Source organism: Nonomuraea sp. NPDC047529 (genome assembly GCF_040642995.1).
Lineage (GTDB): Bacteria > Actinomycetota > Actinomycetes > Streptosporangiales > Streptosporangiaceae > Nonomuraea.
In genome coordinates, this window is sequence record NZ_JBEYTJ010000005.1 from 1 (window position 1) to 52,938 (window position 52,938).

At 74.0% G+C, this 52,938-nt stretch carries 53 protein-coding genes and 1 pseudogene; 17 read left to right on the plus strand and 37 right to left on the minus strand.

All coding sequences use genetic code 11. From position 1 onward, the window contains the following. Positions 1-659: pseudogene (locus ABZ815_RS10140) on the plus strand (phospholipid carrier-dependent glycosyltransferase); the annotation flags it as partial. Positions 660-771: 112 nt separating this feature from the next. Continuing rightward, complete coding sequence (locus ABZ815_RS10145) at positions 772-1,971, plus strand: hypothetical protein (protein ID WP_357696085.1); 1,200 nt, start codon at positions 772-774, stop codon at positions 1,969-1,971. Here ABZ815_RS10145 and ABZ815_RS10150 read toward each other — a convergent pair. Further along, on the minus strand, positions 1,958-2,356 hold the full coding sequence (locus tag ABZ815_RS10150) for a MerR family transcriptional regulator (RefSeq protein WP_357696087.1): 399 nt from the start codon (positions 2,354-2,356) through the stop codon (positions 1,958-1,960). The genes ABZ815_RS10145 and ABZ815_RS10150 overlap by 14 nt on opposite strands. Before the next feature lie 92 nt (positions 2,357-2,448). Here ABZ815_RS10150 and ABZ815_RS10155 point away from each other — a divergent pair, with 92 nt between their 5' ends. Continuing rightward, on the plus strand, positions 2,449-3,390 hold the full coding sequence (locus ABZ815_RS10155) for a DUF5996 family protein (RefSeq protein ID WP_357696089.1): 942 nt from the start codon (positions 2,449-2,451) through the stop codon (positions 3,388-3,390). A 214-nt stretch (positions 3,391-3,604) separates the two neighbouring features. Here the strand turns inward: ABZ815_RS10155 and ABZ815_RS10160 are convergent, their stop codons facing one another. After that, entirely contained in the window at positions 3,605-5,017 is a 1,413-nt protein-coding gene (locus tag ABZ815_RS10160; protein ID WP_357696091.1) for an MDR family MFS transporter, read from the minus strand. Then, on the minus strand, positions 5,014-5,667 hold the full coding sequence (locus ABZ815_RS10165) for a TetR/AcrR family transcriptional regulator (RefSeq protein ID WP_357696093.1): 654 nt from the start codon (positions 5,665-5,667) through the stop codon (positions 5,014-5,016). Before ABZ815_RS10165 ends, ABZ815_RS10160 begins: the two co-directional genes overlap by 4 nt. A gap of 70 nt (positions 5,668-5,737) precedes the next feature. Here ABZ815_RS10165 and ABZ815_RS10170 point away from each other — a divergent pair, with 70 nt between their 5' ends. Further along, entirely contained in the window at positions 5,738-6,523 is a 786-nt protein-coding gene (locus ABZ815_RS10170) for an alpha/beta fold hydrolase (RefSeq protein WP_357696095.1), read from the plus strand. Here ABZ815_RS10170 and ABZ815_RS10175 read toward each other — a convergent pair. Beyond that, on the minus strand, positions 6,432-7,439 hold the full coding sequence (locus tag ABZ815_RS10175) for a YafY family protein (RefSeq protein ID WP_357696097.1): 1,008 nt from the start codon (positions 7,437-7,439) through the stop codon (positions 6,432-6,434). The genes ABZ815_RS10170 and ABZ815_RS10175 overlap by 92 nt on opposite strands. Positions 7,440-7,526: 87 nt before the next feature. Here ABZ815_RS10175 and ABZ815_RS10180 point away from each other — a divergent pair, with 87 nt between their 5' ends. Further along, positions 7,527-8,009 (plus strand): VOC family protein, encoded by a 483-nt coding sequence (locus ABZ815_RS10180; RefSeq protein WP_357696099.1) that lies wholly within the window; start codon positions 7,527-7,529, stop codon positions 8,007-8,009. Here ABZ815_RS10180 and ABZ815_RS10185 read toward each other — a convergent pair. Both ABZ815_RS10185 and ABZ815_RS10190 read right to left on the minus strand, forming a co-directional pair. Next, on the minus strand, positions 7,960-8,379 hold the full coding sequence (locus tag ABZ815_RS10185; protein ID WP_357696101.1) for a DUF5360 family protein: 420 nt from the start codon (positions 8,377-8,379) through the stop codon (positions 7,960-7,962). The genes ABZ815_RS10180 and ABZ815_RS10185 overlap by 50 nt on opposite strands. Further along, positions 8,363-8,911, minus strand: a complete 549-nt coding sequence (locus ABZ815_RS10190; protein WP_357696103.1) for a TetR/AcrR family transcriptional regulator — start codon at positions 8,909-8,911, stop codon at positions 8,363-8,365. The genes ABZ815_RS10185 and ABZ815_RS10190 overlap by 17 nt, the downstream gene beginning before the upstream one ends. A 96-nt stretch (positions 8,912-9,007) precedes the next feature. Between ABZ815_RS10190 and ABZ815_RS10195 the strand changes: the two genes are divergently transcribed. Further along, the gene (locus tag ABZ815_RS10195; RefSeq protein WP_357696105.1) at positions 9,008-9,799 is read left to right on the plus strand and encodes a maleylpyruvate isomerase N-terminal domain-containing protein; all 792 of its coding nucleotides are present in this window, start codon (positions 9,008-9,010) and stop codon (positions 9,797-9,799) included. A 12-nt stretch (positions 9,800-9,811) separates the two neighbouring features. Here the strand turns inward: ABZ815_RS10195 and ABZ815_RS10200 are convergent, their stop codons facing one another. Together ABZ815_RS10200 and ABZ815_RS10205 are read right to left on the minus strand one after the other, a co-directional pair. After that, positions 9,812-10,258, minus strand: a complete 447-nt coding sequence (locus tag ABZ815_RS10200; protein ID WP_357696107.1) for a pyridoxamine 5'-phosphate oxidase family protein — start codon at positions 10,256-10,258, stop codon at positions 9,812-9,814. 13 nt (positions 10,259-10,271) lie between these two features. Then, the gene (locus tag ABZ815_RS10205) at positions 10,272-10,655 is read right to left on the minus strand and encodes a MerR family transcriptional regulator (protein WP_357696109.1); all 384 of its coding nucleotides are present in this window, start codon (positions 10,653-10,655) and stop codon (positions 10,272-10,274) included. Between the two features lie 78 nt (positions 10,656-10,733). On the opposite strand from ABZ815_RS10205, the gene ABZ815_RS10210 reads away from it, so the two are divergent. Then, positions 10,734-11,387 (plus strand): SDR family NAD(P)-dependent oxidoreductase, encoded by a 654-nt coding sequence (locus tag ABZ815_RS10210; RefSeq protein WP_357696111.1) that lies wholly within the window; start codon positions 10,734-10,736, stop codon positions 11,385-11,387. A gap of 4 nt (positions 11,388-11,391) precedes the next feature. Here the strand turns inward: ABZ815_RS10210 and ABZ815_RS10215 are convergent, their stop codons facing one another. From ABZ815_RS10215 to ABZ815_RS10300, 18 genes are all read right to left on the minus strand, one after another. Beyond that, on the minus strand, positions 11,392-12,561 hold the full coding sequence (locus tag ABZ815_RS10215; protein ID WP_357696113.1) for a WD40 repeat domain-containing protein: 1,170 nt from the start codon (positions 12,559-12,561) through the stop codon (positions 11,392-11,394). A gap of 25 nt (positions 12,562-12,586) precedes the next feature. Beyond that, the gene (locus ABZ815_RS10220; RefSeq protein ID WP_357696656.1) at positions 12,587-13,015 is read right to left on the minus strand and encodes a carboxymuconolactone decarboxylase family protein; all 429 of its coding nucleotides are present in this window, start codon (positions 13,013-13,015) and stop codon (positions 12,587-12,589) included. Further along, complete coding sequence (locus ABZ815_RS10225) at positions 13,015-13,812, minus strand: methyltransferase domain-containing protein (protein WP_357696115.1); 798 nt, start codon at positions 13,810-13,812, stop codon at positions 13,015-13,017. The genes ABZ815_RS10220 and ABZ815_RS10225 overlap by 1 nt, the downstream gene beginning before the upstream one ends. Continuing rightward, positions 13,809-15,470, minus strand: coding sequence for a fatty acid--CoA ligase family protein (locus ABZ815_RS10230; protein WP_357696117.1), 1,662 nt, complete (start codon positions 15,468-15,470; stop codon positions 13,809-13,811). The genes ABZ815_RS10225 and ABZ815_RS10230 overlap by 4 nt, the downstream gene beginning before the upstream one ends. Next, the gene (locus ABZ815_RS10235; RefSeq protein ID WP_357696119.1) at positions 15,471-17,198 is read right to left on the minus strand and encodes a CoA transferase; all 1,728 of its coding nucleotides are present in this window, start codon (positions 17,196-17,198) and stop codon (positions 15,471-15,473) included. After that, positions 17,195-18,802, minus strand: a complete 1,608-nt coding sequence (locus tag ABZ815_RS10240; RefSeq protein ID WP_357696121.1) for a class I adenylate-forming enzyme family protein — start codon at positions 18,800-18,802, stop codon at positions 17,195-17,197. Before ABZ815_RS10240 ends, ABZ815_RS10235 begins: the two co-directional genes overlap by 4 nt. Positions 18,803-18,943: 141 nt before the next feature. Beyond that, on the minus strand, positions 18,944-20,221 hold the full coding sequence (locus ABZ815_RS10245; protein WP_357696123.1) for an FAD-dependent oxidoreductase: 1,278 nt from the start codon (positions 20,219-20,221) through the stop codon (positions 18,944-18,946). Further along, positions 20,218-21,144, minus strand: a complete 927-nt coding sequence (locus ABZ815_RS10250; protein WP_357696125.1) for a UbiA family prenyltransferase — start codon at positions 21,142-21,144, stop codon at positions 20,218-20,220. Before ABZ815_RS10250 ends, ABZ815_RS10245 begins: the two co-directional genes overlap by 4 nt. Next, positions 21,141-22,280 (minus strand): DegT/DnrJ/EryC1/StrS family aminotransferase, encoded by a 1,140-nt coding sequence (locus ABZ815_RS10255; RefSeq protein ID WP_357696126.1) that lies wholly within the window; start codon positions 22,278-22,280, stop codon positions 21,141-21,143. The genes ABZ815_RS10250 and ABZ815_RS10255 overlap by 4 nt, the downstream gene beginning before the upstream one ends. Continuing rightward, positions 22,277-23,479 (minus strand): DegT/DnrJ/EryC1/StrS family aminotransferase, encoded by a 1,203-nt coding sequence (locus tag ABZ815_RS10260; protein ID WP_357696128.1) that lies wholly within the window; start codon positions 23,477-23,479, stop codon positions 22,277-22,279. The genes ABZ815_RS10255 and ABZ815_RS10260 overlap by 4 nt, the downstream gene beginning before the upstream one ends. Positions 23,480-23,646: 167 nt before the next feature. Then, positions 23,647-24,174, minus strand: coding sequence for an EF-hand domain-containing protein (locus tag ABZ815_RS10265; RefSeq protein WP_357696130.1), 528 nt, complete (start codon positions 24,172-24,174; stop codon positions 23,647-23,649). Between the two features lie 172 nt (positions 24,175-24,346). After that, positions 24,347-24,805 (minus strand): hypothetical protein, encoded by a 459-nt coding sequence (locus tag ABZ815_RS10270; protein WP_357696132.1) that lies wholly within the window; start codon positions 24,803-24,805, stop codon positions 24,347-24,349. Beyond that, the gene (locus ABZ815_RS10275; RefSeq protein ID WP_357696134.1) at positions 24,802-25,722 is read right to left on the minus strand and encodes a Gfo/Idh/MocA family oxidoreductase; all 921 of its coding nucleotides are present in this window, start codon (positions 25,720-25,722) and stop codon (positions 24,802-24,804) included. The genes ABZ815_RS10270 and ABZ815_RS10275 overlap by 4 nt, the downstream gene beginning before the upstream one ends. Continuing rightward, positions 25,719-26,897: an Ldh family oxidoreductase gene (locus tag ABZ815_RS10280; RefSeq protein WP_357696135.1), complete on the minus strand. Its 1,179-nt coding sequence runs from the start codon at positions 26,895-26,897 to the stop codon at positions 25,719-25,721. Before ABZ815_RS10280 ends, ABZ815_RS10275 begins: the two co-directional genes overlap by 4 nt. Beyond that, on the minus strand, positions 26,894-28,180 hold the full coding sequence (locus ABZ815_RS10285) for a M20/M25/M40 family metallo-hydrolase (protein WP_357696137.1): 1,287 nt from the start codon (positions 28,178-28,180) through the stop codon (positions 26,894-26,896). The genes ABZ815_RS10280 and ABZ815_RS10285 overlap by 4 nt, the downstream gene beginning before the upstream one ends. After that, positions 28,170-29,015, minus strand: coding sequence for a sugar phosphate isomerase/epimerase family protein (locus ABZ815_RS10290; protein ID WP_357696139.1), 846 nt, complete (start codon positions 29,013-29,015; stop codon positions 28,170-28,172). The genes ABZ815_RS10285 and ABZ815_RS10290 overlap by 11 nt, the downstream gene beginning before the upstream one ends. Further along, positions 28,999-30,018, minus strand: a complete 1,020-nt coding sequence (locus ABZ815_RS10295) for an oxidoreductase (protein WP_357696141.1) — start codon at positions 30,016-30,018, stop codon at positions 28,999-29,001. The genes ABZ815_RS10290 and ABZ815_RS10295 overlap by 17 nt, the downstream gene beginning before the upstream one ends. Positions 30,019-30,176: 158 nt before the next feature. Further along, positions 30,177-31,049 (minus strand): alpha/beta hydrolase, encoded by an 873-nt coding sequence (locus ABZ815_RS10300; protein ID WP_357696143.1) that lies wholly within the window; start codon positions 31,047-31,049, stop codon positions 30,177-30,179. Positions 31,050-31,127: 78 nt separating this feature from the next. On the opposite strand from ABZ815_RS10300, the gene ABZ815_RS10305 reads away from it, so the two are divergent. Continuing rightward, entirely contained in the window at positions 31,128-33,062 is a 1,935-nt protein-coding gene (locus tag ABZ815_RS10305; RefSeq protein WP_357696145.1) for a BTAD domain-containing putative transcriptional regulator, read from the plus strand. A 61-nt stretch (positions 33,063-33,123) separates the two neighbouring features. Beyond that, on the plus strand, positions 33,124-33,561 hold the full coding sequence (locus ABZ815_RS10310; protein WP_357696147.1) for a PaaI family thioesterase: 438 nt from the start codon (positions 33,124-33,126) through the stop codon (positions 33,559-33,561). A 327-nt stretch (positions 33,562-33,888) separates the two neighbouring features. Here the strand turns inward: ABZ815_RS10310 and ABZ815_RS10315 are convergent, their stop codons facing one another. The 5 genes from ABZ815_RS10315 to ABZ815_RS10335 form a co-directional block, all read right to left on the minus strand. Continuing rightward, positions 33,889-35,193, minus strand: coding sequence for an SMI1/KNR4 family protein (locus ABZ815_RS10315; RefSeq protein WP_357696149.1), 1,305 nt, complete (start codon positions 35,191-35,193; stop codon positions 33,889-33,891). 94 nt (positions 35,194-35,287) lie between these two features. After that, positions 35,288-36,256, minus strand: a complete 969-nt coding sequence (locus ABZ815_RS10320) for a TIGR04500 family putative peptide maturation system protein (protein WP_357696151.1) — start codon at positions 36,254-36,256, stop codon at positions 35,288-35,290. After that, on the minus strand, positions 36,253-37,230 hold the full coding sequence (locus ABZ815_RS10325) for an MvdC/MvdD family ATP grasp protein (RefSeq protein WP_357696153.1): 978 nt from the start codon (positions 37,228-37,230) through the stop codon (positions 36,253-36,255). The genes ABZ815_RS10320 and ABZ815_RS10325 overlap by 4 nt, the downstream gene beginning before the upstream one ends. 62 nt (positions 37,231-37,292) lie before the next feature. Then, complete coding sequence (locus ABZ815_RS10330) at positions 37,293-37,445, minus strand: hypothetical protein (protein WP_357696154.1); 153 nt, start codon at positions 37,443-37,445, stop codon at positions 37,293-37,295. 140 nt (positions 37,446-37,585) lie between these two features. Beyond that, positions 37,586-38,305 (minus strand): amino acid racemase, encoded by a 720-nt coding sequence (locus ABZ815_RS10335; RefSeq protein ID WP_357696156.1) that lies wholly within the window; start codon positions 38,303-38,305, stop codon positions 37,586-37,588. A gap of 111 nt (positions 38,306-38,416) precedes the next feature. Between ABZ815_RS10335 and ABZ815_RS10340 the strand changes: the two genes are divergently transcribed. Further along, a complete protein-coding gene (locus ABZ815_RS10340; protein WP_357696158.1) occupies positions 38,417-39,457 on the plus strand; it encodes an AsnC family transcriptional regulator in 1,041 nt (346 codons plus the stop codon). Here ABZ815_RS10340 and ABZ815_RS10345 read toward each other — a convergent pair whose 3' ends face one another. Both ABZ815_RS10345 and ABZ815_RS10350 read right to left on the minus strand, forming a co-directional pair. After that, positions 39,458-40,633 carry an amidase gene (locus ABZ815_RS10345; RefSeq protein ID WP_357696160.1) on the minus strand — a complete coding sequence of 392 codons (1,176 nt, stop codon included), beginning with the start codon at positions 40,631-40,633 and terminating at the stop codon, positions 39,458-39,460. It lies immediately after the preceding gene. A gap of 110 nt (positions 40,634-40,743) precedes the next feature. After that, positions 40,744-41,619 carry a LysR family transcriptional regulator gene (locus tag ABZ815_RS10350; protein ID WP_357696162.1) on the minus strand — a complete coding sequence of 292 codons (876 nt, stop codon included), beginning with the start codon at positions 41,617-41,619 and terminating at the stop codon, positions 40,744-40,746. A 117-nt stretch (positions 41,620-41,736) separates the two neighbouring features. Between ABZ815_RS10350 and ABZ815_RS10355 the strand changes: the two genes are divergently transcribed. Genes ABZ815_RS10355 through ABZ815_RS10370 form a run of 4 tightly spaced genes read left to right on the plus strand, consistent with a single transcriptional unit; the run spans position 41,737 to position 45,960 of the window. Continuing rightward, a complete protein-coding gene (locus ABZ815_RS10355; protein WP_357696164.1) occupies positions 41,737-43,299 on the plus strand; it encodes an amidohydrolase in 1,563 nt (520 codons plus the stop codon). Between the two features lie 14 nt (positions 43,300-43,313). After that, complete coding sequence (locus tag ABZ815_RS10360) at positions 43,314-44,273, plus strand: ABC transporter substrate-binding protein (RefSeq protein WP_357696166.1); 960 nt, start codon at positions 43,314-43,316, stop codon at positions 44,271-44,273. A 2-nt stretch (positions 44,274-44,275) separates the two neighbouring features. After that, complete coding sequence (locus ABZ815_RS10365; RefSeq protein WP_357696168.1) at positions 44,276-45,184, plus strand: amino acid ABC transporter permease; 909 nt, start codon at positions 44,276-44,278, stop codon at positions 45,182-45,184. A 29-nt stretch (positions 45,185-45,213) separates the two neighbouring features. Next, on the plus strand, positions 45,214-45,960 hold the full coding sequence (locus tag ABZ815_RS10370; RefSeq protein WP_357696658.1) for an amino acid ABC transporter ATP-binding protein: 747 nt from the start codon (positions 45,214-45,216) through the stop codon (positions 45,958-45,960). 40 nt (positions 45,961-46,000) lie between these two features. On the opposite strand, the gene ABZ815_RS10375 is transcribed toward ABZ815_RS10370, so the two are convergent. The 3 genes from ABZ815_RS10375 to ABZ815_RS10385 all read right to left on the minus strand — a co-directional run bounded on the left by ABZ815_RS10375 (position 46,001) and on the right by ABZ815_RS10385 (position 48,749). After that, complete coding sequence (locus tag ABZ815_RS10375; RefSeq protein WP_357696169.1) at positions 46,001-47,269, minus strand: hypothetical protein; 1,269 nt, start codon at positions 47,267-47,269, stop codon at positions 46,001-46,003. A gap of 87 nt (positions 47,270-47,356) precedes the next feature. Further along, entirely contained in the window at positions 47,357-47,971 is a 615-nt protein-coding gene (locus ABZ815_RS10380; RefSeq protein ID WP_357696170.1) for a hypothetical protein, read from the minus strand. Continuing rightward, positions 47,964-48,749 carry a hypothetical protein gene (locus ABZ815_RS10385; RefSeq protein WP_357696172.1) on the minus strand — a complete coding sequence of 262 codons (786 nt, stop codon included), beginning with the start codon at positions 48,747-48,749 and terminating at the stop codon, positions 47,964-47,966. The genes ABZ815_RS10380 and ABZ815_RS10385 overlap by 8 nt, the downstream gene beginning before the upstream one ends. 236 nt (positions 48,750-48,985) lie before the next feature. On the opposite strand from ABZ815_RS10385, the gene ABZ815_RS10390 reads away from it, so the two are divergent. The 3 genes from ABZ815_RS10390 to ABZ815_RS10400 are packed head-to-tail and all read left to right on the plus strand — an operon-like array spanning position 48,986 to position 52,091. Continuing rightward, positions 48,986-50,626, plus strand: coding sequence for a PP2C family protein-serine/threonine phosphatase (locus tag ABZ815_RS10390; RefSeq protein ID WP_357696174.1), 1,641 nt, complete (start codon positions 48,986-48,988; stop codon positions 50,624-50,626). Further along, on the plus strand, positions 50,623-51,726 hold the full coding sequence (locus tag ABZ815_RS10395; protein WP_357696175.1) for a cobalamin B12-binding domain-containing protein: 1,104 nt from the start codon (positions 50,623-50,625) through the stop codon (positions 51,724-51,726). The genes ABZ815_RS10390 and ABZ815_RS10395 overlap by 4 nt, the downstream gene beginning before the upstream one ends. Continuing rightward, positions 51,723-52,091, plus strand: coding sequence for an STAS domain-containing protein (locus tag ABZ815_RS10400; RefSeq protein WP_357696177.1), 369 nt, complete (start codon positions 51,723-51,725; stop codon positions 52,089-52,091). Before ABZ815_RS10395 ends, ABZ815_RS10400 begins: the two co-directional genes overlap by 4 nt. A gap of 58 nt (positions 52,092-52,149) precedes the next feature. Here ABZ815_RS10400 and ABZ815_RS10405 read toward each other — a convergent pair whose 3' ends face one another. After that, positions 52,150-52,659 (minus strand): STAS domain-containing protein, encoded by a 510-nt coding sequence (locus ABZ815_RS10405; RefSeq protein WP_357696179.1) that lies wholly within the window; start codon positions 52,657-52,659, stop codon positions 52,150-52,152. Between the last annotated feature and the right edge of the window lie 279 nt (positions 52,660-52,938).

Here is a 52,938-nt window from a genome sequence, read left to right on the forward strand (position 1 = left end):
ACGGCCGCAACTGGGACCAGGCCACCTCCTCCGGCCCCTTCTTCTTCCTGTTCGACTCCATGCGCTCCTGGATCCACTACCAATGGCAGGTCTTCTCGTTCCACAACGGGCTGGAGACCTCTCATCCGTACATGTCGGAGCCGTGGCAGTGGCCGCTGCTGCTGCGTCCGGTGGCCTTCTTCTACGAGGGCAAGCAGAACGTGTGCGGGGCCAAGGACTGCTCGGAGGCGGTGCTCGGCGTGGGCACGCCGGTCATCTGGTTCGGCGCGCTGGCCGCGCTGGTGGCCCTGATCGCCTGGTACGTCTCCTCGCGCGACTGGCGGGCGGGGGCGGTGCTGCTGGCGTACGCGATGGGCTGGCTGCCCTGGTTCTACTTCGCCATCTCCGAGAACCGTACGATGTTCCTGTTCTACGCGATCCCCATGGTGCCGTTCATGATCCTGGCGCTGACGTTGTGCGCCGGGTTGCTGATCGGGCCCGCCACGCCGACGGCCGCCGGAGCCATGCCGATGCGCCGCACCTTGGGCGCCGCGGTGGTCGGCGCGTACGCTCTGCTGGCACTGATCAATTTCTGGTGGTTGCACCCGATCTTGTCCGCAGAGGTGATCCCGTACACCGAATGGAAGGCCCGGATGTTGTTCGACAAACGGTGGATCTGACCCGCTCACTGTAGGTAAACATCGGTTTCGTAGGGTAGTCGCTGTGCAAGACCCAATACGCACCGCATTCGGTCATCGTCAGGGCTGGGTGCGATACGGCAAACTTCGAGGCATGAGTGCACCGGATGTCACCGCCCTTCTCGCCGAGTTGGAGCGATCTCAGCCGGACCTGGCCGAGGAGGCCAGGACCGCCGTCGAATGGTTGACGGGTGGGGAGCCGCTGGAGACGGTGACCCAGCTCGACGTCTGCGAGTTCCTCTGGTACACGCTTCCGATCAAGGTGGGCCCGCTCCGGCCCGGAGGCGACCACGAACGCCTGTCCCGCTCGCTCGGGCGACTGCTGCAACTGGGCGGCATGGAACGTTACGCCGCCCTGTGCGTGTCGCCCACGACCGTCCAGATCCTGCGCACCTACGCCCAGGAGGGCGAGGACGCCGGCACCAGCGCCTACCAGAAGGCCCTTGAGGCCACGGGCGTGCTCCCGCCCGACGTTCCCGAGCTGCAATGGAGCATGATCATGGGCCCGGAGGAGCTGGGCGCGCACGTGGCCTGCTCGGCGGCGCTGGAGCTGGCGATCGTCGCCGGCGACGACCTCGACCGCACCGCCCTCACCCGTCGCTGGCTCACCGAGCCCCGCGCCGAGCTGGGCGGCGACAGCTGGCTCAACCGCGTGCACGGCGAACGGCTCAACCGCTGGGTGCTCGGGCGCGGCCCGGCCCGGCGGGAGCTGGCCCAGCCGTTCGAGGTGCGCCTGTACGCGCCGGTGACGCCGCAGCCGCTGCCCGCCCTGCGCAAGCTGCTGTCCCTGGCCGCCTCCGAGGGCAGCCTGCCGCTCCGGCTGGCCCCCTCGCCGCCGGCGCTGCGGCTGCGCGAGCTGGCCGAGCGCGAGCTCGGCGCGATCAGCCGCGACGGCGCCCGGCTGGCCATCACCGACTACGGCCGTCACCTGCTGGGCTCGCCGGAGGCCATGTGGGAGGCGGTCACCCGGCTGCTGCTGGCCAGAGGCGAGCACGAGTTCGAGGTCTCGGCCCGCGAGGCCGCGCTCATGCTGCTGGCGGACGGCGTCCTGATGTCACCCGCCGAGCTGCGCGAACGGGTGGCCGAGGTGGTGGGCGGCGAGGGCTGGCACCCGGCCACGACCCTCGACGACGTCGCCGCGCCGGTCGCCGACCTTGTCTCCCAGCTCACCGCGCTGGGCCTGGCCTTCAGCGACGACCTGGCCGTGCGGATGGCCAGGCCCGGCCAGTACGCGGCCCTCTCCGCGCTGCGCGCCCACGCCCTGCGCCCGCGCAAGTACGTCAGCTCTGGCTGACGGCCTTCACGGCGCGCTTGAACTCGGGGCACTCGACCAGCGGGTCGTGCTCGCACACGGCCGCGTGGCGCAGGCTGTCACGCAGCCGGGTGAGCTGCTGCACCCGCTGGTCGACCTCGCGCTCCTTGGCGGCCATGCGCTCGCGCAGCCGCGTGTCCGCGGGCCTGGCCCGCAGGAACTCGGCGATCTCCGACAGCGTGAAACCGGCGTCGCGGGCGCAGGTGATCAGCGCCAGCCGGTCGAGCGTCTCGGGCAGGTAGACGCGGCGCAGGCCGTTGCGCCCCTCGGCCTCGATGAGCCCCTTGCGCTCGTAGAAGCGCAGCGCGGACGCGGCCAGCCCGGTACGCCTGGCCACCTCGCCAATGTCGATCAACGTGTCCCGCATGCCCCGGCTCCTCGACTTGAACCACCCTTCAAGCCGGATATTAGCGGAGCCCCTCCGACGAGCGATTACGCAGCGTAGTTACGATAGAGGACATGGAGCTCTTTCCGGCCATGCCACTCGAAGAGTGGGCCGACACCAAGGAGACCTTCCACCGCTTCGCGCAGATCGTCGGGAAAATCCGTCTGACGGTGAGTAACCGGCGCAACCACTGGTGGCAGGTGCCGTTCCATCTGACCGGGCGTGGCCTGACGACGCGTCCCATGGGCGGGCTCGGCGAGCAGCCGCTGTTCTGCGTGGACTTCGACCTCGTCCGCCACCGCCTGCTGATCGACGTCCTCGACGGCCGCAGCGCCGAGTTCAGCCTGATCGGGCTGTCGGTGGCCACCTTCCAGTCCCGGCTCTTCCAGACGCTGGCCGACCTGGGCATCCGGCCGGAGATCTGGGCGGTGCCCTACGACCTGGAGGACGAGACGCCGTTCGCCGAGGACACCCGGCACGCGCACTACGACCCGATCCTGATCAACCGCTACTGGCGGATCCTGTCGCAGGTGGCCCAACTGCTCGACCGGTTCGCCGCGGACTTCGGCGGCAAGGTCAGCCCGGTGCATCACTTCTGGCACACGTTCGACATCGCGGTCACCCTCTTCACCGGCCGCCCGGCCGAGGTGTCGGAGGAAGCCGACCCCGTCACGCGCGAGGCGTACAGCCGAGAGGTGATCAGCGCGGGGTTCTGGTTCGGCGACAAGGAACGGCCCTGGCCGGCGTTCTACTCCTACACCGCGCCCGAGCCCGAGGGCCTGGAACGGGAGCCGCTGCAACCCGCCCAGGCCGAGTGGCTGCCCGCGCGCGGCAGCCATCTGGCCGTGCTGCGCTACGACGACGTGCGGGCCATGGGCGACCCGGTGGCGAGCGTGCTGGAGTTCCTGCAGAGCGCCTACCAGGCCGGGGCCAAGCTGACCCACCTGGACACCGAGGAGGTGGCCTGCCCTGGCGGCGTCACCGATCCGTACTACGTCAAGAACCGTCCGGCCTAGGAGACGCGAAAGCCCGCCCTCCGGGGAGGGCGGGCTTCCACGTGTGCGTGTACCGGTGTGCAGGTCGCCTCTCGGCGAAAGGCACAACGCGGCTCCAGCCGAACGGTAGTCCGCGAAGGCAATAGGTGAGGCCCGGGGACACTGGACACACCGGCCACGGTTTATGTAACGGGGGTCCCTGCCGGAACATTCCCCGCGTTTCCCCGATTTCCTCTCAAACTCTGGCGGGCTGCCTCGCCGGGAGCCCGGTCTCGCGGACCAGCAGCAGGGCGGCGACCGCCAGCAGGCCCGCGACGCCCCCGGTCCAGGCGACGGTGGAGCCCACGGCCGCCGCGGTGACGTGCCCGCCGACGAGCGACTGGGCGCAGGCCAGCCCGAAGGAGCCGCCGAGCTGCTTGGACAGCGCCGAACCCGCCGTCGCCGTGCCCATGTCGGCCTGAGGGACGCTGCTCTGGGTGGCGATGGTGAGCCCGCCCATCGCCGGGCCCGTACCGAGCCCCACGAGCAGCAGCCAGAACCCGACCAGGAACGGCGAGGTGCCAGGACCCAGCAGGGCGAAGGCGAGCGTGCCGGCCGTCACCAGCGCGGCCCCGGTCAGCAGCACCGGCCTGGTGTGCCCGGAACCCAGCACGAGGACCGCCGTCAGCCGGTTCCCGACGATCATGCCCACCAGCATCGGGAGCAGCAGCAGGCCGGAGACCGTGGCCGACAAGCCGCGTACGTGCTGAAGATGGAGCGGCAGCAGGACGCCCGCGGGCAGCCCCGCCACCTGGAAGAAGAACCCTCCGGCGAGCAGCGCCGCGTACGTGCGGCGGCGCATCAGCCGTGGCGGCAGCACCGGCGTGTCGGCCCGCCGCTCGACGGGGACGAGCGCGACCAGCAGCGCCAGCCCGCCGAGCAGCGAGCCGAGCACGGCAGGGTCGGTCCAGCCCCGGCCGGTGTTGCCCTTGAGGCTCAGGCCGATCAGCACCAGCGACAGGCCCGCGGTGAGCAGGGCGATCCCGGCCGCGTCGAGCCTGCCGGAGGTGCGCGGCGGACGCCGGCCGGGCAGGAGCAGCGCGATCAGCGTGGCCGCGACCGCGCCGACGGGCAGGTTGACCAGGAACGCCCAGCGCCAGCCCGCGTGGTCGGCGAGCAGGCCGCCGACCAGCGGGCCGCCGACCATGCCGACGATCATCATGGCGGCCAGCAAGGCCTGCATGCGGATCAGGCCCTCGGCCCGGTGGGGCGGATGGAGGTCGCGGATCAGCGCCATGCCCAGGGTGAGCAGGGCGCCCGCGCCGATCCCCTGGACGGCCCGGCTGACGATCAGGATCTCCATCGAGCCGGCGAGTCCGCAGGCCAGCGAGCCGGCCAGGAAGATCGCGACCCCGGAGAGGAGGAGGCGGCGGCGGCCGTACAGGTCGGAGAAGCGGCCGTAGACGGGGACGCTCACGGAGGAGGTGAGCAGGTAGGCGGTGATCAGCCAGACGTACCAGGAGGTGGTGCCGCCGACCTGCTCGACGATGCGCGGGAGCGCGGTGCCGATGACGGTGCCGTCGAGCATGCCCAGGAAGGCGCAGCCCAGTAAGGCGAAGGTGACCGCGGTGCGGCTGCGGGGCGCCAGGTCCTCGTAGAGGTCGGTCAAGGACGTTCGCCGCCCGTGAGCGCGCCGTTCAGGAACAGGTCGACCAGCTCCGCCGAGCCGAGCGGGGACGGGCCGCGGCCGGCCGCCATCACCATGAACTGGAAGGCGTCGGCCAGGTGTTCGGGGGCCAGCCTGAGCCGGTCGCGCTCGGGCTCGAACAGCCCGGCCAGAGCCTCACGCGACGCCGCCATCGACTCCTCTCGCCCGGACGCGGGCCGCCCTCCCGCACCGCCTGACGCGCCGGGCCGCTCGCCTTCGCCGTGGCCAGGGGCGGGGGCGGGGCGGCGCAGGCCGCCCGTGGTGGCGAGGGCGCCCGCCACCGCGCCCATCCTGGCCAGGTAGCCGCGCAGCGCCTCGGCCGCCTCCAGCAGCCGTTCGGCCAGCGGCAGGTCGAGGGAGATCGCGGACACGTGGGCGAGGGTGTCGTCGGGGCGCAGCGCCTCCGCCATGCAGGCGGCCAGCAGCGCCTCCTTGTCGCCGAAGGCGCGGAAGATCGTGCCCTCGCCTATGCCCGCCGCGCGGGCGACCTGGGCGGTGGTCACGGAGGTGCCGTACTCGACCACCAGCGGGAGGGCGGCCTTCACGATCATCTCGCGGCGTCGTTCGGGGCTCATCGCCGGCGCTCGCCGCCGGCTCGTCTCGTTCGTCATGCCTTCGACAGTACGGAGTGAGTACTCACTCCGTCAAGGGCACCAGCGCCGCCATGGCACCATCGAAGGCGTGCCTTTCGCCATGACGACGGGCGGCGTCAAGCTGTCCTACCAGGTCCGCGGCAGTGGCCCCGCGCTCGTGCTGCTCCAGGGCCAGGCCAACAACCACCGCTGGTGGGACCCGGTCCGCGACGACTTCGACCGCGCCCACCGCACGATCACCTTCGACTACCGCGGCACCGGCGACAGCGACAAGCCCGACGAGCCGTACACCACGCGCGGGTTCGCGGAAGACGTGCTGGCCGTGCTCGACGACCTCGGCGTCACCCGTGCCGACGTCTACGGCACGTCGATGGGCGGCCGGGTGGCCCAGTGGCTGGCCGCCGACCATCCCGGCCGCGTGGGGGCGCTCGTGCTCGGCTGCACCTCCCCCGGCGGCGTCCACGGCCTGGAACGCGGCGACGACGTGCGCAGATCGCTGGCGCAACCCGACCGGGCCGCCGCCGGGCGGGCGCTGCTGGAGCTGATGTACACGCCGGGCTGGCTGGCCACGCATCCCGGGCCGTACCGCACGGTGGGCGATCCCGGCATGCCCGCCCACGCCCGCCGCCGCCATCTGGCCGCCAGCGCCGGGCACGACGCCTGGGCCGTCCTGCCCGCCATCGCCGCTCCGACGCTGGTCGTGCACGGCACCGACGACGTGTTCAACCCCGCCGCCAACGCCCCGCTGCTGGCCGGGCGCATCCCCGGGGCGGAGCTCCGGCTCATCGAGGGGGCCCGGCACGCCTACTTCGAGGAGTTCCGCGAGGTGGCGAGCCCGCTGGTGCTGGAGTTCCTGGCGCGCTCGCGCGGGTGAGACGGGCGGCCAGTCCGCGCAGGTGGGCGACGAGCTCGGGCGGCTCGTGCACCTCGAACTCGCAGCCGAGCGTGATCAGCCGGAAGGCCAGCCAGTCCAGGGTGTCGGCGGAGGCGCGCAGGAGGCAGGTGCGCCCGTCCAGCGGGGTGACCTCGCCGGGGACGGCCCTGGCGACGTCCTCGGCGGGCGCGTGCAGGGTCACGACCGCCCCGTACGTGGGCGCGCCCGAGTAGAGCTTGGCGGCGACGTACGCGGCGGGGTCCTCCGGCTCGGTCGTGGTGATCCGGGCGCCCGTGGCCCGTACGTCGTCGATGCGGTCGACGCGGAAGAGGCGCCGGTCGTCCCGGTCGTGGTCGTGGGCCAGCAGGTACCAGCGCCGGCCGGCGGCCACCAGGCGGTGCGGGTCCACGAGCCGGGCGCTCTCGGCGCCGTCGGCGGCCAGGTAGCGGAAGCGCACCCGTTCGCGATTGGCGACGGCCATGGCCAGCGCGGTGAGCCGGCCGGGATCGACGTCGAACCCCTCCACGCCGGGAAGCGGAACGGTCGCGGCGCCGAGCGAGGCCACCCGGTGGCGCAGCCGGGACGGCAGCACCTGCTCCAGCTTGGCCAGCGCGCGTACCGACGCCTCCTCGATGCCCTGCACGGGATGCCGGGCGGCGGTGACCAGGCCGACGGCGATCGCGACGGCCTCCTCGTCGTCCAGCAGCAGCGGCGGCATGGCCGTGCCCGCGACCAGCCGGTAGCCGCCATCGGCCCCCATGGTGGCCACCACCGGGTAGCCGAGGTCGCGCAGCCGCTCGACGTCGCGCCGGACGGTACGGCGGCTGACCCCGAGCCGCTCGGCCAGCTCGCCGCCGGGCCATTCGCGCGGGGTCTGGAGCAGCGACAGCAGGTTCAGCAACCGCAGGGACGTCATGCGTCCAAGAATGCCGTCGATGTAGGACAGGAACCGACCTACTGACCTTCTACCGTCTTCTCGACGCACCGATCGAGGAGGAACCTCATGACCGTCAACCCCATTCGCGAGGGCTACACCAGCGTGACGCCGTGGATCATCTCGCGTGACACGGCAGGGCTGATCGACTGGCTCAAGGCCGCCTTCGACGCCGTGGAGCTGGGCCGGATGGCCGGCCCGGAGGGCGAGGTCCAGCACGCCGAGGTGCGGATCGGCGACGCCGTGGTGATGATGTTCGACGCCCGGCCCGAATGGCCCGCGACCCCCGCTTTCCTCCGCCTGTTCGTGCCCGACGCCGAGGCCGTCCACCGCCGGGCGGTCGAGGCGGGCGGCACGTCCGTCACCGACGTGACGCACCTGTTCTTCGGCGACCTGGTCGGCCGGGTACGCGACCCCTGGGGCAACCTGTGGTGGATCCAGACCCACGTCGAGGACGTCTCCGCCGAGGAGGCGCAGCGCCGCCTGACCGACCCCGAGTTCGTCAAGGCGATGGAATACGTCCAGAGTGCGGACTTCTTCCCCGGGCGGTGAGCGCGGCGATGGCCGGGAGCGGGAAGAGCAGCAGGTAGAGGTTGGGGATCCACCAGGCGAGCGAGAAGTCGCCGCGCAGCGTCCAGAACGCGATCGCCATCAGCCCCGAGGCCATCGTCAGCACCAGCGAGACCAGCATCAACGGCTCGCCCGCGGGCCGGCCGCGGCGCAGGAGCCACAGGCTGGTCAGGCCCGTGGCGCTGGCCAGGAGGTCGATCCAGAGGAACGACCAGTTCCAGTCGACCATCAGCGGATCGGCATAGTCGGCGAAGGCCCACTCGGGCGGGATCAGGCCGAGGCCGGTGACCGTGAAGTAGGCCACGAAGCAGAGATCCGTCAGCAGCATCAACGCCTTAGTCGCGCGCAGCACGGTCGATGGCCTCCATCAGGTAGCGGCGGGTGGGTTCATGCAGGTCGGGGCCGGGTTCGCTGAGGCCGAGCAGGCGGGCGGCCCACCATCCGTCCACGGCCAGCCGGACGGCGGTCGCGGCGGCCGGGTCGATGCCGTCGTCGGCCAGCCGGGCCTGCCAGGCCGCGAACCGCTCGCGCAGCGGCTCCAGCCCGGCCGGATCGACCAGCACGCCCGCCAGGAGCGCGGCGGTGACCCGGTCGGCCGGTGCGGACGCGGTGTGCCGCTCGGGGATCGTGGCCCGTACGTAGGCCCGCAGGAAGTCGCCCGGCCGGCCGCCCGCCGACGCCAGCGCCGCGTCGAAGGCGTCGGTCAGCCGCGCGACCATGGCGCCGACCAGGGCCTGCTTGGTCGGGAAGTGGTAGAACAGGCCGCCTTTGGAGACGCCGGCCCGCCGGGCGACCGCCTCCAGCGTCAGGGACTCCGCCCCTTCCGTCAGCAGCACGTCGGCGGCGGCGTCGAGCAGCCGCTCCTTGGCACTCGGTCGTGGCATGGCTATTACTGTACCGGCTGACCGGTACAGTTTCGAGTGTTGGATCTCGCGCATAACCACCTCCGGAATCCGAACCCGGCTGATCGGAGTGAGCCCATGGATCATGTCGCGCAGTTCAACAGGGAGGTCCGGGCGTTCGAGGCGGTCGCGCGGCGGGCGACCTCGTCGGGCGGCGCGCCCCTCGTGCCGTCGTGTCCCGGGTGGTCGGTCGCCGACCTGGTCATCCATCTGGGCGCGGTGCACCGGCACGTGCACGCGGTCGTCCGTGACCGCCTCCCCGGGCTGCCCGACCCGGGCGACCTCGCCGTCCTGGGGCTGCCCGCGGACATCGGCGACTGGCCGCACCCCGACCGCGCCCCCAACACCGGGCCGGTGCCCCCGGCCGTGCTCGACTGGTTCGCCGAGGGCGCCTCGCTGCTGGGGGCGCGGTTCGCCGCCGACTCCCCCGACGCCCCCGCCTGGACGTGGTCCCGGGAGCAGACCGTCGGGTTCTGGCAGCGCATGCAGGCCATCGAGGCGGCCGTCCACCGCTGGGACGCCGAGAACGCGATCGGCCCGGCCGCCCCGATCGACGCCGCGTTCGCCGCCGACGCCGTCACCCAGGTCTTCGAGGTGATGGCCCCCGCCCGCCGGTCCTGGACACAGGCCCCGCCCGGCACGGGCGAGCGCTACCTGTTCCGGCAGACGGACGGGCCGGGGACGTGGGCGGTGTGCTTCGACGGCGACGACGTCCGGCTCACCGGCGGCTCCGAGGGGGCCGTCGAGCTGGCCGGGACGGCCTCCGACCTGCTGCTGCACCTGTGGCGGCGGCTGCCCGCCGACCGGCTGGACGTGCGGGGCGACCGGGCCATGCTCGACCGCTACTTCACGCTCGTCCCACCGGTGTGACCTGCGCCGGCCTCACGCCTCCTGGTCGAGCCGCTCGACCACGACCCCGCCCGGGTGCAGGGGCAGGCGGCGGCCGGACATGCGGTCCAACGGCAGCCGCACGAGCACCGGGTCGGCCAGCTCCGGCCAGGGCGCGCCGGTCAGCCGTTCCAGCCGCCCGGCCTCGTCCCGATCCCGGACGACCTCCGCGACCCCGGTCACCAGCACGCTCCACCCGGCCCGCATCGCCGGCTCCATGTCGTCGATCTCGAACGCCATCGGCACGTGATGCTCGATCGCCTCCAGGATGCGGCCCGGCGGGATCCTGAACACGACGGTGTCGGCGTCGAGCGTGAAGTTCACCGGCAGGACGATGATCGTGCCGCCCGGCCGCGCCCACGCCACCCGCCCCACGGGAACCGAGGACAACAGGGCCAGGCACTCCTCGCGATCCATCGTCCGGATGGCACCCAAATCCATGCCGTCCATCCTCTCACCTGGGCGAACGCTCCCTCTGGAGAGGCTCGCGGGCGGTGGCGAGCATCGAGTCGAGCGCCTTCTGCGAGGCGGCCAGGCGGCTGATCTCGCCGCTGATGCGGGCGCGCTCGCGGTTGAGGTTGTCCATCATCTCGGGGCAGGACGAGGGCACCATGTGGTCGCCGTCGTCGTGGACGCAGTGCAGCACCCGGGTGATGACCGACGTGGGCAGACCGGCTTCGAGCAGCGCGCGGATGTGGCGCACCTCCGCGACGTCCGTCTCGGCGTACTCGCGGTAGCCGTTCGGCAGGCGCAGCGGTTTGAGCAGGCCCTGGTCCTCGTAGTAGCGCAGCAGCCTGCGGCTCACTCCGGTCTGCCGGGCGAGATCGCCGATTCGCATGGGAACCTCCGGATTGACCTTCACATGGATGTGACCCTTTATCGTGCCCATTGTCGCCAATGCAGATGGGAGATGAAGGTGTCCGGAGCAGTGATCATCGGGGCGGGGCCGGGGATCGGGCAGGCGGTGGCGCGCCGGTTCGCCGCCGAGGGGTTGCCGGTCGGCCTGGTCGCGCGGAGCGCGCGGACCGTGGAGGCCGCGGCGGCGGCCCTGTCCACGTACGGCGTGCCGGTCGCCACGGCGGTGGCCGACAGCACCGACGAGGACGCGTTGCGCGCCGCGCTCGACAAGGCGGCGGCCGAACTGGGCCCGCCCGACGTCGTGGTCTACAACGCCGCGATCATCCAGGCCGACCGGCCGGGTGAGCTGACGGCGCGGGCCCAGCTCGACGCGTACGCGGTCAACGTCGTCGGCGCGCTCACCGCCGCCGCCCACGTGGCGCCGGGGATGGCGCGGCGCGGCGGCGGCACGTTCATCGTCACGGGCGGCATGCCGTCCCCCAAGCCGACGTACGTGAGCCTGTCACTGGGCAAGGCCGGCGTGCGGACCCTGGTGACGCTGCTCGACCAGGAGTACGGCGCGGATGGCGTCCATGTGGCCAGCGTCACCGTGGCCGGAGCGGTCGCCCCAGGCACCGACTTCGACCCCGACGACATCGCCGAGCACTACTGGCGCCTGCACACCCAGCCCCGCGCCCAGTGGGAACACGAGGCCCAGCACCTCGGCGCCTGACCCCTCACCAGGCGACGACCGGCGACTCGCCCTCGCCCGAGCGCTTCCCCGCGTCGATCCCCACGGACGTGGTGGACCCGTCGGCTAGGTCGACCCGGTGCGCCCGCCATCCGTACGTGTACAGCAGTTGCCCGCCGGCCCCGTCGACACTGAAGTGGAGGCCCGCCGAGGCCCCCCGCGGCAGGGTCAGCCGCGCCACCACCTGTGGCCGCCCACCCCCCACCGGGACCCGCTCGACGTCGTGACCGGTGGAGTAGAGCAACGCGTCCCCGTCCGGGGTGAAGGCCACCGACTCGGGGATCCACACCGCCCTGTCCGGCGTGACCGGCCGCGACGCGGCGACCAGATCGGAGCCCTCGTTCCCCAGGTCGAGCACGCTGACGCCCCCTGGGAGCATCGCCGTGGCCAGCCGCCGCCCGTCCGGGGCCCAGGCCAGGCCCATGACGTGGGTGTTCTCGCGGGTGACCCAGTCGCGCCGCCGCCCGGTGGCCAGTTCGAGGACCGCCACCTTGGTCCCGCCGCCGATGAGCGTGACGGTGTAGGCGAGCCTGGTGGCGTCCTGGCTGAGCGCCATCGCGGTCACCTGGTCGGGCTCCGGTTCCAGGGCGGGCACGAGCTCCGGCTCGCCGGGCCGTCCTCTCTCGTCGAGACGGATGCGGAAGAGCCGCAGGGGCGTGTCCGGCCCCGTCCATCCGGCCAGCACGAACGTGCGGTTGTCGGGGGCGGCGGCGACGAGGTGCCAGGAGGAGCGCACCCCGGGCGGCAGCGGCACGGCCGCCACGAAGGCGCCCGTCACGGCGTCGTTCACGGCGGGCGGCACCGGCGTGGCGTGCGCCGTCTTGGACGAGTCCGTGGAGGAGAAGATCGGCGCCCTGGCGGTGACGAAGAAGCGCGGCGGCCCGGTCGCCGTCAGGCGCTTGCCCGTCGCCATGGGCTCGGCCAGGGAGGTCGCCGGGACCAACGGCGGCGGCCGGAAGGACGACGGCGAGGGGGTCGACCCCGGCGACGTCGAGGAACCCGTGTCCACGAGGGGCATCGCCGGCGCCAGGCTGGACGACGGGGGCGCGGACGGGGCGTTCACCAGGGACACCCGCCGGGTCGCCGGGTCGGCGCAGGCGCCGGTCAGGGTGAGCACGATCAGGCCCGCTAAGGCCACCTCCGTACGGGATCGCATGTTCCGATCGTGCCACAGCGGCCGCCTATCCGGCGGGCGGACCGGCGGCGATCGCCACCCGGTTCCAGACGTTGATGGCGGCGATCGTCCACAGCAGGTGGGCCAGCCGGGTCTCGTCGAAGTGCTCGCGGGCCGCGTCGAACACCTCCTCCGGCACCCCCGCCTCGTCGATCCTGGTCATCGACTCGGTGAGCGCCAGCGCCGCGCGTTCGGGCCCGGTGAACAGGGTGCTGTCGCGCCAGAGGGCGAGGGTGCGCAGGCGTTCCTCGTCCTCGCCCGCCTCCAGGGCGCGGCGGGTGTGCATGCCGAGGCAGACCGTGCAGCCGTTGAGCTGCGAGGCGCGCACCCGGACGAGCTCGGCGAGCGCCGGATCCAGCTCCCGGCTCGCGGCGGCGTCGAAGCGGGCCATCGCGGAGTGCACGCCGGGCGTGGCGCCGTACAGGTCGATGCGCATCACGACGCCTCCAGGGGGCGGCGGCCCTGCACGGAATAGGTCACGCACGAGGTGGCGCGGAAGTCCGGGTGGGCCAGTAGGGCGCGCACGTCGGCGAGCTGCCGGTCGGTCAGGCCCTCCTCGGCGAACCGGTCGCGCAGGTGCCTGGTGTGGTGGGCGACCAGCCGTGCCCCCGGCGAGCGCGCGTCCCACAGCTCGACCCGGGGCCTGGGGTCGACGCCGGTCAGCCCGGCCCGTCGCATCGCGTCCGCCGCGTGACGTCCCCAGGCGACGTCCACCCCGGCGCGCGTCATCACGCGGATCTTGGCCCGCATGAACGTGTCGTAGAGCTCGGCCGCGTCCGGACCGGGCATCAGCAGCCCCGGGCCGTACGTGATGTCGAACTCGTCGAGCTGCAGCACGCCGCCCGGCCTGAGCGCGCGCACCAGCCGGTCGAGCACGGCCAGCCGCTCGGGCAGGAGCAGCAGCACCAGCCGCGCGTGCACCACGTCGAACGCGCCCTCCGGCAGCGGGTCGCGGACGATGTCGTGCCGGACCACCTCCAGCCCGGGGGCGACGGGCTCGAAGGCGGGCTCGATGTCGGTGGCCAGCACGCTCCCGGCGGACCCGACGCGACGGGCCAGCCACTCGGCCACGCTGCCGCCGCCCGCGCCCACCTCCAGGCACCGCATGCCGGGGCCGACGCCCGCCTCGGCCAGGCGTTCCAGGGTCATCGGGTCGTAAGCCTGCTCCAGGCACCGGTGCTGCTCGGCGACGTGGTCGCGGAAGTCGCCGAACATGTAGGCCGTCCGGCTCATCGGCCGCTCCTCATCGGGCTGCGGGGGACGGGCACCGCCGACTGCGCGGCCAGGCGGGCGAGGGTGGCGGCGCACACCTTGCCGGTCGGGCCGAGCGGCAGTTCGGGCAGCCAGAGGAAGCGTTCGGGGAGCTTGCGCCGGTCCAGGCCGCGTTCCTCGCGCAGGTAGACGATCAGCTCGGCCGGGGACGGCGGTCTCGCGCCCGGCCGGGGCGACACGCAGGCGCACATGCGCTCCCCCAGGTCGTCGTCCGGCACCGGGACGCAGAAGGCGTCGGCGACGTCGGGATGGGCGCTGAGCTCGCGTTCGACCTCGGCCGGGGAGATGCTGAGGCCGCCGCGCATCACGACGCGCTTGATCCGGTCGAGCACCCAGAGCGTGCCGTCGGGGTCGAGACGGCCCAGGTCGCCGGTGCGGACCCAGCCGCCGGGGGCGCGGTAGCGGTCGTCCAGGTCGGGGGCGGCGACGTAGCACAGGGGGGTCATCGGGCCCAGCGCCCAGATCTCGCCCGCCTCGCCCGGCGGCGCCGGATGCCCTTCGGCGTCCCGGATCGTGATCTCGGCCACGGCCGGGTCCGGGGTTCCGGCCAGGCCGGGGGCCCACCGGTCCGGGGTGCGGCCGGTGTGGCAGTTGACGCCGTCGGTGGAGCCGTACACGTTGACCAGCGGCACGCCGAAGCGGCGGGCGCACGCCTGCCTGGCCTCGCCGTGCAGGGGCTGGGCGCTGGTGACGACGCGGCGCAGCGACGACAGGTCGGCCTCGGCGGCCGAGTCGGCCATGCGGCGCAACATCGTCGGGACGGCGTACAGGTGGGTGGGGCGGTGCCGCTCGACGGCGCGCAACGCGTCGGCGGCGTCGAAGCGGGCGCGCAGGACGAGGGTGCCGCCGTGGCGGGCCAGCAGGACGGAGGTGCCGCAGGAGCCGTACGAGGAGGCCAGGGAGACCAGCAGCAGGTTGCGGGTGGGCCCGTCCTCGCCCAGCACGGCCCGCAGGTAGGCGCCCCGGCCGCCGGCCATGGCGTTGTGGGAGTAGGCGACCATCTTCGGCTCGGACTCGGTGCCGGAGGAGAGCAGGATGCGGGCGGGCCACTCGGCGGGCGGGCACGCGGGCCGCCACGCGCGCACGTCCTGCTCGTCCACCTGGTCGAGCGAGCGGGTGCCCGGCGTGGGCGCGCCGAACGTCCACGTCTGCTCCAGATACGGCAGCCCGGCCCGCAGCCCCAGGGCCAGCTCGGGCACGGTGATCAGCGCGGCCGCCCGGGAGCGGTTCAGCAGGCTCGTGATGTCGCGCTGCCCCCGCGTGTGCGGGATCGGCAGGGCCACCGCGCCGACGGCGGCCACCGCCAGTTCGGCCACCACCGCGTCGCGCCCGTTGGGCAGCAGGACGGCGACGATGTCGGCCGGCCCACGCCCGGCGGCGGTCAGGGCGGCGGCGGCCCGGCGCACGCGGGCGTCCAGGGCGGCGAAGTCGAGCGAGCCGGTCTCGTCGGCGACCGCCTCACGCTCCGGCGTCCGCCGTACGTGCCGGCTGAACAGGCGGTACAGGTCCAGGTCGGGGCACAGGCCGCGGGCGGTCCATTCCGCGCGCACGCTCCTGGGTACGCGGTCGGCCAGGACGATCCCGTTGGCGGACGTCCAGGGCAGGGGGTCGGTACGCATTCAGAGGGCCTCCTCGTGTCGGTGGGCTGGCACGAAAGTCCAGGGGGCACGGCTGTAGGCGGCTTGGGGGGTGCGGTCGAGCACGCCGTCGAAGGCGGGGTCGTCGGCCATGGCGGCCAGATCCGTCACGGGGGTGACCCGCGGACCGGCAGGAGCCCTCCCCGGCGGGGTGGCGCGCAGGAGGCGGGCCGCGTCGATGAGCGCCGTGGCCGCGCGCACCCCGGCGCCGCTGCGGGCACGGGCCACCAGGGCGGCGACGACGGCCTCGGCGCTGATGAGCGCGCCCAGCACGTCGGTGAGCGTCATGAGGGACGGCGCGGGCCGCTCGCCTGGTCCGGCCAGCAGCGCCGCCACCCCGCTGTACGCCTGCACCAGGTAGTCGGTGCCCATGGGCTGCGGCGGAGGCAGCGCCTCGGCCCAACCCCCGGCCTGCGCGTACACCAGGGACGGCCGGACGGGCGCGAGGTCCTCGTGGTCCAGCCCGTACGCGCCGGCCCGTCCGGGGGGCCAGTTGTGCAGGAACACGTGCGCGCAGGCGATCAGGCGTACGGCGGCCCGGCGGCCCGCGCCGGACTTGAGGTCGGCTTCGAGGGCACGTTTGCCCCGGTTGAGCGCGAGGAACCGGGCCGAGGTCGGCCCCGCCATCGGCGGCACGCCGCGCAGCGGGTCCCCGCCGGGCGGCTCCAGCCGTACGACGTCCGCGCCGAGCAGCCCGAGCACGTGCCCGGCGAGCGGCCCCTGCACCCGGTTGGTGGACTCCACGACGAGCAGCCCGGCCAGCGGGCCCCGGGCGTCCCGCGCGAGCGGCGGCAACCCGGACGGTTCCCCTGCGACGCCGGTCAGCTCGCGCAGCCGCCACGGGGAGGCGGGCGAGGGCGCCAGCGGCGCGTCCGCGTCCCGGACGGGGAGCACGCTGACCCCGGCCTCCGCCGCGGCCGCCACGACGTCCCGGTACCGGGCGGCGGCGGCGGTCTCGCCCAGCGCCGGCGGCAACGTGCAGGTCGCCGTCGCGAACCGCTGCTGGAACGGCGGCCAGCCCGCCGCCACGGCCTTCGGCTCGGCGTCCAGCACGGCCCAGAACAGCCGCCAGCGCTCCGCGTCGAACGTCTCGATCTCGAACGGCACCCCGTCCGTCGACCGGAACGGCGGCACCCGCCCCTCCCCCGAGCACGCCGTGCGCCCCGGCGTACCGAGGACGGGCAGGTCGGAGCGCTCGCAGGTGGCGACGGCGATGTACTGGGTGAGCGCGAGCAGCGCCGCCTGCGCGACGGACGTGCGCGCCGCCAGGGCGGGCCCGCCGCGCAGCAGCGCGAGCAGGACCGCCGTGAGCGCCTGTGCGGTGAGCACCCCCGCGCACACCGACGCGTAGTCCAGCCGCAGCGCCCGTGGCCCGCCGGTGGCCCGCCCGTGCACGTGGGCGATCCCGCAGGCCGCCTGCACGTCGCGCTCGCCCGCCATCGGCACGCCCACCGGCCCCGACCAGCCGATCCCGCACTCCGGCAGCGCCTCCCCCGGCATGCCGAACGGCGCGGACGCGACCCCCAGCCACCCGGCGGGCGCCCCGGCCGGCGGCGGCGCGTCGTCGAACCGGACCTCGCAGCCCAGCGCGTACAACCGCTGGACGGCCACCCGCAGCGCGACCGACTCGCCCCGTGCCCGCACGACCACCCCCGCCAGCGGCCAGGCGGCCACGTCCCGCTCGCCGGTGGCCCGCGGCCCCGGCGTCACGTCCAACGCCCTGTGCCGTACGTGTCCGGGGTCTCGCCCAGCAGTTCGCGCAGCGCCGTCCTGCGGACCTTGCCCGTACCGGTGCGGGGGACCTGATCCCAGGTGATCACCACGGGGTCGGCCAGCTCGGGCAGGTCGGCGACGGCCCGCCGCCACGCGTCGCGGTCGAGCGTGCCATCCTCGGTGACCACGACCGGCACGGAAGGCCGTCCGGGAACGCCCAGGATCACGCACTCCAGCACGCCGGGCAGCCGGTCGTCGATCACGTCCTCCAGCTCGACGCAGCTCACGCCCGGGATCGTGTCGGTCTCCCGGTCCACGAACCGCACCCGCCCGGTACGGCCGATCGCCCCCAGGTCGCCGGTGTGCCACCACTGTCCGAGCCGCTTGCCCAGCCAGCGTTCCTGCTCCCCGACGTACCCCAGGCACAGGGCCTTGGTCCGGCAGACCACCAGGCCGCTCGCGCCGCGCGGCACCGGACGCAGCGTCTCGCGGTCCACCACCCGCAGCCGGGTGCGCGTGGGCACCGGGCGTCCGAGGTCGCGCGTGGTCGGGTGCCGGGTGTCGCCGTCGGCCAGGGACCTGCGGGTGAGCAGGCGGAAGGTCAGCGGCCCGGTCTCGCTCTGCCCCCAGCCCTGCATCCACACCGGCCGCCGGTGCCGGGTGGCGTCCAGGAAGGCCCGTACGGTCGGCGGGTGCATGGCGTCGAACGTGCTGACGAACAGGCGTACCCGCGCGAACGGGCCGCCGTCGCCGAGCGTCCGCCGCTGCCATCGCACGTACGTGGCCGGCAGCGCCTCCAGCGTCGTGGGCCGGTGGCGGGCCAGGAACGGGCCGGCCTCGTCCCAGCCGGGGGCGGAGACGGCCAGCAGCTTGGCGGGGCCCAGCCACAACACGCTCGCGGTCCAGGCCAGCGCCCGCCCGTGGGCGAAGGACATGGCGCCGGCCACGACGTCGTCGGGTCGGCTGCCCAGCACCGGCCACCGGTGGGCCTCGAACCCGGCCAGGCGGCGCAGCAGCGTACGGGTGGAGTGCACGACGAGCTTGGGCACGCCGGTCGTCCCCGAGGTGTGCATGACGGCCAGCGGGTCGTCCAGCGCGGGCCGGTGCACCGGCGGCACGGCCCAGCCGCGGACGTCGTCCAGGGACAGCAGCCCCTCCGCCGGGCCGTCGACGACCAGGACGCGGGGCGCCTGCCAGGCCACGCCGGGCAGGGCGACGAGGGCGGAGTCGGTGACGAGGAGCGCGGGCTCCAGCCGTTTCAGCAGGATCTCCAGCACGTCGGGCGCCAGGTGCGCGGACAGGGTGGCGGGCACCGCCCCGATGCGCGCGGCGGCGCAGGACAGCAGCACGTAGTCCCAGTGGTTGCGCTTGACGATGGCGACCCGGTTGCCGCGGCGCGCGCCGGCGGCGGCCAGCCAGCCGGCGGCCTCCCGGACCAGCTCCGCCAGGTCCGAGATTTCGAGATCGGTGCCGAGATGGGGGGCGATGTCCAGGGGGCGGCTCAGATGCACGCCGGTCCTGCGCCCGCGCTCGGCGAGGTCGTCGAAAAGGGTGCCCAACTCGATGGGCCGGGTGAAGAAGGCCATCTGCATTCTCTCCATGCGCGTACGTCCATGACAGGCGGCGTCTTGACGGGCGGGCGCCGATGACGGGCGGTGTCTGTGGCGGGCGGTTGTCTGTGGCGGGCGGTTGTCCGTGACGAGCGGTTGTCCGTGACCAGCGGTGTCTGTGGCGGGCGATGTCTATGACAGGCGGGCGAGCACCCGAGCGGCGGCCCGTTCCGCCGCGGCGACCGCGCCCTCGCTGCACGGCCGCAAGGCGACCCAGTCGCCCGCGTAGTCGACCGCCGATCCCGGACGCCCCTCGAACGCCGCCCGCAACGCCAGCGCGCGCGGCGTCGCCTCCGGCAGCCCGTACGGGAACCGGTGCACGTGGAAGCGGGCCACCCGGCAGGCCAGGCCGGGGACGAACCGTTCGGCGCGCCCGACGAGCTGGTCGGCGATCTTCTCGTCGCTCTCGCCCATCAGCGCGGCGGTGCCCCGCGGCGAGGTGATGAGCGAGATCAACCCGGTGCCGGCGGGAGCGCGGCCGGGGTGCTTGTGATGGTCCACGGTGATCACGTTGAGCACGGGGTCCTCGACCGCGGGCACCAGCGTGGCGAACCCGCGCCAGCCCGGCGCCGCCGGCCGGGAGAGCACGAGACTGAGCCGGAGCATGGGCGCGTACGTGCACGCCTCCAGGTACGCGCGCTCCTCCGGCGGGGCGCCGGGGTGCAGGCGGGCCGCCACCGGCGCGGGAACGGCCAGGACCGCCGCCCGCGCGGTCACGCTCCCCCGCGGCGAGTCCAGCCGCACCCCACCCGGGCACGTGACCACGCCCGTCACCTCGTGCCCGGTGACCACGTCGAGCCCGGCGGCGAGGACCCGGGCCAGGGTGTCCATGCCGTCGCGGTAGGTGTGCCAGGTGTTCGTGCTCCCGGCGGTCGTCAGGTGCTCGGCGAACACGGCGGCGGACGAGCGCCCTGCGTCCCAGCCGAAGAACCCGGCGACCAGCGGCTCGATGAGGAATCCGCGCAGGTCGGGATGGTATTTCCGGATCAGGTCGGCGACGGTGGCGGCGGGGTCGGGGCGGTGGCGGGCCAGGCGGAGCAGGAGGCGCGCCAGGTCGAGCCGGGCGCGCGGCGGCAGGCCCGCGCCGGTGAGCAGCCCGAGCGGGCGGCCCACGTGCGGGTGGACCCGCCCGTCCCGCCACACGCCGACGGCGTCGCGCACCCTCGGCACGGCCGCCGCGTCGAGGCCGACCGCCTTGATCAGCCGCCAGGTGGCCGGATAGCCGTCGGCCGACGGCAACATCTCGGCGCCGGTGTCGATCAGGCAGCCGCGCGCCCGCAGGGTGCGCATCCGCCCGCCCACCTCCTCGGCCGCCTCCAGGACGCGGACCGCGAACCCGGCCCGGTCCAGCGCGTACGCGGTCGCGAGGCCCGCCGGCCCGGCCCCCACCACCGCGACGTCCACGTTCATGCCAGGACCAGGTTGGCCAGGATCAGCACGCCGACGGTGACCCGGTGGGTGCGGATCGCCACGCGCCGGGCCCGCAGGACGTCCCCGCGGACGAACCCGATCACGAGCTGCGCCACGCGAAGGGAGACCAGCGGCACGAGCACGCCCAGGAACCACCCGGGCGCGACCCCGGCGGCCACCGCCCATCCGACCACCAGGCTCTCGGCCGCGGTCACCGCGGTGACGAAGGCCGCGTTGACCCGCGGGGACGTCCGGGCCGCGACGGTGAACCGCCCGGCCTCCCGGTCCCCCCGGGCGTCGTTGGTGTTGGAGTACAGACCGAAGATCATCGGCCCGAGGCCGAACAGCACCGCCTGCACCGCCACGAACCCGCCGGCCTGCCCCGTCAGCAGCCCGTACGGCACCAGCACCCACCCCACGCCGAGCCCGACGAGGAACAGCTCCTGGAACCCCCGGTAGCTGAGCTTGAGCCCCCACGAGTACTGCACGGCCGCGACCACGCACGCCGCCGCCGTCACGACCACCCACGCGGGCCGGTACGGGGCGGCGGCCACCACCGCGGCCCAGAGCACGACGCTGATCGCGGTGGCCATCCAGGCGAACCGCAGCGCCTGCGGCTCGGTGAGCGTGCCGGCGACCAGCGGTTTGCGGGCCAGCCTGCGCCGGGCCGCGTCGGAGGAGTAGTTGGCCGCGTCGCTGCCGTCGCGGTGGCCGGTGATGTCGTCGAACCCGACCATCGCGGCCACCACGACCGCCTCGGCGATGAGCACGGCCAGCAGCAGGCCGACCGCGTACGGCTGCCACCGCCCGGCCGCCGGCAGCAGCGACCACACCAGCGGCAGGCCCAGGTAGTAGTCGTAGATGTCGAGCTTGGCCAGCCGCGCGTAGGGCCCGAGGCCGCGGGTGACCACCTGGTCGGTCATGGGTTCTCCTGCGGGGAGCCGTGGGCGAAGGCGCAGACCGCGTCGGCGATCCGTTCGACCTCGGCGTCGGCGAGCCGCGGGTGCAGCGGCAGCGACAGGTTGCGCCGGGCGGCCGACTCGGCCACCGGCCAGGACGCGCCGGGCGGCGCGAACCGGGCGAAGGCCGGCTGGGCGGGCAGCGGGCGCGGGTAGTAGACGTGGGTCGCGATGTCGCGGGCGGCCAGGTGGGCCGCCAGCGCGTCCCGGCGCTCGGTGAGCACGGTGTAGACGTAGTGGAACCGCCCGTCCCCTCCGACGGGCGGTGCCACGATCCCGCGTTCCACCAGGGGCGCGAAACGGCGGGAGTAATAGGAGGCGATCTCGGCCCGGCGCGACAGGCGGTCGTCCAGGCCGGTGAGCCGGTGGAGCTGGAAGGCCGCCATCACCTCGTCGAAGCGGCTGTTGTAGCCGACGCGGTGGTGGTGGAAGCGCCGCGCGGCGTCCTGCCCGTGGTTGCGCAGCACCCGTACGTGCGCCGCCAGCGCCGGGTCGTCGGTGATCACCACGCCGCCCTCCCCCGGCATGCCGAACGTCTTGACCTGCACGAACGAGTAGACGCCCGCGTCCCCCCATCGCCCGGCCGGCCGCCCGCCCAGCGTGCCGCCCTGGGCCAGCGCGGAGTCCTCGACCAGCCGCAGGCCGTGCCGGTCGGCCAGGTCGCGCAAGCGCGGCATGTCGGCCATCACGGAGAACATGTGGGCGGGCATCACCGCCTTGGTGCGCACGGTGACCAGCGACTCGGCCGCGGCGGGGTCGGCGGTCAGCGTCACGGGGTCGATGTCGGCGAAGACCGGCCGCGCTCCGGCGCCGACGACGGTGGCGGCCAGCGGCGCGCAGCCGAAGGCGGGCACCACGACCTCGTCGCCGGGGCCCACGTCCATGGCGGCGAGCAGCAGGGTGAGCGCGGAGGTGCCGCTGGAGCAGGCCACGACGTCGGCCGCGCCGAGCCGGCCGCGCAGCTCGCGTTCCAGGCGGGCGGTGTGCTCGCCCAGGATGAACTTCTGGGCGTCGCCGGTGCCGACGGCGTAGACCGTCCTGAGCAGGGTCGCGCGGTCGTCCTCGAACAGGTCGTCGGCGAAGAAGGGCACCCGGCTCATGCGCGCCGTCCTCGGTAGAAGCCCACGATCTCGTCGCACACCCGGTCGGCCTCGGCGTCGGACAGATCGGGGTAGAGCGGCAGGGCGAGCGCGCGCTCGCAGGCCGCCTCCGCCCTCGGGAAGTCGCCCCGGACGTGGCCGAGGTGGGAGAAGCAGGGCTGCAGGTGCAGTGGGAGAGGGTAGTAGATCTCGGTGCCGATGCCCGCGGCGGCCAGGTGCGCCGCCAGGGCGTCGCGGGACTCGACCTCGACGAGGTAGACGTAGCAGACCCGGTTGCCGCCCGGGTGCGGCGGCACCGCGCCCGGCACGGCCAGCACGCCGGGCAGGTCGCGCAGCCGGACGTCGTAGCGGGTGGCCAGCTCGGACCTGCGGGCGATGTCGGCGTCGAGCCTGGCGAGCTTGGCCAGCAGGACGGCGGCCTGGAGGTCGTCCATCTTGCTGTTGCAGCCGGGCAGGACGGTGGGGTTGGCGATGCCCGGGAAGTGGTCGAGGGTGCGGCCGCCGCGGCCGTGGTGGCGCAGCGCCCGCGCGGTGTCGGCGATGTCGTCGTCGTCGGTGAGCAGCGCTCCGGCGTCGCCGATCGCCCCGAGGGTCTTGGAGGGGAAGAACGACAGGACGCCGCCCGCTCCGACAAGCCCGGCGTGCGTGCCGTCGAGGCGCATGCCGATGGCCTCGGCGCTGTCCTCCAGCACGGTCAGGCCGCGCCGCCGGGCCACCTCGCACACGCCCCGCAGGTCGGCCAGGCGGTCGAACAGATGCGCCGGCATGACCATGCGGGTGCGCGGCCCGGCCACGGCGTCGACGGAGGCCGGGTCGACGCCGTGGCCGCGCTCCTCGATGTCGGCGAAGACCGGCACGCCGCCGGCCAGCACGACGGAACTGGCGGTGGCGATGAAGCTGTAGGCGGGCACCACGACCTCGTCACCGGGACGCAAACCGGCCGCGCGCAGCAGCAGCACCAGCGCGTCGGTGCCGGAGTTGACGCCGACGACGTGCGTGGCGCCGGTCCACAGGGCGAGCCGGCGTTCGAGCTCGGCGACCTTCGCGCCGTGGGAGAACTTGCCGCGGTCCAGCACGTCGACGCAGCCGGTGCGGATCTCCTTCCACAGCCGGTCGAACGTCGCCGCCTGGGAGAAGAAGGGGATGGGAGCGGCGGCGCGGGGCGGCGATCCCCCGGGCGGAGAGAGTGTTGTCTCCAAGGTTCCCGTCCTGGTGCGGTGGTGGGCGGGGCCGCCCGGGGATGCGGCCCCGGACGGCCCCTTTCGGGCGGAGCCGCCCGGGGACACACGGCCCCGGACGGCCCTCTCGGCAGAGCCGCCCCGGAGACAGCGGCTCTGGGCGACCCTTCGGCCTGCTCAGGCCTGGGTCACCTGCCGAGCAGAGGGATGTCGTTCTTGCCGAGGTGGTAGTCGCGGACGGCGTCGACCAGCTCGGAGACGGACAGTCTGCCGGTGCCGTCGGTGTCCATCTGCCGGAACGCCTCGTCGGCGACGTGGCCGTCGAGGCCGATGGCCGAGAACCACTTGGCCATCTCGGAGGAGTCGACCTCCCCGTCGTCGTCGCGGTCGAGGACGTTGACGATCGCCTGGATGGTCGGGCGCACGACCTGGGCGAAGCCCGCGTCGCCGCGGCTGATGATCTCCTGTTCGGCAGCCCGGACGAACTGCTCCTGGTTGAGCCTGGACGCGCCCACCGCCCCGGCGAGGTGGTCGAACATGGCCAGGTACGCCTGCTTCAGCTGCTGCGCCTGTGGCGTCCCCTGCACGCCCAGGCCCTCGATGATGCCGTCGGCCTCGTTCTCGAAGTCGGAGCGCTCGATCGCGCCGGAGCCGTCGTTGTCCCAGAGGCGGAAGCGCTCTTCCAGCCGGCTGGTCGTCTTGGTGCCCGCAGCCATTGTCTGTCCTTTCGTGACACGCGCCCGCCCGCCGTCGTGGGGATCATCGGGGGGAGGGACGCGACCTCTAGCGGGAGTCCGAAACGAGCGATTCCCACTACTGTGCGCAATCAACAGATTACCCTGTGTGACTATTGGTAAACCAGAGGTCACGGAAAGTAATCGAAACTCTCTAGAGCAGCGGCCAGCGGAACACGCGGGCCCCACCCTCCTCAGGGTCACCGGGCAGGGGCTGGCTGAACACCAGCGGCTCGCCCGGCATGAGGCCCAGCTCGCGGCCGGTGGCCGCGGGGTCGGCATGGATCAGCACGTTGTAGTGGTTGGGCAGGTGGCAGCCGTCGAAGCCGAGCAGCACCCCGACCCGGCGTCCGCCGATCCACACCTCGTCGCCGCGGTCCAGCACGCCGGCCGCGACGATCTCGGCGAAACCCAGGAAGGCGACCCGGTCGATCCTGGCCCCCGCGTCGGTCTCGGTGTGGTCGGTGGCCACCAGCTCGTGCACCTCGCCGGCGCGCACGCACCGGCTGGCGTGCGGTTCGAGCAGCATGCCGCGGTCCTGCCTGCGGTGCACCAGCACCTTCAGCAGCGTCCCGGTGACCGCGGTCTTGGGGCCGTCCTCGTCGGGGTTCACGCGGCCCCCCGTCCGGCGCCGGCCTTCTCCAGGCGGTAGACGTCCTCGACGAAGCGCAGGGCGGGCAGGCCGCCCTCGCCGTCGGGGGTGCCGTAGCGCACGCAGCGTTCGAACGCGGCCAGCACGCCCTCGTACTCGTGCCACAGGGAGTTCTTGAAGCCCGCGTGGCCGGCCAGCATGTCGGCGTACAGGGCGCGGCCGTCGGCCAGGCGCAGCTCCAGGTCCTTGCGCTCGCCCGGGTAGGACCAGTCGAGCAGGATCCGGGCGCGGGCCGCGCCCGCGCGCAGCTCGACGTCCGCCTGCCGGTCGACCCCCGCGGCGTCCCGGTCGACGTGCGCGGAGACGACGTGCGCCGGGCCGAGCAGCAGGTCGACCAGGTCGAACGCGTTGGGCCCGTTGTCGGCGACGCAGCCGCCGCCGCAGCGCCGTGCGTCCAGGTACCAGGAGTCGCCGCCCGCGTGGTCCTCGATGCGTTCCAGGTAGCGCACGGTCAGCTCCTCGACGCGGGCGCCCGCGCACGCGGCGCGCAGCCGTCCGACGGCGCAGTTGTAGCGGCGGTGGAAGGCGGTGAACAGCGGCACGTCCGAGCCGGCGGCCAGGTCCGTGAGCCGCCTGCCCTGCGCGGCGTCGAGGGCGAGCGGCTTCTCCACGCAGACCGGGATCCGCCGCGCCAGCGCGTCGGCGCAGACCCGGGCGTGCAGGTCGTTGGGGACGGTGACCACGACGGCGTCGGGCCGTTCCTCGTCGAGCAGCCGCAGATGGTCGCGGTAGGCGGGGACGCGGTGACCCTCCAGGGCGCGCGGGTCGGTGTCGCAGACCGCGACCAGCCGCAGGCCGGGCGAGGCGTGCAGGGCCGCCAGGTAGAACCGCGAGATCACGCCGAGCCCGATGACGGCGACCCGCAGCCGGGCGCTCACCGCTCCACCACCAGGGCGGGGGCGTCGAGTCCGGTGGCGGCGGCGAGGGCGGCCAGCTCGTCGTACAGGTCGGCGCCGAGCGGGACGCCCGAGCGCCGGTGCTCCTCGGCCCGGCGATGCTCGTGCCAGCCGGGATAGCTCACCGGCAGGCCGGAGCCGGCGGGCGGGCAGCCGAGCAACGCGCCGAACAGCGTGGCCGCGTCGCCCTCCAGGCCCTCGCGCAGCACCCCCGGCGCGATCGCCAGGGCGAGGAAGCCGATGTCGTCGTCGCGCCCGCTCGGGCCGCCGTCGCCGTCGTACGCGTCGGGGTGGGCGCCGAGGCCCGCGCCCGGCACCAGCGCGGCCAGCACCTCGACCGCCACCCCCAGCCCGAAGCCCTTGTACTGCCCCGCCTCGCCGCCGAGCCAGAGCAGGTGAGCCCGTCCCTCGTCGAAGGCGGCGGCGTCGGTCACGGGAGCGCCGTCCTCGTCGGCCAGCACCCCTTCGGGCAGTTCGTCGCCGTGCCGCGCGGCCTGCCTGACCCGTCCGGTGGGCATGGCGGTGGTGCTCATGTCCAGCACGAACGGCGGATGCCCGCCGGCGGGGGCGGCGACGCTGATCGGGTTGGTGCCCAGCATCGCCACCGCGCCCCCCGGCGGTCTGGCGATGCGCTGGCGGCCGCAGTTGCTGGCGATGACGCCGACCATGCCGTACTCGACCGCGCGCAGCGCGTGGTGGCCGGCGCAGCCCAGGTGGGTGCCCCCGCGTACGGAGACCAGGCCGACGCCGTACGTCGAGGCCCGCCCGGCGGCGATCTCCATGGCCAGGCCGGCGGCCCACAGGCCCAGCGCGCGACCGGCGTCGAGGAGCACGGCCGCGCCCCGGTCGGCCAGCACGGACGGCTCGGCCAGCGGGTCGACCCGCCCCTCGTCGAGCAGCGGCAGGTAGAGCCGGGTCAGGTTGGCCAGCCCGTGGGAGGTCATGCCGACGAGGTCGCCGTAACACAGTGCGGCGGCGGCCTCGCGGGCGCGTTCGGGGGCCAGGCCGCGGGTGGTGAACACGGCGGCGACGAAGTCCAGCAGGTCGTCGTGGCGCACCCGTACGGCCGCCCGCTCCTGTCGCGGTGCGGCCCTCGGGACCGGCGGGTACGGATGCGCGGGCGGTGCGTCCGTCGCGGGTGAGGCAGTGGGGTTCATGCTCCTCGTCCAATCCTGTCGTCGGTGAAGGCGATCATCAGGCGGGCCACGGCGGCGGCGAACCCGGCGAGTTCGTCGGCCCGCGCGAACTCCCCTTCGGCATGGGCGTTGTTGCCGGCCAGGTCGCCCGGCCCCAGGACGACCGTGCAGGCGTCCTCGACGCCCGCCATCCAGATGGCGTCGCAGGTGAACGCCGGCTCGCCGGCGGGCCAGGGCGGGATCCCGGCCCGGTCGCGCAGGAGCGCGTGCCCCCAGGCGTCGCGGTCGTCGAGCACGGGCAGCCCGCGCTTGCGCCACTCCAGCCGGGTGACGGCCCTGGCATCGCGGGCGGTCCTGGCGAACAGGGCGGTGCCGCCGAAGGCCGCCGTGAAGGCCGCGAGGCCGTCGTCCAGGGCCCGGGTGAGGTCCTGTTCCAGGCGCCGTCCGGTGGCGGGGGTGGCGTAGGGCAGGTTGAGCAGGAGGGAGCCGCAGCCGTACACCTGGTTGTGGCGGGTGCCGGTGTGCAGGCCCGCCACGCACACGGTGTCCGGGTCGAGCGCTCTGGCCAGGTGCTGGGCCAGGAAGCCGAGCAGGACCGTGGCGTTGTGCCCGGCGGCCGGCCGGTCGTCCACGGCGTGCTCGCCGTCCACCACGATCCGGGCGGTGGCGGCGGCCGTGCTGCGCGGCAGGAACCGTACGCCGGTGGGCTCGCAGAAGACGTTGAGCCGCCCGACGTAGCCGCGTTCGACGAGCGGGCGGGTGCCGAGCACGCCCATGGCCCCGCCCTCCTCGCCCGCCACGGCCTGGATCAGCACGCCGACCTCGCGCCCGATGGCCGGCCGGCGGGCGCGCGCCGCCCGCAGCCCGGCCAGCAGCGCGACGGCCGGGCCCTTGGCGTCGATCGCGCCGCGGCCGTGGAACCGCTCGCCGTCGAACCCGGCCGCCTGAAGGCCGGCGACCGTGTCGAGATGCACGTTGAACATCACCGTGCGGGACGCCGGCAGGCCGGGGCCCAGCCGGAGCACCAGGCTGGGCTGGGCGTCCAGGAAGCCGGGCAGGTCCAGGGCCTCGCGCACGGGCGCGGGGACGTCGGCGCGGTGCAGCTCGGCCGGGCGCACGCAGGTGTGCCGTACAGTGCGGAAACCGAGCGGCGCGGCGGCCCGCGCGTACTCGTCCTGGGCCTGGCGCAGCCGCGGGCGCGGACCGGCCGGCCCGGTCTCCAGCGGGCCCGCCGTGGGCAGCCGCAGCAGCCTCAGCAGCAGGTCGCGCTCCGCCGCGTCGAGGGGCACGGCGTCAACGTCCATCGACCTGCCCCACCAGCCGTTCCAGCGCCCGCCCGTACCGGACGAACGCGGCCTGGTCGCCGCGGCCCGGGTCGTCGAGGTGGGGGCGCAGCCGCAGATGCGGCTCGATGGACAGGGCGCCGGTGTAGCCGTGGGCGGACAGCAGGCGCAGGCACTCGGCGACGCCCGCCCGTCCCTCGCCGGGCAGCACGTAGACGACCTCGCCGCCGGGGCCGGTGACGGCGTCCTTGACGTGGACGTGCGCGACGTACGGGACGACCTCCCGCAACATCGGGGCCGCCGGGTAGCCGTGGGCGACGCCGTTGCCGATGTCGAACAGCAGCCGCAGCGCCGGGCTGCCGATCCCGGTCACCAGGTCCAGCATGCGGTCGGCGCGGTCGCCCGCCCAGCCGGCGCAGTTCTCGTGGACCAGCAGCAGGCCGGCGTCCTCGGCCCGGCGGGCCAGCTCGCGCAGCCGGTCGCGGACCCGCCGCCCCCACTCGGGCTCGGCCAGCCCGCCCGAGGGGAAGGACATGATCCGCACCAGCCGCGTCCCCAGCGCCGGGCAGCGGCGTGCCAGCACGTCGAGCTCGGCGAGGTCGAGCGCGAAGTCGCCGGTCACGGGCCGCGACCAGTCGCCGATCTTCGAGGCGACCGCGACGACCTCGGCCCGCGCATCGCGCAGCCGCCGCGCCGCGCGCAGGAACGCCGCCTCGCCGAGCCCGGCCACCGGCACGCCGTCGATCGTGCGCAGCTCCAGCCGGTTCCAGCCCAGCTCCCCCACGGCGGCTAGCTGGCCGTCGAGGTCGGGGGCGGCCTCGTCGCCTATGCCGGCCAGCTCAGGTGGTGCCTGCACGCGGCGCCTCCTCAGGCCCGGGCTCGTGCGCCGCGCACAGGTGCTTGGCCTCGGTGAGCAGCCGCACGGCGTCGACCTGGACGGGCAGCGCGCCGGGCGAGCAGCGGGCGCGGGCGTAGCGCCGGTAGGCGGCCAGCAGGAAGGCGGGCAGGGCGTCGTCGGCGAACACCGAACGGCGCTCGCCCTCGGCCGTGGCCACCCTGAGCTGGGCGGTGTGGTCGGCGTCGCTGCACGGGTAGTGGCCGGTGAGCGTGCCCCGCTCGAAGTGCAGGGTGATGCGCCGCTCCCGTACGGGTGAGGTCAGGTCGGAGTCGATCTCCGTGCGCACGCCGGAGTAGTGGTCGAGCCGCAGCCTGGCCCGTCCGAGCCGGGGGAGGCGGTGGCGTTCGGTGACCATGTCCTCCCAGGACGCCTCGGAGATCCGGGCGCCGCCGGCCAGGCTGAGCACCACGGCGAGCGCGTGCGGCACCTCGATGTCGAAGGCCGTGGTGGCGTCGGGACGCGCGGCGCTCCGGGTGAACCTGGGCTTGTTCTGCACGACCCGGATCTGCCTCAGCGGGCCGAACTCCTCGGCGTGCATCGCCGCCCGGAGCCGGCCGGTGAGCGTGCTGTCGAGCCAGTGGGTGGCGACCGTGAGGTCGAGGTTCCAGCGCCGGCGCACCCGGGCCACGGCCGCCAGCCCGACCAGGTCGAGGGCGAGCGGCTTCTCCACGATGAACTTGCGGTAGCCGAGCGGCGCCAGCCGGGCCAGCATCCCGGCTCTGACGTGCGGCGGGGTGCACAGGTGCACGACGGTCCGGTCGGGGGGCGCGAGCGCGGCGGCCTCCTCGGGCGACCCGGCCGGCACGGCTCCCCGTACGCCGCCGGGCGGCAGGAGGGGGTCGAGGACGACGACCGGGCCGGGCGCCAGCAGCCCGGGGGCCGCCTCGCGCACCTTGGCCAGGGAGGGCAGATGCAGCCCTGCGCCGGATCTGCCCATCCCGACGATGAATGCGTGCAACATGCTGGAGAGCGCCTCTACTCCGTCGCGTGCTCGGCTTTCCGGCCCGTACTTTTCTCACCGGAAGGACGACCTCATTTGGCGCTGTCATTGTCGAATAACTTACCGTGACATGTCAATTACTTTAAGTTACGACTATCGGCTCTGACCAGCACGACCGGCTACCGGGACACGAGGTCGCGCAGCGCCCGCGCGATCTCGGCGGGAGACTCCTCGGCCATGAAATGTCCGCAGGTGACCGTGTCGTGCCGCAGGTCGGGCGCCCAGGCCCGCCACAGCGCCGCGGCGTCGTAGCCCAGGGCGGCGCCCCAGTCCTGCTGGAGCACGGTCACCGGCATGCGCAGCCGGTTGCCCGCCGCCAGGTCGGCGCGGTCGTGCTCGACGTCGATCCCGGCCGAGGCCCGGCAGTCGGCCACGATCGACGGGACGGCGGCCCGGCAGGCGTCCAGGTACGCGGCCCGCACCTCGGCCGGGATGGCCGCCGGGTCGTTGGTCCACAGGTCGAGGAAGTGGCCGAAGAAGGCGTCCGGGCTCGCGCCGATGAGCTGTTCGGGCAGGCCGGGCGGCTGGGCCATGAGGTAGAGGTGGAAGGCGACGGCGGCGGTGGCGCCGCGCATGACGTCCCACATGTCGAGGGTCGGCAGCACGTCCAGGCAGGCGAGGTGGGTGATCGCGGCCGGGTGGTCGAGGCTGGCGCGGAAGGCGACCAGGGCGCCGCGGTCGTGCCCGGCCAGGGCGAAGCGCTCGTGACCGAGCGCCCCGGCCAGGGCCACGACGTCGGCGGCCATGGTCCGCTTGGAGTAGACGGACGGGCCGGTCTCGGCCGGTTTGTCGCTGGCGCCGTAACCGCGCAGGTCGGGGCAGATGACGGTATGGTCGGCGGCGAGGTCGGCGGCGACGTGCCGCCACATCAGGTGGGTCTGCGGGAAGCCGTGCAGCAGGACGATCGGGCTGCCCGAGCCGCCGACGGCCGCGTGGATCGTGACGCCGTCGGCGACGGCGACACGGCGGTGGTCGAATCCGGGGATGGTCATGATGGTGCCCTCCTTCGTGGGTGACCGGGTCGGTTCCCAGCGTGCCGGGGGCGGATGAGCATCCGGTGAGCAGAAAGGATGGGGGGCGTGTTCGGGGTGCTGGGGCCCGTGGTGGCCTGGGACGACGAGGGCGAGCCGATCCCGCTGAAGGGGCCGCGGCATCGCGCCGTGCTGGCCCGCCTGATCGTCGCCCGGCGCCGCGTCGTCCCGGTGACGCGGCTGGTCGAGGACCTGTGGGACGATCCGCCGCCGGACGCGGTGGGCGCGGTGCGCACGTTCGTGGCCGCCCTGCGCCGGGCGCTCGAACCCGGACGCCCGCCGCGCGCCCCCGCCCGGCTGCTGGTCACCGAGGGCCCCGGGTACGCCCTGCGCGCCGCCCCCGACGCCGTGGACGCCTGGCGCTTCGAGCAGGCCGTGACCGGCGGCCCGCCGGAACCGGCCCGGCTGGAGGAGGCGCTCGGCTGGTGGCGCGGCCCCGCCTACGCCGAGTTCGCCGACGAGGACTGGGCGCGCGCCGAACGTGCCCGCCTGACCGAGCTGCGGCTGCACGCCGTCGAACGCCGGGCCGAGGCGCAACTGGCGCTGGGCCGGGCCGCGGAGGCCGTCCCCGACCTGGACTCGCACGTCGCCGAGCACCCCTGGCGCGAGGATGCCTGGCGGCTGCTCGCCCTCGCCCTCTACCGCACCGGGCGTCAGGGGGACGCGCTGGCCGTGCTGCGCCGGGCGCGGACGCTCCTCGTCGAGCAGCTCGGCGTGGACCCCGGCCCCCGGCTGCGCCGCCTGGAGTCGGACATCCTGCACCAGGACCGCGGGCTCGCGGCCCCCGCCGACGCCACGGCCCGGGTGTGGGCGCAGGCGGCCGAAGCGTACGACCGCACGGTGGGGGCCGGGGCCCGGGCGCGGCTGGAGTCGACGGTCGGCCTGCTGCGCAACCTCGCGGTGACCGGGGGCGGCGGCCTGGAGGCGGCGCGCGGGCATCGTACGGCGGCCATCGAGGCGGCCGAGGAGCTGGGCGATCCGGAGCTGACGGCCCGGGTGATCGGCGCCTACGACGTGCCGGCAGTCTGGACCCGGTCGGACGACCCCGAGCAGGCGTCCCAGGTCGTCGCCGCGGCCGAACGCGCTCTGGACGCCCTGCCGCCCGGCGCCTCCGAGGCGGCCCGGGCGCGGCTGCTGGCCACGATCGCCGTCGAGTCGCGCGGCACCCGTTCGGCCCGGGGACGGCGGGCCGCCGCCGAGGCCGAGCGGATCGCCCGCCGCCTGGACGACCCGGCGCTGCTGGCGTTCGCGCTCAACGGGGTGTTCATGCAGGCGTTCGAGCGGGCGGGGCTGGCCCCCTACCGGGACGGGATCGGGGCCGAGCTGGTCGCCTTGTCGTCGCGGCACGGGCTGGTCACGTTCGAGGTGCTGGGGCATCTCGTCCGCGTCCAGGCGCGCGGGGCGCTCGGCGACTTCGCGACCGCCGACCGGCACGCGGACGCCGCCGACCGGCTGGCGGAACGGAACGAGCTGCCGCTGGTCAGCGTGTTCACCGAGTGGTACCGGGTGTTGCGGGGGGCGGCCTCCGGGCGGGTTCCCGCGGCCGAGGAGGAGGCGGCCTACCGGGTGGCCGCCGCGCGGCTGGACGACGTCGGGATGCCGGGATTGCGGCAGGGGCTGCTGCCGCTGGCGCTGCTGTCCGTACGGGTGCGGCACGGCCTGCCCGTCCTCGGCGGGGAACCCGTGGAGTGGGGGCCGTACGAGCCGTGGGTGCGGCCGCTCGTCCTGCTGGACGAGGGGCGGGGCGCCCAGGCTGCCGAGGCGGTCGGCCTGGTCCCGGAGCCGCCCCGGGACCTGCTGTTCGAGGCCATGTGGTGCCTGGTCGCGCGGGCCGCGGTCGCGGTCGGCGACCGGCGGACGGCGGCCCGCGCCCGCGAGGCCCTCACCCCCGCCGCGGCGGAGCTGGCCGGAGCAGGCAGCGGCCTGATCACGCTGGGCCCGGTCGCCGACTTCCTCACCGCCCTCGGCATCTGATTTCCTGCCTCATCACTCCATGGCCGCCGGTCTGTCGGTGGCGGGCTGTTCAATGGAAGGCATGACGACGGACGCGGGCAGGCGTGGGATGTTCTGGGACATGCTGGCGGGCAAGGTTCCGCCGCCGCCCGCGGCGGCGCTGCTCGGCTGGGAGCTCGTCGAGGTCGATCCGGAGGCGGGCACGATCGAGGTGGCGTTCCAGGCGGGCGAGCGGTTCGCCAACCCGGTCGGCGTGGTGCAGGGCGGCTTCCTGGCCGCGATGCTCGACGACACGATGGGGCCCGCGCTGGTGGCGACGCTGCCGGAGGATCAGTTCGCGCTGACCCTCGACCTGCAGGTGCAGTTCCTGCGTCCCGCACGGCCCGGGCGGCTCGTCGGGCGGGGGCGCGTGGTCAGGCGCGGCAAGGACGTGTGCTTCCTCGCCGGCGAGCTCCTCGCCCCCGACGGCAGGACCGTCGCCACGGCGACCGCGACGGCCATGGTGCGGACGACGGGCTGACGGGGCCTTCGTGTCCGGCGTACGCGGAGCAGGTGGAGCAGCGGCCAGGCGGCGACCAGCGCGACCCACCGGCCGTACTCCCAGGTCAGGAAGAGGTAGCCGATGCAGCCGGTGTACTCGCCGCAGTAGCGCGCCTCCACCGAGGGGATGAGGTTCGGCATCAGGATGGCCCACGCGACGAGGGCGACGGTGAGGACGATCCCCGCCGCGCCGGCCAGGACCAGCCTTCTGGCCACGCTCTGCGCGGAGGGTGCGACGGCCTGGGGGGCGATCATCCTCGCATCCTGACACCCGGGCACGGCGCTGTCGACGGGTGCGGCGGGCGGGTCAGGGGACGTCCCACTCCAGTTGGCCGGCGACCGCCTTCGGCTTCGTGTAGCCGATCGTTCCGCCGGTCTCCAGGGCGTCGGCGGTCGCCTTCAGCAGGGCGTGGTACGAGCGGATGCGGATGCCACCGGGGGTGAAGCTCATGCTGCCCTCCTGGTCGGTCTCGCCGACGTCACGGCGTACGGAGTCGATCACGAGGCTGTCGCCCGAGCCGTCGGAGGCGATGGGGATCATGCGTCCGTCCCACCATTCGTCGCGGGGGTCGTCCGCGTCGTCGGTGGCGTCGATCCCGCACAGGACGCGCCAGTGGTCGCGGATCTCCCGGATGCTCTCGTTCCGGTTGCCCAGGAAGCCGAAGGGCCAGGTGCCCTCGGTGATGGCGGAACCGTTGTGGCGCAGCAGCGAGGCCCGCAGGTCGTCAGGGAACGACAGGCCCGTCTGCGCCTCGGCGACCGCGATGGTCGTGGCCTTTCCCGGGGCGCCGAGCGTGCGGTAGCTCTTGGGGGCGTTGACCTTGAGCCACTTCTCGATCCGCCGCCACTGCCGGTCGACCGCGCGGGTCACCTTGGGGTCGATCTCGCGTACGTGTGGCTCGGCCGGCCGTGGACGGCAGTCGGCGTCGAACTCCTGGACGGAAGGCGGTTCCTGGGGTTCGGCGGGCTGCTGGTCGGCGGGCGCCGGCTCGGCGGCCTGGTCCCACCAGGTGTCCGGCTCCGAACCGCTTTCCACCGCCAGGTCGAGGTCCGTCACGCAGCGGACGCCGGCGTTCGCGTAGGCCGGGGCGCAGGGCACATTCTCGACCTCGGTCGCGGGGTCTCCTCCCTTGGAGAACACCGCCGACTCCAGGGCCTGCGCGGCCCCGGCCAGCACGGCGATCGCCAGGCCCACCATGGCCCACCGGTTCAGGCGTCGCCGGGTGGCGCCGTCGAGGGGCGTCCTGTCGGCGAAGAAGGCGGCGAGGGCGGGGTTGTCGAAGAAGGTGGCCGATCTGGTGGCGTAGCGCTCGACGTCCGCCTTCGTCGGCGTCCCGAGGATGGGGGCGGGCGGCCACGGCGACGGCGCGCTCCCGGCGCCCGTCTCAGAGCCAGGCCGCGACGAACCCGGCCGCTCAGTGCCCGGCCCCTCAGAGCCCGGCTGCCCAGAGCCCGGCTGTTCGGGGACCGGCCGGGCGGAGTCCGGCCGGTTCGCCGGCGGCGGCGGTTCCGGTGTTCGGGAGCGGCGGACGAGCACGATCGCCGCCACCGCCGCGGTCACCGCCACGGCCGCCGCCGAAAGCGCCCACCATAAACCCCGAGATGTGATCATCCGCCGCACGTGCGGCACAGTATCGGAAGGCACCGACACGTCCCGATGAATCACACCAACCGGACGAACCCTGCCAAGACGAGCGCCGGACGCGTCAGAGCCAGTGCCAGGTGATGTGCGCCTCCCGGGCGGCGTCGGTCACCCATTCGTCGAAGGCGGCCTCGCCGGCGGCCTTCAGGGTGGCCGCGTCCGCGACGGCCTCCTGTCGTTCGAGGACCTGGCCGGTCAGGAAGCCCTCCTCGAAGGGGACCGGACCGGCGGCGCCACCGGCCGGCACGTCCCGCAGCGGTTCGGGCAGCTCGCCCGCCCACGTCCGGGTCCTGGTCAGCCGCAGGTCCCACCGTCCGGCCAGGGAACCGTCGAGCTCGGCGGCCTCGACCGGGGCGTCCGACAGCACCCAGGCCGCCCGTACCTGGGCGAACCGGTCACGATGGCGGTCCAGGTACGCGGGAGCCAGCTCGGCCCGCATCCGGCCGCGGAACCGCTGGTCCTTGGCGGTCATGGTCATGTGCTCGTGGAACGCCTCGGCGGTCATGCCCATCCGGTCCAGCCACTCCAGCATCGCGTCGTGCCCGAGCAGGCCGCGCCGCCTGCGGAACCCGTCCGCGGCCGCCTGGACCTCCTCCAGGCCGACGTCCTCCTGTTCGGCGGCGTTCCGCAGCACGCAGAACCGGACCAGTTCCTCCTGCGGCGACAGCCCGGGACGCGTCAGCGAACGCAGCATGAGCATCGCCTCGGACGCCGACACGTGCGTCCCGTCCACGGTCAGCACGTAACCGGCGGCCCAATGGGTCGAATGGTCCACCAGCCAGGACGTGCCGTCCTCGGCCTGCACGGCGAGCATGATGGTGCCGCCCGACGGGTGGTCGATCAGCAGGTCGTAGTCGACGACCGGCGAGCCGGGACGCGGGCTGGTCACGAGCTGGGCGCCGAGCCGCGGGTGCGCCTGGGCCCAGGCGGCGGCGGTGCGGCGGGCCTCCTCCACGGCAGAACGCCGGCGGGCCAGCCCGCGCAGCAGGTTCACGCCGCTTTCGAGGGCCGGGCCGAGGGAGAGCTGAGTCATTGCGCGTCCGTTTCTCCGGCCGTGAGCCAGTCGGCGATGGCGTCGCTGATGGGCAGGCCGGTCAGGTCTTCGATCCAGGCCCACTGGCCGTTGGGGTTGATCTCCAGGAAGACGTACTGGCCGTCGGGGGTGAGGATGAGGTCGATCGCCCCGAACGACACACCCAGCGCGGCGACCAGGTCCACGCAGCGGCGGGCGACGTCGCCGGGCAGCCGGTGCACGCTGTGGCGGGCGCGGGCGAAGTCGTAGTGACGCCAGTCGTCGCGGGTGCGCGGCGAGTCCTGGGAGGCGATCTCGGCGGTGAACACCTGCCGTCCGACCACGGTGGCCCGCAGCTCCACCGCCTTGGGCACGTACGGCTGCAGGATGACCGGTTCGTGGACCATGCGCCCCCGGCCGCCGAGCGACCGCCGGTTCACGACGGTCGTGTAGACGGCGTGCGCGCCGCCGTCGATCGCGAAATTGGTGTGCTCCATCGCCTTGGCGATCAGCCGCCCGCCCGCGTTCTCGTAGGCGGGCACCAGCTCGGACGGGTCGTTGGTGACCACGGTCCGCGGCACGTCGAACCCCAGCCGCCTGGCCAGGGCCAGGTGGACCAGCTTGTTGTGCGCCCTGCGCAGCACCGGCCGGCGGGCCGGCAGCCAGCGCGCGTCCAGCAGGTCCCAGAAGCCGTCCGTGAACCACTCCGACAGCTCCGCCCCCCGCTCGCGGAGGTCGTCGGCGGTGACGTCGGCGGCGGCGCGCGGGCGTCCGGGACGCCGGGTCCAGACGGCCGTCGTCGTGGAGAGGTCGAAGACCTGCCCGTCCCTGGTCAGGACCAGCTCTTCCCCGTCCGCGCCGAACCGGACGGTGAGCCGGGCGGCGGACGGGTACTCGCCCGGGTCCCACCACAGGACGTCCGCGCCCCGGGCCTTCAGTTTGGGCAGGACGAGGTCCACGGTCGCGTCGCCGGGCTCGCTCAGAATCAGTAGCACGTGTCCCCCCAGCCGCGTGGGAGGAGGGCAAGCCCCTCCCACGCGGCCGCGAATCGTCTCTATCAGTAGTCGGAGACCCAGTCGGTGGGCGGGTTGCCGTTGGTGCCGTAGCAGCGCTGAGGACGCATGCCACCCGCGACGAGGCCGAGATCGACCTCCTCGATCACCGCCAGTTCGTCACCCAGATCGTCCAGACTCACGATCTTCTTGCTCATGGTCGTTACCTCCTTTCACAGTGAGCTGCGAGCCCCCCGGCTCGCGGACGCGCGAACACGTCCTCAGCTCATGTGCCAAGCCCACCATCCGGGGTTTGAAGGCGACTTGGATGTGACTTGAGAGGCAGGAGTGACCGGTGTCAGGCCCCCCGGGCCAGCGCCACGCGGACGACTTCGCGGGCCAGCAGACGGGCCGGGTCCATGACGGGGACGGGGACCGTGGCCGGGTCCAGGGCGAGCACCACCTCGGTGCACGCGGCCACCACGCGCTCCGCGCCGCGGGCGGCCATCGAGCGGGCCTGCGCCGCCAGCGCCTCGGCGTGCTCGCGGCCGGCGCGGCCACCCTTGACGGCGGCGATGGCGTCCATGACCTCGCGCTGGCCGGGCTCGTCCGGCTCGACCGGGGTGACGCCGTGCCGGCGCAGCGCGGGGCCGTACAGGTCGGCGCGGAGCGTGCCGGTGGTGGCCAGCAGCCCGGCGGCGCGGACGCCGTCGGCGGCGAGGGCGGCGGCGGTGACCTCGACGATGCTGACCAGCTCCAGCCCGGCCTCCTCGGCCAGGCGCGGCACGAACGCGTGCGCGGTGTTGCACGGCACGGCCAGCACCTCGCACCCGGCCCGGCTCAGCGCCCCGATGCCGTGCCGCAGTTGCGGGGTCGGGTCCTCACCGTGCCCGAGCAGGCTCGTCGACCGGTCGGGGACGCGGGGATCGCCCCAGATGACGACCGGCACGTGCTCCTGGTCGCCGGTGGCGCCGGTCGCGGCGGTCTCCTCCACGAGCTTGCCGTAGAAGTCGACGGTGGCGGCGGGGCCCATGCCGCCCAGCACGCCGACCATCCTGGCCCGGCCGAGCGCGGTCATCCGTGGGGCCTCCCTTTCCTGTGGCTTCCTCCGACGGCGGTCGGGCCCAGGATCGCGGTATAGGGTGTGCCGACCTCTGGAACGCAGTAATCAGACATCAAGGGAGGATCAGTGCAGGATTCCGGCGCCGAGCCGCCGTCGTTGCTGGCCGAGTCCGACCTTGAGCTCATCGACGCGCTGCAGATCAGCCCGCGGGCGAGCTGGGTGGAGGTGGGGGCGGCCGTCGGCGCCGACCCGGTGACGGCGGCCCGGCGCTGGCAGCGGCTCACGAGCACCGGCGAGGCCTGGACCTCGGCCGCCCTCGGCCCACGCCAGATGCACGCGCTGAGCATGGCGTTCCTGGAGATCGACTGCGCGGCGGGCGCGGCGGCCGACGTCGCGGCGGCGCTGGCGCGCGAGCGCCACCTGATCACCGTGCAGCACGTGGCCGCCGGGCACGACCTGTTCGTGATCGCGGTGGCCCCGTCGCTGCCGGCCCTGGCCGATCACGTGCTCACGGCGCTGCCCCGGGTGCCGGGCGTGGCCAAGGTCCGCACGCACGTCGCCACGCGGGTGTTCGAGGCGTCGTGCCGGTGGCGGCTGCGGGTGCTGCCGCCGCGCGCCGCCGCCGCGCTGGCCAGGCGGCCGGCCGCGCCGGAGTCGGCCAAGGAGATGGACGAGATCGACCGGCGGCTGTTCACCGCCCTGCTCGCCGACGGCCGGGCGCCCTACGCCGAGCTGGCCAGGGCGGTGGGCACGTCCGAGCGCACGGTGCAGCGCCGGCTGACCAGGCTGGTGGCCACGGGCGACCTCGACTTCCGCTGCGACCTGGCGCGTTCGCACGCGGGCTGGCACTCGGCCGCGCTGCTGTGGCTGCGGATGCCCGACGCGCTGCTGGAGGAGACCGGCCGCGCGCTGCTCGGCTGGCCGGAGACGCGTACGTGCGCGGCGCTGGCCGGGCCGCGCAACATGCTGCTCACGGTGGGCCTGCACGGCGTGGCCGACCTGCATCCGCTGGTGGTGCGGCTGGAGGAGCGCTTCCCGCACGTGAACGTGGCCGACCGGCAGATCGTGCTGCGCCAGTCGAAGCTGTACGGGCGGCTGCTCGACCCGTACGGCCGGTGCGCCGAGGTCGTCCCGGTGGACCCGTGGAGCCTTCCGGGGGCCGCGTGATCAGCGGGGCTCGGGGACCGTCCCGCCGTGGGACTCCCTGCACATGCCCGCGCGCAGCACGGCGGCCTCGCTCGTGGCGACGAGCTGCAGGTCGCCGACGGCCAGGGCGGGCAGGCCGAGCGCCGACACCGTGGCGGTGATCCGGCCGACCTCGCCGCGTACGCGTGCCTCGTCGCAGCCGACCCGGGGCGCGGGGGCGCCGAGCGTCGGCATGACCAGCAGGTCGATCCCGGCCGTGTCCGCCGCGAACGCGGCCCGCAGCGCCGCCAGCCGCTCGACGGCCCGCCGGTGCTCCTCGTGGCCGATGCCGCCGGCGGCCGCCAGCTTCGCGCGTACCCCGGGGCTGTAGCGGGCGGCGCACTCGGGGAAGGTGCCCTCGTGCGTCCGGCGCGCCTGCGCGCTCACGATCGTCCAGTACGGTTCCAGCACCTCGGCGGGCAGGGCCACCTCGCGCAGCCGCGCACCCAGCTCGGCGAAGTCCCCGGCCTGCCCGCAGCCCTCGGCGACGCCCACGACCAGCCCGGCCAGCGAGTCGGGCGGCTGGACGACCTCGCCGGTCAGCGCCTGCCAGACCCGGGCGCAGTCGGCGACCGAGGTGGTCATCGGGCCGACCACGTCGAAGGCCGGCGCGAGCGGCGCCACCCCGGCGGCGGGCACGGCCCCCGAGCGCGGGCGCAGACCCACCACGCCGCAGCAGGCCGCGGGCATGCGCACCGAGCCGCCGGTGTCGGTGCCGAGCCCGAACCGGGCGATCCCGGCCGCGAGCGCCGCGGCGGTGCCGCCGCTCGAACCGCCGGGGGTCAGGTGCGGGTGGCGCGGGTTGCGCACGTCTCCCCAGTGCGGGTTCTCGCTGGTCACGCCCCAGGCGAACTCGTGCTGGTTGGCCTTGCCGACCAGCAGCGCGCCGGCCTCGTCCAGCAGTTCGACGCAGCGGGCGTCGGCCAGGGCCGGTTCGGCGCCGTACAGGGCGGAGCCTCGGGTGGTGGGCAGGCCGGCCACGTCGATCATGTCCTTGACCACGTACGTCCAGTTCCGCAGCGGCCCGCCCGGCGTGGGACGGACGTCGCGCCCGAGCCGGTCGAGCACGGGCTCAGGACCGGCCTCGATGAGGATGTCGTGCCCGCTGTGGAGGCGGATTGCCTCGGCGGACTGGGCGATCGCCGCCTCGCGTTCCACGGTGGAAGATCTCCTTAACCTTGCGCGGGCACGGCGACGCCAGGTGGTCGCGGCCCGGGGGTGATCCGGCACATGCTGGCAGATCGGCCCTGGCCGCGTCGAGAGGCGGGTCAGACGGTCAGCGCGTCCAGGAGCCACTGGAGGCGGGCGGTCTCCCGGTCGGGATGGACCAGCGTGAAGATGCTGCGGCTGATGTTGAGCCATGGCACGTCGACCACCACGACGTCCTCGCCGTGGCCGCGCAGTGCGAGGTCGGGGATGAGGGCCGCGCCCACGCCCGCGCCGATCAGCGACAGAGTGATCTTGAAGTCGTCGGAGTGGCAGACCACGCGCGGGTGCAGGGACCAGTGGGCGAACAGGGCCTCGAAGAGCGTGGCGTCGCTGCTGGCCGGATGGTGCATGATCCACGGCAGGTCGACGAGCTGCTCGGCCCGGTACGGCGACAGGTCCGGCCAGAGCCTGGGCAGGACGAGCTTGTACCGGTCCTCGGCGATCCATCGCCTGTTCAGCACCGACGGCCACGACAGCCCGGTGTTGCCCACCTGGTAGACCACGGCGGCGTCCATCTCGCCGCCGCTGCCCAGGCGGGCGATGAGCTGGGACGACTCGGCGACCGACAGCCGGATCCCGGCCCGGTCCTCCGGTTCCATCTCCCGCAGGACCCCGGCCAGCACGTCGGTGAAGCTGGGGAACAGCCCGAGACGGATCTGCGGCTCGCTGTTGCGGTGCACCGCCTGGACGGTGGCCACCATGCGCTCGATGTCGGCGAGCACCGTCTCGGCCTGCCTGGCCAGCACCTCCGCCGCGCTGGTCGGCAGCACGCTGTGCGCGAAGCGGTCGAACAGCCGTACGCCGGTCTCGCGTTCCAGCGCGGCCATCTGCTGGGAGACGGCCGAAGAGGTGTATCCGAGACGATTCGCCGCGGCCGCGAACGACCCCAGACGCACTACCTCACCCAGTGTGCGCAGATGTTCTGGCTTGAGCATAAGCGTTCCTTGCCCTCAGCGCTGCTAAATGTCGTGTTTATATCGCTTCCTACTTCTTTCTGCCACTTCTACAGTGAGCCGCACCACCCCACCCGAAACCCCTGAGAGATCCATGACATGCGCGTATACCGCAACGCCACCATTCGCACCGGCACCAACGGCGCCCCCGCCGCCCAGGCCATGGCCGTGGACGGCGAGCTGATCGTCGCCGTCGGGAACGAGGCAGACGTGCGTGCGGCGGCGGGCTCGGGAGCCGAGCTGGTGGACCTCGAAGGCGCCGCCGTCCTGCCCGGCCTGTACGACGCCCACATCCACACGGCCCAGTACGCCCAGAGCCTCGGCGCGGTCGACCTGCGCGACGTGCGCTCCCTGGACGAGGCCCTGGCCAAGGTGGCCGAGCACGCGGCGACCCTGCGGCCGGGCGCGTGGCTGTTCGGCGGCCGGTGGAACAGCAACATCTGGAACCCGCCCGTCCAGCCCGACCGCAAGGCCCTCGACTCGGTCTGCCCCGACCTGCCCGTGGCGCTGCCCAACGTCGACGGCCACACCGTCTGGGCCAACTCCGCCGCGCTGCGGATGGCCGGGATCGACGCCTCCACCCCCGACCCGGTCGGCGGCGAGATCGTCCGGGACGAGTACGGGGAGCCCACCGGCATCCTCCGCGAGTCCGCCTCCTATCCGCTGCGCGCCCTCATGGTCTCCGGCGACCTGCGCGACCTGCTGCGCGCCGGCCAGGAGGAGCTGCTGTCGTTCGGGCTGACCAGCGTGCACGACATCGACGGCGAGGACTGCCGGGCCGCCTACCTGGAGCTGCGCGACTCCGGCGAGCTGAAGATCCGCGTGCACAAGGCGATCCCCACGGTCGCCCTGGACGCCGCCATCGCCGAGGGACGCCGTACCGGCCAGGGCGACGACTGGGTCCGCACCGGCCCGGTCAAGGTGTTCAGCGACGGCGCGCTGGGCTCGCACACCTGCCACATGCACGAGGCGTTCGCCGGTGAGCACGACAACACCGGCATCGCGGTCACCCCGTACGAGGACCTCGTACGGATCTTCAGCAAGGCGGCGGCGGCCGGCATCGCGGTCGCCACGCACGCCATCGGCGACCGCGCCAACCGGCTGGTCCTCGACGCCTACGAGGCGATCGGGACCACCGCCGGCCTGCGGCACCGCATCGAGCACGCCCAGCACCTGCGCCCCCAGGACCTGACCAGGATGGCCAGGCTGGGCGTCGTCGCCTCGATGCAGCCGGTTCACTGCACCACCGACATCGCCCTGGTGGACTCGCTGCTCGCCGGCCACGACCTGGCCTCCTACGCCTGGCGAGGCATGCTCAACGCCGGGGTCGCGCTGGCCTTCGGCTCCGACGCGCCGGTGGAGAGCCCCGACCCGTGGGCCGCCCTCTACGCCGCGGTCACCCGTACCAGGCAGGACGGCACGCCCGCCGGCGGCTGGCAGCCGGAACAGCGGCTGAGCATGGCCGAGGCGATCACCGCACACACCCTCGGCGCCGCGTACGCGGCCGGCGAGCAGGACCGCAAGGGCGTGCTCGCGCCCGGCATGCTCGCCGACTTCATCGCCGTGGACACCGACCCGTACCTGGAACCGCCGGAGGCGGTGCTGCGCACCCAGGTCCTCACCACCGTCGTCGGCGGCGAAGTCCGCTGGCAGCGATCCTGAAGGAGCACCCCCTCGTGAACATCCGCACCATCTCCGCCCTCGCCGCCGGCGCGCTGCTGGCCGCCACCACCGCCTGCGGCGCCCAGTCCCTGGACAGCGGCGGCGCCGCCGCCCCCGCGGACGGCGGCACGGCGGCGGTCACGCTCGACCAGGCCCCCACCGAGGAGAAGGCGGCCGACGTGATCAACGCCATCACCCCGGACAAGGACCTGGCCGCCAAGGCGCCCGCCCGCCTGAAGACGCAGGGGCTGAAGGTCGTCACGTCCGTCGGCTACCCGCCCATGGAGGTGTACGCGAGCGACGGCAAGACGGCGATCGGCTTCGACCCGGCGCTGGCCAGGGCCATCGCCAGGAAGCTCGGCGCCAAGGTGACCATCTCCGACGAGGAGTTCAACTCCCAGATCCCCGGCGTGCTCACCGGCCGCTACGACTTCGTCATCTCCTCGATGAGCGACACGCCGGAGCGGCAGAAGCAGGTCACGTTCGTGGACTACGTGCAGGCCGGCGCCGGTCTGCTGGTCAAGAAGGGCAACCCGGCCAAGATCAACGGCCCGGCCGACGTGTGCGGCAAGACGGTCTCCGTCGTCGACAACGGCTCGTCCATGGAGCTGGCCGAGCAGTACGACGCCGACTGCAAGAAGGACGGCAAGCCGGCCGTCGACATCCTGAAGTTCCCCGGCGACCAGGAGGCCCTGATCCAGGTCACCGGCGGCCGGGCCCAGGCCACCATCACCGACTACGTCGTGGCCGCCAGCAAGGCCGCCGACCCCAAGCTGGACGTCGAGGCGATGGCCCTGGAGGGCACCGAGAGCCCGTGGGGCATCGGCATGAAGCCGGACGACAAGGAGCTCGTCGAGTCGGTGAAGGGCGCCCTGGACTCCCTCATCGCCGGCGGCGAGTACGCGAACCTGCTGAAGGCGTGGAACCTGGACAAGCTGGCCGTCCAGTCCGCTGTCGTCAACGGCGGTAAGTGACCATGCGCACGGAACCCTTCACCGGGCCGTCCGGGGAGCACATCCCGGTCGCCAGGACGCGGCACTGGGGACGCCTGGCGGCCGCGGCCGTCGTGACGGCGATCGCCGGCTGGCTGGTCTACCTGGTCGTGGTGAACCCGCGCCTCGACTGGGGCAAGGTCGCCGAGTACCTGTTCAACGACCGCATCCTCGCCGGGATCTGGGTCACCATCGAGATCTCGGTGCTGGCGACCGTGCTGGGGCTGGTGCTCGGCGTCGTGGTGGCGATCATGCGGCTGTCGCACAACCCGGTGCTCAGCGGGCTGGCCACGCTCTACATCTGGTTCTTCCGCGGCACGCCGGTGCTGGTGCAGCTCATCTTCTGGTACAACCTGGCCTTCCTGTTCCCCGAGCTGGTGCTCAAGGTGCCGTTCACCATGATCGGCGTCAAGTGGGACACCAACCTGGTGATGACCGGTTTCACCTCGGCCATGCTGGGGCTCGGGCTGAACCTGGCGGCGTACTTCGCCGAGACCGTACGGGCCGGGATCCAGGCCGTCGACCACGGCCAGACCGAGGCCGCGTACGCGCTGGGCATGACGCCGGCCAAGCGGATGCGCGTGATCGTGCTGCCGCAGGCGCTGCGCATCATCATCCCGCCCACCGGCAACGAGTTCATCTCCATGCTGAAGACCACGTCCCTGGTCTACGTGGTGGCCGGGCACGACCTGATGACCAACGCCAGCCAGATCTACAAGGCCAACAACCTGATCATGGAGCTGCTCATCGTGGCGAGCCTGTGGTACATGCTCATGACCGCCGTGGCGACCTTCCTCCAGGGCCGGCTGGAACGCCGGTTCGGCTCCGAGGCCGTACGGCTGGTCCGCGGCGGCGGGCTGGCGGCCCGGATCCTGCCCAAGGCGGCGGCGTGAAGCCCGTCGTGCACGCCACGGGCGTGCGCATGGGCTACGGCGACACGCAGGTGCTCAACGGCGTGGACTTCACCGTCGCGCCCGGCGAGGTGAGCTGCGTGATCGGGCCGTCGGGATCGGGCAAGTCGACCTTCCTGCGCTGCGTCAACGGGCTGGAGCAGGTGCTCGGCGGCAGCCTGCGGGTGCTCGACGAGGAGGTCGGTCACAGTCTGCGCGAGGGACGCTACCGGCCGTGGACGCCCAAGGAGTTCGCCGTCTTCCGCCAGCGGATCGGCATGGTGTTCCAGCGGTTCAACCTGTTCGCCCACCAGAGCGCGCTGGAGAACGTGGCCTGCGCCCCCGTCCACGTGCTCGGCGTCCCGGCGGATCGGGCCCGGGTGACCGCCATGGAACACCTGGACCGCGTCGGCCTGGCCGCGCACGCCCACAAGCGGCCCCACCAGCTCTCCGGCGGCCAGCAGCAGCGGGTCGCCATCGCCAGGGCCCTGGCGATGAGCCCGGAGCTGATGCTGTTCGACGAGCCCACGTCCGCGCTGGACCCCGAGCTGGTGGACGAGGTGCTGGAGGTCATGCGCGGCTTGGCCGCCGACGGCATGACGATGGTCGTGGTCACCCACGAGATCGCCTTCGCCAGGGAGGTCGGCGACCGGCTGGCCTTCTTCGCCGACGGGGTCGTGGTGGAGAGCGGCCCGCCGGCCGAACTGCTGGCCAACCCGGGGCACGAGCGGACCAGGGCGTTCCTGTCCAGCGTCCTGAGCTCGGACAACCGCTCCTGACGACGGCCCGGCAGCCCGACCGCGGCTGCCGGGCCTCCGATCAACGTGCGCTGAACCGCAGGAAACCGGCCGTCTGTGTCGTGGCGGCGATCAGGGAGCCGGCGATCAGCGCCAGCCACAGGCCGTTCAGCCCCCACGCCTGCGCCGCCGGGCCCGCCACGGCAGCGAGCACGCCGTTGCCGAGCACGGCCGATCCCAGCGTCCAGGACGACCGCCGGAGCGCCGTCAGACCGGCGGACATCACGATCGCGCAGTGGTCGGCCAGGGCGTGGACCACCGACAACGGCACCAGGCCGACGGCGACGGCGAGCACGGCGGCGTCCGAGGTGAACAGCCCGAGCACCGCCTCCCCCAGGAGGACCAGCACGAGCCCGCCCGCCAGCACGCCGGCGGCGCCGATCGTCAGGGCCGCCCGGTTCAGCCGACGGGCCTCGCCGGGGAGGACGGCCCGGGCGATCTCCGGCGTCGCGGCCTGCGCGACCGCGACGGCGGCCAGTCCGAGCAAGCCGTGCAGCGACAGCAGGACGGCGTGGGCCGCCGCCCCCTGGGCCCCCGTCCGCGCGGCGGCGTAGGTCACCCCGCCCAGGACCGCGAACTTGACGACGAGCGTGGCCGACATCGGCAGGCCCACCCTGGCCATCCGCAGGATCTCCCGGGGACGGGGGCGTCCCGGCCACGGCGACCGTCCGCGCAGCTCGGGCAGGCGCAGCAGGAGCGCGTTGGACACGGCGACGGCCACAGCGGTGGACGCCAGCAGCGCGACACCGCTGCCCTGAACCCCCATCCGCGGCACCAGGACGAGATGCAGCACGATGTTCGCAGCCGTGCTCGACAGGCCGGACCTGAGCACCAGCCGGCTGCGTCCCAGCGCGACCAGCATGCCGCCGGCGCCGCTGCCTGCGGCGTACAGCAGCACCTGGGCCGCCATCAGCGGCGGCAACGCGCCGAACTCGGCCGTCACCTCGCCGGGCGCCCCGCCGATCCGCGCGATCACCGGGACCCCGAGCATGACGCCCGCGCCGGCCGCGCCGAGTCCGAGGGTGAGCCGGCGCGCGTCCTTCAGGACGGCCAGCGCCTCGCCCGGACGGTCCCGGCAGGCGGCGACGAACGGCGCCATCCCCCGCAGCCCGCCCGACACCGCGGCCGTGACCGGGGTGAGCACCGCGTTGACGAGGGCGAACGCCGCCAGTTGCACGGTGGCCTGGCGTCCGAGTAGGGCGGTGCCGACGAGCTGGGCGACGACGCCGGCACTCATGGACAGGTAGAGCGGAACGGCGGCGGCGAGAAGCGCACGATGTGGGGAGGGCATGAAAGGCAAGATCCCGGGGGCGCCTGCCCGCCGGGATGCATGATCATTATACCGGTACGCCGCCCGTCCCGTCTGCCCCTTCGCCTCTCAGCCGCCTCCGAGCCGGCCCGGCGCAAGGGGCCGTCCGGAACGAGGGTCCAGGGTGATCGTCTGCCCGCCCCACAGTCCACGGTCGTCCCCGGGCCGGTCGTCCAGGCGGACGTGTGCGGGATCGAGCCAGGTCACCCTGGGCAGGCCGTCGTCGTATTCGGTGGTGAAGCGCTCCACCAGGGGCCATTCGCGGGTCAGCGGGCCGTCCTTCCTGCGGACCACGAGCGTCCAGTCGGGGACGATCCAGTCGTCGTACAGGACCCGCACCTCCAGCCCGCTGCCGTCCGGGCCGGGGATCGTGGAATGCACCCGCACGACGCTCACCAGACCGACCAGTCCGACCGTCGCCCAGATCATCACGAGCGCCACGGCGGGCCCGCGCGGACCGGCCCCGAAGGCCAGCGCCCCCGAGACGATGACCAGGCTCGCCGCCACGGTCCCCAGCAGGACCGGCCGGTCGAGCACCACGTAGTGCCCGAGCCCGCCCACCAGGGCAGCCGCCACCACGACCACCGCCAGGACGAGGAGGCCGGCGGCCACCCGCCCGCGCAGACTCTCGCCGGGGTCGTCCATGTCCGTCGAGGTCGTCCGCGGCACGGCGGGTTCAGGCAAACCTGACCTCCAGCCTGATCCGCTGGTTGGTCCCGCTCTGCTCGAAGTCGGCGGTGACCTGCGAGCCGAAGGAGGAGCTGCCGGTCAGCTTCACCTGGAGCGGGTAGACCTTGCCGCTGCCGGCCGAGCGGTAGGTCGCGGTGATCCGGTACCGCCCCAGGGGCACGTCCACCACCGCCCAGCCGCTGTCGGTGTAGACCGGTTCGCGACCGGAGACGACCCTGCCCTTGCTGCCGTCGATCAGCGGGCCTACCGGGGTCATCGTCAGCCGTACGTTCTCCTGGTCGACGTTCTCCGGGAGGTTGTCGAACCAGAGGTTCGTGGCGACCAGGCCGCCGTAGTAGCGGCCGTCGGTGCCCGGCCGCCTGCCGGTGACGCGCCAGGTGAAGTTCCGTACGCCGCCGGCGCTCGCCCGGACGGAGGCGGTCGAGGTGGGCTCAAGGTCGAAGGTGTACTGCCTGCCGTTGAACTGCCGCGTCACCGAGGCGCTGACCACCCAGGACGACGGTTCGTGCGGCAGTCGCGTCCGGTAGAGGCCGTTACGGTCGCTGAGCAGCACGATGTCGCTGTTGTAGTAGCGCCGGTCCTTCACCACGACCTTCGCGCCCTCGACCGGCCGCCCGGCCGAGTTCACCACCCGTCCCTGTACGGCGTAGGCCGCCGCCGCGATGCTCACGTCAGCCGCGTCGGCCGGGCCCGGCGCGCACCCGAGCACCGCGCTCAGGACGAGCGTCGCCCCCGTCCTGCCCAGAACCGACCGTTTCCTCGTCTCGCCCACGCCCATCTTCTCCCCGTCCACCGAATGCGTCCCGTCCTGCCGGCCAGAAACGAGATCACCCTGGCACCGGCCCCTTGGAAACGGCTGGAAAGCACTGGAGACGGCCAGTGGAGTGCCCTCGGCCGGATGGTCCTCGGCTGGGGCGGCGGGCGAGCCTCGGCTACAGTGGAGAGGAGATTGTGCATAAGCACCTATGACTTTGGGGAGGCAGAGCCCGCCGCGGCGGGCTCGTTGTCGTGAGAGGTCTGACGAGCAGCCTGGGGCAGGACGAGTCCGGGGCCGTGTGGCGCGGCGCCCCCCACCCGGTCCTGCTGGTGGACGCCGCCGGTGTCATCGCGCAGGCCAACGACGCGGCGCTGCGGCTGCTGCCCGAGGCGGTCCCCGGAGCGGCGCTGGCCGACAGCGCCCCCGCCTGGCTCTCCCGGGCCCACGACGCCCCCGGAGCTCCGGATGCCTCCGCCGATGCCGGCGTGCGCGGCCTGATCGGGGAGTCCACGTTCGAGGCCCGTCCGGTCCGCGACGGCGACGTGACCGCCTGGTGGCTCACCGACGCCACCGACCTCGTACGCGCCACCCAGGCCCTGCACCTCGAACGCGAGCGCACGTCGTTCCTCGACAAGGCCTCCGGCGAGCTGCTGTCCTCGCTCAACCTCGACCGCTGCCTGGAGGTGACCGCCCGGCTGGCCGCCCGCCACCTGGCCGACGCCGCGCTGGTCATCCTGCCGCCGTACCGGCGCAGGCACTCGATCGCCTACTGCGGCCCGGACGGCGCCGTCGTCCGGGAGGACCTGGCCGTCGACCCCGAGGCCGTGCCGGGCCTGGCCGAGGCGTTGCAGGGCTATCCGCCCCTGCCCTCCCGCTGGATCGATCCCGCCGCCGCCCCCGGCTGGCTGGCCCGCGACGGGCTCGGCGAGGTCGGCTCGATGGTCGTGACCGCCCTGCCCGGCCACGGCGTCCCGGCGGGGGCGCTCGTGCTGCTGCGCGGCAACGGCCAGGCGGGCTTCTCCGACGGCGAGGAGGTCTTCGCGCGGCTGTTCGCGGCCCGCGCCGGGGCCGCGATGTCCGCCGCCCGCCTGTACGCCGAGCAGGCCGACATCACCGAGACCCTCATGCGCGAGCTCCTGCCGCCCCGCGTGGGCAGCCTGCACGGCGTCGAGGTCGCCGCCCGCTACCGGCCCTCCGAGCACACCGCCCGCGTCGGCGGCGACTTCTACGACCTCCACCCGCCCGCCGAGCCCGGCCAGGAGTCGCTGGTGGTGCTCGGCGACGTGGCCGGCAAGGGCCTTGAGGCCGCCGTGCTCACCGGCAAGATCCGGCACACCCTCCAGGCCCTGCTGCCGCTGGCCGACGACCATCAGCGCGTGCTCGAACTGCTCAACGGCGTCCTGCTCAAGAGCAGCGACCGCTCCCGGTTCGTCACGCTCGTCCTGGCCTCGATCCGGCGTGCCGGCAACCGCGTCCTGGTCCGGGTCACCAGCGCCGGGCACGCGCCGCCCGTCGTCGTACGCGGCGACGGGCGCGTCGACGTGGCCGGCACCAAGGGCACCCTCATCGGCATGCTCGAACGCGTCACCAGCGTCACCGACACCGTGGTCCTCGAACCCGGCGAGACCTGCCTGCTCTACACCGACGGCATCACCGAGGCCGTCGGCGGCCCGCTGGGCGACGAGATGTTCGGCGACGAACGGCTGCTGGAGGAGTTGCGGCAGTGCGGCGGCATGCCGCCCGAGGCGATCACGGAACGTGTGGAGATGTTGTCCTCCCAGTGGGTAGGGGGTGGCGATCACGATGACATGGCCGTGATCGCCATCACGGCGCCGCGCGGAGCACATCTGAGCGCGGTGGGAGGACACGGACGGGGAAGGTTCACCGCATGACGCACGCAGACGGATTCTCCGCCTGGCGCGAAAAACTCTGGAACGCCGCTGTCGCAGGCGACGAATACGCCGCCACCGACGCCGCGCTCGCCGCGCTCGACCAGGACATCCCTCTGGAAACCCTGCTGCTGAAGGTCGTCGCCCCCGTACAGGCCCGGGTGGGCCTTGAGTGGGAGACCAATCGCATCACGGTGGCGCAGGAGCACACCGCCACCGCCGTCAACGAGCGGGTGCTGGCCGCGCTCGCCCACCATCCGGCCGCCCGCGCCGCCGCCGCGAACGGCCCGGTCCTCGGGCGCATCGCCGTCGCCTGCATCGACGGCGAGTGGCACGCCATGCCCGCCCGGATCCTGGCCGAGGTGCTGCGGCTGCGCGGCTGGCGGGTCGACTACCTCGGCGCCCAGGTCCCGACGCCGCACCTCATCACGCACCTGCACCGCACCGCCTGCGACGTGGTGGCGCTGTCCAGCTCCATCCCCACCCGGCTGCCCGGCGCGCACTCCGCCATCACCGCCTGCCAGGCGACCGGCACGCCGGTGATGGCCGGCGGCGCCGCGTTCGGACCGGACGGCCTCTACGCCCGCCTCCTCGGCGCCGACGCCTGGGCCGCGGACGGCGCCGCCGCCGCCGACCGGCTCGCCGCCGGCCCGCTGCCCCGCCCCACCGCCCCCCGCCAGGCCGTGGACGACCTGCCGCACCTGGGCGACCAGGAGTACACCCTGGTCAGCCGGTCGGCCCGGCGCCTGGTCAGGGACGTCATGGGCGGCCTGGAGGAACGCGTCCCCGCGATGGCGGCCTACACGCCGCAGCAGCGCCGGCACACCGCCGAGGACGTCCTGCACATCGTCGACTTCCTGGCCACCGCGCTCTACGTGGACGACCCCGCGCTGTTCGGCCGCTTCCTCACCTGGACGGCGGGCGTCCTGACCGCTCGCGGTGTCCCGGCCGGTGCGCTGCTACCGGCCCTCGACCTGCTGGGCGGCCGGCTGGAGGACTTCCCGCGCGCCTCGGCCCTGATCGCCCACGGGCGCGATGCCATACGCGCCGCGTCCTCCCCCACCGACGACCCCCCTCTCCCCGGCCACGGAAAGATCGCATGACCGCCTTCGCCCCCGATCCGCTGACCCTCGCCCAGGACACGCCCCACCCGGGGGTGCTGCGCGTCCACGTCAACGGCGACCTGGACTACAACACCGCGCGCGAGCTGCTGGCCACCGCCGTCGCCGCGCTCGCCGACGGCGCCCTGACCGACCTGCACCTCGACTTCGACGGCCTGCACTTCTGCGACTCCAGCGGGCTGTCGGCGCTGCTGATGATCCACCAGCACGCCGTGTCGGCCGGCACCCGGCTGCATCTGGAGCAGCGCCCGCGGGTGCTGGAGCGGCTGCTGGACGTCAGCGGCACGTACGAGCACCTCACCGGCGCCCCGGCCGCCGTCACCCAGCATTCCTTCACCCAGGACTGAACCTCGCCGGGGACCGTCCCGCCTCTGGAACCCGTCCGGAGCCCGCCTTCGGCCGGGTTCAGCCCGCCGTGACCCAGCCGGCTGCCGGGAGGCCCCTCTCGCGGCCCGACGCGCGACGGAAGACCGCGGCTCCGGCCGTCGCGGCGAGCACGGTGTCGCCCATGGCGATGTGCTCGGCCATCCCCGTACGGCGCATCATGTTGGCGCAGTTCGACGGGGGCCTGGCCACCGCCAGGTCGCCGCCGGTCTCGTGGGCGTGCTTCCACAGCGCGATGACGACGGCCAGCCCGGTGGAGTCGAAGAACTCGACGCCTTCGAGGTCGAGCACGATCATCCGTATCGGGGCCCGGCCGCCCCCGTCGCCGTCTCTGTCGCCGTCTCTGTCACCGTCGCCGTCGCCGTCGCCGGCCACGATGCCGAGTGCCCATTTCCGGAACTCGGGTTTCTGCGTGAAGTCGAGGTCTCCGCTCAACTCCATGACCAGGCAACCGTCCGCCTGTCTCGTCTCCGCCCGCAACCGGGGCCCCTGCCAGCTCGTCTCAAGCTCTTCGCCGTCGATGCCGTCCACCTCCAGGTGCCTGCTCTTCTACCCGTCTGCTTCGGGCCCACGCCGCCGTTGGTGAGAAGCGTACGCATCCCGGGTGGTGGACGCCGCCCATCGGGGGATACGAGATGAGATGTCCGGGATCAAGCCGTGGGACAGGTAGGTTGGCCGACCATGGACGACCTCCGACGCCCGTTCCGCGCCCGCCCGCCGATGTCCCGCACCGGCCGCGGCCGTACGCTCGCCTGTCTCCTGCTGGTGGGCGCGGCCGTCGCCGGGACGGCGGGATGCGGCAGCGCGGAC

Bases quoted from the DNA above. Each gene is read 5' to 3' on its own strand.
- ABZ815_RS10315 (WP_357696149.1), bottom strand. From the start codon at position 35,193: ATGATCACATCTCGGGGTTTATGGTGGGCGCTTTCGGCGGCGGCCGTG.
- ABZ815_RS10305 (WP_357696145.1), top strand. From the start codon at position 31,128: ATGGGGGGCGTGTTCGGGGTGCTGGGGCCCGTGGTGGCCTGGGACGAC.
- ABZ815_RS10150 (WP_357696087.1), bottom strand. From the start codon at position 2,356: ATGCGGGACACGTTGATCGACATTGGCGAGGTGGCCAGGCGTACCGGG.
- ABZ815_RS10265 (WP_357696130.1), bottom strand. From the start codon at position 24,174: ATGGCTGCGGGCACCAAGACGACCAGCCGGCTGGAAGAGCGCTTCCGC.
- ABZ815_RS10395 (WP_357696175.1), top strand. From the start codon at position 50,623: ATGACGCACGCAGACGGATTCTCCGCCTGGCGCGAAAAACTCTGGAAC.
- ABZ815_RS10200 (WP_357696107.1), bottom strand. From the start codon at position 10,258: ATGGATTTGGGTGCCATCCGGACGATGGATCGCGAGGAGTGCCTGGCC.
- ABZ815_RS10155 (WP_357696089.1), top strand. From the start codon at position 2,449: ATGGAGCTCTTTCCGGCCATGCCACTCGAAGAGTGGGCCGACACCAAG.
- ABZ815_RS10195 (WP_357696105.1), top strand. From the start codon at position 9,008: ATGGATCATGTCGCGCAGTTCAACAGGGAGGTCCGGGCGTTCGAGGCG.
- ABZ815_RS10285 (WP_357696137.1), bottom strand. From the start codon at position 28,180: ATGGACGTTGACGCCGTGCCCCTCGACGCGGCGGAGCGCGACCTGCTG.
- ABZ815_RS10365 (WP_357696168.1), top strand. From the start codon at position 44,276: ATGCGCACGGAACCCTTCACCGGGCCGTCCGGGGAGCACATCCCGGTC.
- ABZ815_RS10355 (WP_357696164.1), top strand. From the start codon at position 41,737: ATGCGCGTATACCGCAACGCCACCATTCGCACCGGCACCAACGGCGCC.
- ABZ815_RS10310 (WP_357696147.1), top strand. From the start codon at position 33,124: ATGACGACGGACGCGGGCAGGCGTGGGATGTTCTGGGACATGCTGGCG.
- ABZ815_RS10295 (WP_357696141.1), bottom strand. From the start codon at position 30,018: ATGTTGCACGCATTCATCGTCGGGATGGGCAGATCCGGCGCAGGGCTG.
- ABZ815_RS10280 (WP_357696135.1), bottom strand. From the start codon at position 26,897: ATGAACCCCACTGCCTCACCCGCGACGGACGCACCGCCCGCGCATCCG.
- ABZ815_RS10205 (WP_357696109.1), bottom strand. From the start codon at position 10,655: ATGCGAATCGGCGATCTCGCCCGGCAGACCGGAGTGAGCCGCAGGCTG.
- ABZ815_RS10375 (WP_357696169.1), bottom strand. From the start codon at position 47,269: ATGCCCTCCCCACATCGTGCGCTTCTCGCCGCCGCCGTTCCGCTCTAC.
- ABZ815_RS10145 (WP_357696085.1), top strand. From the start codon at position 772: ATGAGTGCACCGGATGTCACCGCCCTTCTCGCCGAGTTGGAGCGATCT.
- ABZ815_RS10230 (WP_357696117.1), bottom strand. From the start codon at position 15,470: ATGCGTACCGACCCCCTGCCCTGGACGTCCGCCAACGGGATCGTCCTG.
- ABZ815_RS10300 (WP_357696143.1), bottom strand. From the start codon at position 31,049: ATGACCATCCCCGGATTCGACCACCGCCGTGTCGCCGTCGCCGACGGC.
- ABZ815_RS10255 (WP_357696126.1), bottom strand. From the start codon at position 22,280: ATGAGCCGGGTGCCCTTCTTCGCCGACGACCTGTTCGAGGACGACCGC.
- ABZ815_RS10165 (WP_357696093.1), bottom strand. From the start codon at position 5,667: ATGACGAACGAGACGAGCCGGCGGCGAGCGCCGGCGATGAGCCCCGAA.
- ABZ815_RS10250 (WP_357696125.1), bottom strand. From the start codon at position 21,144: ATGACCGACCAGGTGGTCACCCGCGGCCTCGGGCCCTACGCGCGGCTG.
- ABZ815_RS10240 (WP_357696121.1), bottom strand. From the start codon at position 18,802: ATGGAGAGAATGCAGATGGCCTTCTTCACCCGGCCCATCGAGTTGGGC.
- ABZ815_RS10190 (WP_357696103.1), bottom strand. From the start codon at position 8,911: ATGCCACGACCGAGTGCCAAGGAGCGGCTGCTCGACGCCGCCGCCGAC.
- ABZ815_RS10175 (WP_357696097.1), bottom strand. From the start codon at position 7,439: ATGACGTCCCTGCGGTTGCTGAACCTGCTGTCGCTGCTCCAGACCCCG.
- ABZ815_RS10320 (WP_357696151.1), bottom strand. From the start codon at position 36,256: ATGACTCAGCTCTCCCTCGGCCCGGCCCTCGAAAGCGGCGTGAACCTG.
- ABZ815_RS10370 (WP_357696658.1), top strand. From the start codon at position 45,214: ATGGGCTACGGCGACACGCAGGTGCTCAACGGCGTGGACTTCACCGTC.
- ABZ815_RS10225 (WP_357696115.1), bottom strand. From the start codon at position 13,812: ATGAGCCGGACGGCCTACATGTTCGGCGACTTCCGCGACCACGTCGCC.
- ABZ815_RS10220 (WP_357696656.1), bottom strand. From the start codon at position 13,015: ATGCGCATCGACCTGTACGGCGCCACGCCCGGCGTGCACTCCGCGATG.
- ABZ815_RS10245 (WP_357696123.1), bottom strand. From the start codon at position 20,221: ATGAACGTGGACGTCGCGGTGGTGGGGGCCGGGCCGGCGGGCCTCGCG.
- ABZ815_RS10215 (WP_357696113.1), bottom strand. From the start codon at position 12,561: ATGCGATCCCGTACGGAGGTGGCCTTAGCGGGCCTGATCGTGCTCACC.
- ABZ815_RS10335 (WP_357696156.1), bottom strand. From the start codon at position 38,305: ATGACCGCGCTCGGCCGGGCCAGGATGGTCGGCGTGCTGGGCGGCATG.
- ABZ815_RS10350 (WP_357696162.1), bottom strand. From the start codon at position 41,619: ATGCTCAAGCCAGAACATCTGCGCACACTGGGTGAGGTAGTGCGTCTG.
- ABZ815_RS10330 (WP_357696154.1), bottom strand. From the start codon at position 37,445: ATGAGCAAGAAGATCGTGAGTCTGGACGATCTGGGTGACGAACTGGCG.
- ABZ815_RS10400 (WP_357696177.1), top strand. From the start codon at position 51,723: ATGACCGCCTTCGCCCCCGATCCGCTGACCCTCGCCCAGGACACGCCC.
- ABZ815_RS10180 (WP_357696099.1), top strand. From the start codon at position 7,527: ATGACCGTCAACCCCATTCGCGAGGGCTACACCAGCGTGACGCCGTGG.